General features: G+C 59.4%; 52 protein-coding genes, 1 tRNA gene and 1 pseudogene (1 of these 54 running past the window's edge). 20 read left to right on the top strand and 34 right to left on the bottom strand.

Features of this window, described 5'->3' with window-relative positions:
• From ABD112_RS00270 to ABD112_RS00250, 5 genes are all read right to left on the bottom strand, one after another.
• Positions 1–2,043 carry the 5' portion of a ComEC/Rec2 family competence protein gene (locus ABD112_RS00270; RefSeq protein ID WP_343922146.1) on the bottom strand. 312 nt of this gene lie to the left of the window's left edge, so the window shows 2,043 of its 2,355 coding nt (coding positions 1–2,043); it begins with the start codon at positions 2,041–2,043; its stop codon lies off the left edge, out of view.
• Entirely contained in the window at positions 2,040–2,630 is a 591-nt protein-coding gene (locus tag ABD112_RS00265; protein ID WP_343922145.1) for a ComEA family DNA-binding protein, read from the bottom strand. Before ABD112_RS00265 ends, ABD112_RS00270 begins: the two co-directional genes overlap by 4 nt.
• A 153-nt stretch (positions 2,631–2,783) precedes the next feature.
• A complete protein-coding gene (locus ABD112_RS00260) occupies positions 2,784–4,142 on the bottom strand; it encodes a hypothetical protein (RefSeq protein WP_343922143.1) in 1,359 nt (452 codons plus the stop codon).
• Between the two features lie 295 nt (positions 4,143–4,437).
• Positions 4,438–7,077 (bottom strand): leucine--tRNA ligase, encoded by a 2,640-nt coding sequence (gene leuS, locus ABD112_RS00255; RefSeq protein WP_343922141.1) that lies wholly within the window; start codon positions 7,075–7,077, stop codon positions 4,438–4,440.
• 65 nt (positions 7,078–7,142) lie between these two features.
• Entirely contained in the window at positions 7,143–8,567 is a 1,425-nt protein-coding gene (locus tag ABD112_RS00250; RefSeq protein WP_343922139.1) for an anthranilate synthase component I family protein, read from the bottom strand.
• 11 nt (positions 8,568–8,578) lie between these two features.
• Here ABD112_RS00250 and ABD112_RS00245 point away from each other — a divergent pair, with 11 nt between their 5' ends.
• The gene (locus tag ABD112_RS00245; RefSeq protein ID WP_343922138.1) at positions 8,579–9,343 is read left to right on the top strand and encodes an aminotransferase class IV; all 765 of its coding nucleotides are present in this window, start codon (positions 8,579–8,581) and stop codon (positions 9,341–9,343) included.
• A gap of 46 nt (positions 9,344–9,389) precedes the next feature.
• The gene (locus ABD112_RS00240) at positions 9,390–10,103 is read left to right on the top strand and encodes a DedA family protein (RefSeq protein ID WP_343922178.1); all 714 of its coding nucleotides are present in this window, start codon (positions 9,390–9,392) and stop codon (positions 10,101–10,103) included.
• A gap of 119 nt (positions 10,104–10,222) precedes the next feature.
• Here the strand turns inward: ABD112_RS00240 and ABD112_RS00235 are convergent, their stop codons facing one another.
• The 5 genes from ABD112_RS00235 to ABD112_RS00215 form a co-directional block, all read right to left on the bottom strand.
• The gene (locus ABD112_RS00235) at positions 10,223–11,134 is read right to left on the bottom strand and encodes an ABC transporter substrate-binding protein (protein ID WP_343922137.1); all 912 of its coding nucleotides are present in this window, start codon (positions 11,132–11,134) and stop codon (positions 10,223–10,225) included.
• 2 nt (positions 11,135–11,136) lie between these two features.
• Complete coding sequence (locus ABD112_RS00230) at positions 11,137–11,889, bottom strand: ABC transporter permease (RefSeq protein WP_343922135.1); 753 nt, start codon at positions 11,887–11,889, stop codon at positions 11,137–11,139.
• Positions 11,886–12,569: an ABC transporter permease gene (locus ABD112_RS00225; protein ID WP_343922133.1), complete on the bottom strand. Its 684-nt coding sequence runs from the start codon at positions 12,567–12,569 to the stop codon at positions 11,886–11,888. The genes ABD112_RS00230 and ABD112_RS00225 overlap by 4 nt, the downstream gene beginning before the upstream one ends.
• Positions 12,569–13,393: an ABC transporter ATP-binding protein gene (locus tag ABD112_RS00220; RefSeq protein ID WP_343922131.1), complete on the bottom strand. Its 825-nt coding sequence runs from the start codon at positions 13,391–13,393 to the stop codon at positions 12,569–12,571. Before ABD112_RS00220 ends, ABD112_RS00225 begins: the two co-directional genes overlap by 1 nt.
• Positions 13,394–13,521: 128 nt before the next feature.
• On the bottom strand, positions 13,522–14,169 hold the full coding sequence (locus ABD112_RS00215; protein ID WP_343922129.1) for a TetR/AcrR family transcriptional regulator: 648 nt from the start codon (positions 14,167–14,169) through the stop codon (positions 13,522–13,524).
• 103 nt (positions 14,170–14,272) lie between these two features.
• Here ABD112_RS00215 and ABD112_RS00210 point away from each other — a divergent pair, with 103 nt between their 5' ends.
• The 4 genes from ABD112_RS00210 (at position 14,273) to ABD112_RS00195 (ending at position 19,023) form a co-directional block, all read left to right on the top strand.
• The gene (locus tag ABD112_RS00210; RefSeq protein WP_343922127.1) at positions 14,273–14,959 is read left to right on the top strand and encodes an SOS response-associated peptidase; all 687 of its coding nucleotides are present in this window, start codon (positions 14,273–14,275) and stop codon (positions 14,957–14,959) included.
• 55 nt (positions 14,960–15,014) lie between these two features.
• The gene (locus tag ABD112_RS00205; protein WP_343922125.1) at positions 15,015–16,067 is read left to right on the top strand and encodes an App1 family protein phosphatidate phosphatase; all 1,053 of its coding nucleotides are present in this window, start codon (positions 15,015–15,017) and stop codon (positions 16,065–16,067) included.
• 119 nt (positions 16,068–16,186) lie between these two features.
• A complete protein-coding gene (locus tag ABD112_RS00200) occupies positions 16,187–17,983 on the top strand; it encodes a glycoside hydrolase family 15 protein (protein WP_343922123.1) in 1,797 nt (598 codons plus the stop codon).
• Entirely contained in the window at positions 17,980–19,023 is a 1,044-nt protein-coding gene (locus tag ABD112_RS00195) for an FUSC family protein (RefSeq protein WP_343922121.1), read from the top strand. The genes ABD112_RS00200 and ABD112_RS00195 overlap by 4 nt, the downstream gene beginning before the upstream one ends.
• 50 nt (positions 19,024–19,073) lie before the next feature.
• Here the strand turns inward: ABD112_RS00195 and ABD112_RS00190 are convergent, their stop codons facing one another.
• Together ABD112_RS00190 and ABD112_RS00185 are read right to left on the bottom strand one after the other, a co-directional pair.
• A complete protein-coding gene (locus tag ABD112_RS00190; protein ID WP_343922119.1) occupies positions 19,074–20,264 on the bottom strand; it encodes a glycoside hydrolase family 3 N-terminal domain-containing protein in 1,191 nt (396 codons plus the stop codon).
• Positions 20,265–20,299: 35 nt separating this feature from the next.
• Positions 20,300–20,767, bottom strand: a complete 468-nt coding sequence (locus ABD112_RS00185) for a hypothetical protein (protein ID WP_343922117.1) — start codon at positions 20,765–20,767, stop codon at positions 20,300–20,302.
• A gap of 68 nt (positions 20,768–20,835) precedes the next feature.
• Here ABD112_RS00185 and ABD112_RS00180 point away from each other — a divergent pair, with 68 nt between their 5' ends.
• Entirely contained in the window at positions 20,836–21,657 is an 822-nt protein-coding gene (locus tag ABD112_RS00180) for a UbiA family prenyltransferase (protein WP_343922116.1), read from the top strand.
• Between the two features lie 38 nt (positions 21,658–21,695).
• Here ABD112_RS00180 and ABD112_RS00175 read toward each other — a convergent pair whose 3' ends face one another.
• Genes ABD112_RS00175 through ABD112_RS00165 form a run of 3 tightly spaced genes read right to left on the bottom strand, consistent with a single transcriptional unit; the run spans position 21,696 to position 26,613 of the window.
• Entirely contained in the window at positions 21,696–23,081 is a 1,386-nt protein-coding gene (locus ABD112_RS00175; protein WP_343922115.1) for an MFS transporter, read from the bottom strand.
• A 48-nt stretch (positions 23,082–23,129) separates the two neighbouring features.
• The gene (locus ABD112_RS00170; RefSeq protein WP_343922113.1) at positions 23,130–25,679 is read right to left on the bottom strand and encodes a DEAD/DEAH box helicase; all 2,550 of its coding nucleotides are present in this window, start codon (positions 25,677–25,679) and stop codon (positions 23,130–23,132) included.
• 40 nt (positions 25,680–25,719) lie between these two features.
• Positions 25,720–26,613, bottom strand: coding sequence for an EamA family transporter (locus ABD112_RS00165; protein ID WP_343922111.1), 894 nt, complete (start codon positions 26,611–26,613; stop codon positions 25,720–25,722).
• Between the two features lie 105 nt (positions 26,614–26,718).
• On the opposite strand from ABD112_RS00165, the gene ABD112_RS00160 reads away from it, so the two are divergent.
• Together ABD112_RS00160 and ABD112_RS00155 are read left to right on the top strand one after the other, a co-directional pair.
• Positions 26,719–28,197 carry an SDR family NAD(P)-dependent oxidoreductase gene (locus tag ABD112_RS00160; protein WP_343922109.1) on the top strand — a complete coding sequence of 493 codons (1,479 nt, stop codon included), beginning with the start codon at positions 26,719–26,721 and terminating at the stop codon, positions 28,195–28,197.
• The gene (locus ABD112_RS00155) at positions 28,191–28,430 is read left to right on the top strand and encodes a hypothetical protein (RefSeq protein ID WP_343922107.1); all 240 of its coding nucleotides are present in this window, start codon (positions 28,191–28,193) and stop codon (positions 28,428–28,430) included. Before ABD112_RS00160 ends, ABD112_RS00155 begins: the two co-directional genes overlap by 7 nt.
• Here the strand turns inward: ABD112_RS00155 and ABD112_RS00150 are convergent.
• From ABD112_RS00150 to ABD112_RS00140, 3 genes are read right to left on the bottom strand one after another with little or no spacing between them, the layout of a single operon-like run.
• A complete protein-coding gene (locus ABD112_RS00150) occupies positions 28,414–30,291 on the bottom strand; it encodes an FAD-binding oxidoreductase (RefSeq protein WP_343922105.1) in 1,878 nt (625 codons plus the stop codon). The two genes, ABD112_RS00155 and ABD112_RS00150, sit on opposite strands and share 17 nt — an antisense overlap.
• Positions 30,288–30,983 (bottom strand): lysophospholipid acyltransferase family protein, encoded by a 696-nt coding sequence (locus ABD112_RS00145; RefSeq protein ID WP_343922103.1) that lies wholly within the window; start codon positions 30,981–30,983, stop codon positions 30,288–30,290. Before ABD112_RS00145 ends, ABD112_RS00150 begins: the two co-directional genes overlap by 4 nt.
• Positions 30,980–31,795: an SDR family NAD(P)-dependent oxidoreductase gene (locus ABD112_RS00140; RefSeq protein ID WP_343922101.1), complete on the bottom strand. Its 816-nt coding sequence runs from the start codon at positions 31,793–31,795 to the stop codon at positions 30,980–30,982. Before ABD112_RS00140 ends, ABD112_RS00145 begins: the two co-directional genes overlap by 4 nt.
• A gap of 110 nt (positions 31,796–31,905) precedes the next feature.
• On the opposite strand from ABD112_RS00140, the gene ABD112_RS00135 reads away from it, so the two are divergent.
• The 5 genes from ABD112_RS00135 to ABD112_RS00115 are packed head-to-tail and all read left to right on the top strand — an operon-like array spanning position 31,906 to position 37,574.
• The gene (locus tag ABD112_RS00135; protein WP_343922099.1) at positions 31,906–32,706 is read left to right on the top strand and encodes a hypothetical protein; all 801 of its coding nucleotides are present in this window, start codon (positions 31,906–31,908) and stop codon (positions 32,704–32,706) included.
• Positions 32,703–35,006 (top strand): SDR family oxidoreductase, encoded by a 2,304-nt coding sequence (locus tag ABD112_RS00130; RefSeq protein ID WP_343922097.1) that lies wholly within the window; start codon positions 32,703–32,705, stop codon positions 35,004–35,006. The genes ABD112_RS00135 and ABD112_RS00130 overlap by 4 nt, the downstream gene beginning before the upstream one ends.
• A 12-nt stretch (positions 35,007–35,018) precedes the next feature.
• The gene (locus tag ABD112_RS00125; protein WP_343922095.1) at positions 35,019–35,813 is read left to right on the top strand and encodes a ferritin family protein; all 795 of its coding nucleotides are present in this window, start codon (positions 35,019–35,021) and stop codon (positions 35,811–35,813) included.
• 57 nt (positions 35,814–35,870) lie between these two features.
• A complete protein-coding gene (locus tag ABD112_RS00120; protein ID WP_343922093.1) occupies positions 35,871–36,365 on the top strand; it encodes a cation:proton antiporter regulatory subunit in 495 nt (164 codons plus the stop codon).
• A 9-nt stretch (positions 36,366–36,374) separates the two neighbouring features.
• The gene (locus ABD112_RS00115) at positions 36,375–37,574 is read left to right on the top strand and encodes a cation:proton antiporter (protein WP_343922091.1); all 1,200 of its coding nucleotides are present in this window, start codon (positions 36,375–36,377) and stop codon (positions 37,572–37,574) included.
• A 79-nt stretch (positions 37,575–37,653) separates the two neighbouring features.
• Here ABD112_RS00115 and ABD112_RS00110 read toward each other — a convergent pair whose 3' ends face one another.
• Positions 37,654–38,970, bottom strand: coding sequence for a YjiH family protein (locus ABD112_RS00110; RefSeq protein ID WP_343922089.1), 1,317 nt, complete (start codon positions 38,968–38,970; stop codon positions 37,654–37,656).
• Between the two features lie 153 nt (positions 38,971–39,123).
• Here ABD112_RS00110 and ABD112_RS00105 point away from each other — a divergent pair, with 153 nt between their 5' ends.
• Complete coding sequence (locus ABD112_RS00105) at positions 39,124–39,915, top strand: IclR family transcriptional regulator (protein WP_343922087.1); 792 nt, start codon at positions 39,124–39,126, stop codon at positions 39,913–39,915.
• A gap of 180 nt (positions 39,916–40,095) precedes the next feature.
• Here the strand turns inward: ABD112_RS00105 and ABD112_RS00100 are convergent.
• Positions 40,096–40,172, bottom strand: a tRNA-Ala gene (locus ABD112_RS00100).
• 25 nt (positions 40,173–40,197) lie between these two features.
• Between ABD112_RS00100 and ABD112_RS00095 the strand changes: the two genes are divergently transcribed.
• Entirely contained in the window at positions 40,198–40,350 is a 153-nt protein-coding gene (locus tag ABD112_RS00095; protein ID WP_343922085.1) for a hypothetical protein, read from the top strand.
• Here ABD112_RS00095 and ABD112_RS00090 read toward each other — a convergent pair.
• From ABD112_RS00090 to rplU, 12 genes are all read right to left on the bottom strand, one after another.
• On the bottom strand, positions 40,347–41,174 hold the full coding sequence (locus ABD112_RS00090; RefSeq protein ID WP_343922083.1) for a MetQ/NlpA family ABC transporter substrate-binding protein: 828 nt from the start codon (positions 41,172–41,174) through the stop codon (positions 40,347–40,349). The genes ABD112_RS00095 and ABD112_RS00090 overlap by 4 nt on opposite strands.
• A gap of 76 nt (positions 41,175–41,250) precedes the next feature.
• A complete protein-coding gene (locus tag ABD112_RS00085; protein WP_343922081.1) occupies positions 41,251–41,952 on the bottom strand; it encodes a methionine ABC transporter permease in 702 nt (233 codons plus the stop codon).
• Positions 41,949–42,938 carry a methionine ABC transporter ATP-binding protein gene (locus ABD112_RS00080; protein ID WP_343922079.1) on the bottom strand — a complete coding sequence of 330 codons (990 nt, stop codon included), beginning with the start codon at positions 42,936–42,938 and terminating at the stop codon, positions 41,949–41,951. Before ABD112_RS00080 ends, ABD112_RS00085 begins: the two co-directional genes overlap by 4 nt.
• Before the next feature lie 133 nt (positions 42,939–43,071).
• On the bottom strand, positions 43,072–43,461 hold the full coding sequence (gene rsfS / locus ABD112_RS00075) for a ribosome silencing factor (RefSeq protein ID WP_343922077.1): 390 nt from the start codon (positions 43,459–43,461) through the stop codon (positions 43,072–43,074).
• Positions 43,462–43,497: 36 nt separating this feature from the next.
• Positions 43,498–45,165: a hypothetical protein gene (locus tag ABD112_RS00070; RefSeq protein WP_343922075.1), complete on the bottom strand. Its 1,668-nt coding sequence runs from the start codon at positions 45,163–45,165 to the stop codon at positions 43,498–43,500.
• On the bottom strand, positions 45,162–45,767 hold the full coding sequence (nadD, locus tag ABD112_RS00065) for a nicotinate-nucleotide adenylyltransferase (protein ID WP_343922073.1): 606 nt from the start codon (positions 45,765–45,767) through the stop codon (positions 45,162–45,164). Before nadD ends, ABD112_RS00070 begins: the two co-directional genes overlap by 4 nt.
• A 9-nt stretch (positions 45,768–45,776) precedes the next feature.
• A complete protein-coding gene (locus tag ABD112_RS00060; protein WP_343922071.1) occupies positions 45,777–45,971 on the bottom strand; it encodes a hypothetical protein in 195 nt (64 codons plus the stop codon).
• A gap of 30 nt (positions 45,972–46,001) precedes the next feature.
• Complete coding sequence (locus tag ABD112_RS00055) at positions 46,002–47,270, bottom strand: glutamate-5-semialdehyde dehydrogenase (protein WP_343922069.1); 1,269 nt, start codon at positions 47,268–47,270, stop codon at positions 46,002–46,004.
• Positions 47,271–47,309: 39 nt separating this feature from the next.
• Positions 47,310–48,122 carry a glutamate 5-kinase gene (proB, locus tag ABD112_RS00050; protein ID WP_343922067.1) on the bottom strand — a complete coding sequence of 271 codons (813 nt, stop codon included), beginning with the start codon at positions 48,120–48,122 and terminating at the stop codon, positions 47,310–47,312.
• Positions 48,100–49,644 (bottom strand): GTPase ObgE, encoded by a 1,545-nt coding sequence (obgE, locus tag ABD112_RS00045; protein ID WP_343922065.1) that lies wholly within the window; start codon positions 49,642–49,644, stop codon positions 48,100–48,102. The genes proB and obgE overlap by 23 nt, the downstream gene beginning before the upstream one ends.
• A 133-nt stretch (positions 49,645–49,777) precedes the next feature.
• Entirely contained in the window at positions 49,778–50,029 is a 252-nt protein-coding gene (gene rpmA / locus ABD112_RS00040) for a 50S ribosomal protein L27 (RefSeq protein ID WP_219948239.1), read from the bottom strand.
• Positions 50,030–50,057: 28 nt separating this feature from the next.
• On the bottom strand, positions 50,058–50,366 hold the full coding sequence (gene rplU / locus ABD112_RS00035) for a 50S ribosomal protein L21 (RefSeq protein WP_009772527.1): 309 nt from the start codon (positions 50,364–50,366) through the stop codon (positions 50,058–50,060).
• A gap of 316 nt (positions 50,367–50,682) precedes the next feature.
• Here rplU and ABD112_RS00030 point away from each other — a divergent pair, with 316 nt between their 5' ends.
• On the top strand, positions 50,683–50,952 hold the full coding sequence (locus ABD112_RS00030; protein ID WP_343922056.1) for a DUF4031 domain-containing protein: 270 nt from the start codon (positions 50,683–50,685) through the stop codon (positions 50,950–50,952).
• A 41-nt stretch (positions 50,953–50,993) separates the two neighbouring features.
• On the opposite strand, the gene ABD112_RS00025 is transcribed toward ABD112_RS00030, so the two are convergent.
• A complete protein-coding gene (locus ABD112_RS00025; protein WP_343922054.1) occupies positions 50,994–52,415 on the bottom strand; it encodes an Ig-like domain-containing domain in 1,422 nt (473 codons plus the stop codon).
• 50 nt (positions 52,416–52,465) lie between these two features.
• Positions 52,466–55,204, bottom strand: coding sequence for an Rne/Rng family ribonuclease (locus tag ABD112_RS00020; protein ID WP_343922052.1), 2,739 nt, complete (start codon positions 55,202–55,204; stop codon positions 52,466–52,468).
• Positions 55,205–55,628: 424 nt separating this feature from the next.
• Here ABD112_RS00020 and ABD112_RS00015 point away from each other — a divergent pair, with 424 nt between their 5' ends.
• The 3 genes and pseudogenes from ABD112_RS00015 to ABD112_RS00005 form a co-directional block, all read left to right on the top strand.
• Positions 55,629–56,681, top strand: a complete 1,053-nt coding sequence (locus tag ABD112_RS00015; RefSeq protein WP_343922050.1) for an IS30 family transposase — start codon at positions 55,629–55,631, stop codon at positions 56,679–56,681.
• Between the two features lie 32 nt (positions 56,682–56,713).
• Entirely contained in the window at positions 56,714–57,313 is a 600-nt protein-coding gene (locus tag ABD112_RS00010; protein ID WP_343922049.1) for a vitamin K epoxide reductase family protein, read from the top strand.
• A gap of 181 nt (positions 57,314–57,494) precedes the next feature.
• Positions 57,495–57,671, top strand: a pseudogene (locus tag ABD112_RS00005) (IS5/IS1182 family transposase); the annotation flags it as partial.

Raw genomic sequence — 57,671 nt, 5'->3', positions numbered from 1 at the left:
GAGGTCACCGAGGAACACGGAACTGAGGCACTGGCGCTCACAATCGGGCCGAGGCAGAAACTCAAGGATAACGCTCGCATCGTTTCCTGGATCGATGCCTGCAAGTCGCTCGCCTGGCCACAACACGCTCCAACGCAGCTCACCGAGCGAGCCGCGATCTCCCGTACTGGCAGGCAGCACTTGAGCACCCGCTGCTTCGAAGGCATCGAGTAGCGCGACATCCTGCGCAGACGCCGTCGGGCCGACCAGCACAGTGTCAGCTCGACCGAGCACCGCCTCGGCGCCACCAACATGGTCGTGGTCAAAGTGTGTGAGCACCAGTAGATCAATTCGGTCGACGCCCAGGCGTGTGAGGCACACGTCGAGACGCTCGGGATCGGGCCCGGTGTCGATCAGGGCGGTTCGCTCTCCGCTGCGCACGACTACAGCGTCCCCCTGACCGACATCGCACTGGGCAAACTGCCAATCTTTGGGCCAGGACAGCGCCGCGCTCACCCCGAGGCCTGCGGCAGCAGCGCCCGCGAGCGCTGTGACGACGACGAGTACGGAGAGGGCTCGACGGCGCCACGGCTGTTTCATCACTAGTGCCGCCAGCAGTAGCACGGTGATGATACTGAGCGCGACGACACCTACCCAGCCCTCCCACCACGGGATACGCGTTCCCGGAGCATTCGCAAAGAAGGTCGCCACAGCGGCCACCCACGCCGAGGGCAGCCAGGCGATCCATATCAGGCCAATGCCGAGGGGCGGGAAGACGGTGAGCGCCACACAGGCCGCCAGACCCACCACTGTGGCGACGGGCGCCGCGGGGGCAGCGAGCACGTTAGCGAGCACCCCATAGGTGGGCAGCGTGGGCTGCAACAGCAACAGCACTGGCTGGCAGGCGAGTTGCGCTGCGAGCGGCACTGCCACGACGAGTGACAGCCACCGCGGTAACCAGCGGTCCAGCAGTTGAGCCAGGGGTTCGGCAAACAGCAGCAGACCAGCCGTTGCGAAGACCGACAGCGCGAACGCGAAGTTGCGCGACAGCCACGGGTCAAACACCAGGAGGCTGATCGCGGCGAGTGAGAGCACAGCCATGCCGCGAATCGGTCGCCCACTGCCCAACGCGATGAGCACCAGTGTCGCCATGAGAGCCGCCCGAAGAACACTAGGGTCTGGAGTGACCACAACCACGAATGCGAGTAGCACGAGCACGGAGAGCGCGATCCTCAGCACTCGATGAGCGCCGAGTCTGCCACCAAGGGCCATGATCAGCCCAACCACAATCGCGCAGTTTGCTCCGGACACCGCCGTGAGGTGACTCAGCGAGCTGGTCTTCATAGCGGCATCCAACTCTTCGTTGACCGCCGAGGTATCGCCGATCGCGAGCCCTCCGATGAGTTGCCCACCACCGCCGGGGAGGACCTGGGCTGCGGTGGCAAACGTGCGCCGAAGCTGGTTAGCCCATTCGATCGACTCGGCCGGATCGGCCCGCCACTGCGCGTCTTCGGAGGCAAACACCAGCACCGCTCGCCCATCACCCGGCTCAGTTGCCGTGAGTGTAGCTACGACTGAGAACTCGACTCCAATCCCCCATTCGTCGCCCTCCGGCTCCATCTCTGAGCCGTTTGTACCCTTCACGCCGAACCGATCGCTGTCATGAAAGACCAGCGCAGGAGAACTCAGGGGCACCGACTGCCCGTCGACGATCACCGATGACAGTTGCGCCTGAAAGTACTCAAGATCGGCACGAACTGCGGAGGTGGTCGTGCCCCACACTTCTACCTGGACGTGACGAGCGGCAAGGTCGCTCAGGGCTTCCGGCTGACGAAGATCTGCGTGCAGCGCGACGGCGGTCGAACAAAGGGCTGCCAGCGCGCACGCGAGACCAAAGCTGGCCAACAACTGGCGCCGAGAGACGAGCGCGGCAGCGGTCGTGACTCCAGCGGAAAGCCACAGCACAACGGCGCTCGCGACAGCCCACTGCGGGACACCGATCAGAAGCACCGCGACCAACCATGCGACAGCGACCGGGACGCTCAACCTCAGATCGAGGCTCATACAGTGATCAGCTCGCGGAGACCCTCGAATGTCTTGTCGCCGAATCCGGAGACATTGCGCAGGTCGTCGATGGTCGTGAATCGACCATTGGCATCCCGCCACGCCAAGATTCGGGCTGCCATCGCCGGGCCGACCCTAGGCAGTGTGTCGAGCGCGGCCGCATCTGCCGTGTTTAGATTCACTCGCGAATCGGATGCCGCACCATCCGGCGCCTGCTCGCCTTCTTCGGGCACGGAAAACTGTTCGCCATCGGTCAGCAGCCGCGCAAGATTGAGCTCTTCACGATTGGCAGTCTCAGTGAAACCGCCGGCGGCAGCAATCGCGTCAATGACGCGAGCACCATCCGCGAGCTCGAAGAGGCCCGGCCGCGCAACTGCCCCGGTGACATGCACGAAAACTGATGGTGAACTGTGCGAAAATTCGCCGTCAGACTCCCCCAGCTCACTCCGCGAGATCTCTGCCGACTCTGGCCTTGCAGTGAGCGCTGTGGCGAGCACTGCGCAGCCAAGCGCGACCAACACGAGCACAACGACTGCCCCGACGCGCAACCGCAATCGGGCGCGTCTGGCCTGCTCAAACTCTTCCACGCACAGAAACTACGCGCGCCGCGGTTGCCCCAACGCGCGCAGTCTCTAAATGTGGAGTTGCTTATCCTTCGGTGGGCTGTTGACGAGTCGCGGGCGAGCAAGCGCCTCGTAGCAATATGCTAGCCGCTTGGTTCGGCATCAACTGCAACGAGTTCAACGAACCCGTACCCACTCAACCGTCACTCCTTCAGGCAGTTCAGGAGTTTCGCCGGCATCCCATGGTCGATATTCGTGTCCCTGCCCTTGAGGCGATGGCCATCCATAGAAGCCGATATTCGTCGAGTATGGAGACCCTCCGAATACTTCGCTCGGACGGACTTCCTGCCCGTCCTTAATCCACACTTGTTTCAGTTCGCCTGTGATGCCGCCTCGAAAACCTGGGCCAATAATCGCAGGGTACGGCTCGGTCCAGAGAACTGTGATTAACAAGGGCACGCTCAGGAGAGAAAGGACAACCATGCTGGTCTTGAGCGAAACGTTGGCGCCGGCCTCCGTTCTCAAGGACTTGATAACGGTGTAGGCGATGACAATCCCCATGAGGAAGGCAAACACCCAAAACATGGGCACCTTCAGACCAAACGGCCCAAAAGTAACTGCGCCACCAATGAGAGGTCCCAAGTTGGCGATGATGACGGTGGCAAGGAGTAGTCCCCCGGCCACCACGTAAGTAAGCTTCTCAACTGCCTTGATGGCAAGGGGAAGTAGCGCCAGGTACACCGGAAACAGTTCGGAAAAGTTGATTCCGAAAAGCAAAACTACCCCGATGTTGAATGACAAGCACATCAAGAGGGCAACTGCTACCGTCCGCCTGAAAAATAGGAGAGGCAGGATCGAACATTCGAGTAGCACTGTTAGCCAGTCGAGTAGTTCGAGTGGTGCGCCTGAGAAGTCGCTCAACCAGCTTGCAAGAACAGTTTCTACACCATAGTTGGTTTGATAAAAGGCTAGCCACCCTGCGGTTGCCGAGTAGTCGAGATCGAGCCAACCGGTGGACGCCTTAAGTATTCCGGAGGTCAAGAAGAAGAACCCGACGAACAATGCCAGAACATCAAGCCGTGGGGGAAGGTACCTTTCCGGGCGAAGTGAGAGTCTTGTTCCCCACGACCGGGCGAGAAATAACGGCAAGAGGTATAGGAGAACGTCGTGGTCGATTTTGCCGGTAGAGAACCGAATGCCAGCCAAAACAATGAAAAGGATCGGCACGACGTAACTTACTAGCGCAGTGCGATATCCGATAAGGAGGAGCATCAAGCCCAAGGTAGCTGCGACTTGCAGCCCAAAGATAATGATCCCGTTCGGCGCCGAGTTGAGGAGCATGAAGGGGCCAAGCGGCGGGTTGAAGTAAGTTTCGGGAAGCGCCTCGACCGCAATCGCACTCTTCACCGAACCAAAAGTTAGGAGATACCAAGCAAAAAGTATTCGGACGGCCGACAGCCACCCCTCGCGTTTTCCGTCAGCGGTAGCCATCATCGAAGAAGGAGCACGAACGCTGTGCTGCGATCGAGGTGTCACGAACAATTCGCTTCTACTGAGGGGACGATGGTACGCCCGTTCTCGGCGTCGGTACCGAAACCTGCGACGCTGAACCGGGGTGAACGCCACTCACGAAGGTATAGGCATGCGTCGTGGAGCAGCGTGCCGATTGTCATGAGGAATATCCTAGTTGGTTAGGCACCCCGGACTCGATTGACAAGTCGCGAACAATTCGCCAGATCGACAGAACGACAGAACGACAAACTCTTCCACGCACAGAAACTACGCGCGCCGCGGTTGCCCCAACGCGCGCAGTCTCTAAATGTGGAGTTGCTTATCCTTCGGTGGGCTGTTGACGAGTCGCGATGTTGACGAGCTTCGGAGCGCGAACGATAACCTTCACGATCTCTCGATCGCCAACAGTGCGCTTGACCGCTTCAGAAGCCATAGCAAGTGCTTCGAGGTCCGCAGCATCGATCTTGGGCGATACCTCAAGACGATCGCGCACCTTGCCATCAACTTGCACGACAGCCGTAACCGACTCCTCAACAAGAAGCGACGGGTCTGCCTTGCGCCAGCCTGCGAGCGCGACAGTGGGCTCGTAGCCAAGCTTCTCCCACATCTCTTCGGCGGTGTGCGGAGCAAACAGGCTGAGGGCGATCGTGATGACTTCTGCGGCTTCACGCACCGCAGCATCCTCGCCACCGGCGCCGGTGTCGATCACCTTGCGAGTCGTGTTGACGAGGTCCATGATGCGCGCGACCAAGACGTTGAACTTTAGCGACTCGGCAAGCCCTGGCCCATCGGCCAAGAATCGATGAGTGGCGCGACGGAGAGCAACATCGCCCGTCTTCCACTCAATTTCGGGTGCGCTCGTCACGTCTCGTACGAGCCGGAAGGCGCGCGCCAAGAACTTGTGCGATGCGGGAGGCGATACGTCTTCCCAGTTGATGTTGTCCTCGGGTGGCCCGGCAAACGCGAGAGTCAAGCGGAGCGCATCGGCGCCATGCTCGGCAATCTCACCGGAGAAGGTGACGGCCTTACGGCTGCGCTTCGACATCTTCTTGCCCTCAGAGAGCACCATGCCCTGATTGAGCAGGGCACTGAATGGCTCGGTGAAGCTCACGTAGCCAAGGTCGAAGAGCACCTTGGTGATGAAGCGCGAGTACAGCAAGTGCAGAATCGCGTGCTCGACACCGCCGACGTATTGGTCGACCGGTGCCCACTTTTCAGCCTCTGCCTGGTCAAACGCTTTGTCGGGGTCATTCGGCGAAAGGAACCGCAAGAAGTACCACGAGCTATCGACGAAAGTGTCCATCGTGTCGGCGTCGCGCAGAGCTGGACTGCCATCGCGCGGGTCGGTGACGTTGATCCACTCTTCGGCGGCAGCAAGCGGTGATTTGCCTTTGGGCTTCAGGTCGAGGCCCTCGGTCGATGGCAATTCAACGGGCAGCTGGTCGAAGGGAACAGGAATCAGTTCGCCGTCAGAGCCGTGGATGATCGGGATGGGGGTACCCCAGAAACGTTGACGGCTAATCAGCCAGTCGCGCAAACGGTACGTCTTTGCCGCCCGGCCCGTTCCTGCTGCTTCAAGTTGCTCAACGATCTTCTTGATCGCATTGCTCTTGCTGAGACCATCAAGCGGCCCAGAGTTGATCATGCGGCCATCGCCCTGCAACGACGTGCCTGTTTCGCGGGGATTCAGCGGAGGCAGATCATCCGGAAGGATCGCCATGCCGTTTTCGTCGAGCTCGAGAACAGGAATTGCGCCAGTGATGGGTGCATTCGTGTCAAGCACAACTCGCACCGGCAGGTCGAATTTGATTGCGAATTCAAGGTCACGCTGGTCGTGTGCAGGCACAGCCATAACTGCGCCGTGCCCGTAATCGGCGAGCACATAGTCGGCCGCCCAAATCGGGATACGTTCGCCCGTTACCGGGTTAATAGCAAAGCGGTCGAGCGGGATGCCGGTCTTCGTGCGGCTAGCATCCTTGCGCTCAATTTCGGTCTGCTTCTGGGTCTGCTTAAGGTAGCTAGCGAATGACGCCTTCACGTCGTCGCTGGCATTCTCAACAAGTTCGGCAGCAAGATCGCCGTCGGGGGCAACCACCATGAAGGTGACGCCGTACAGGGTGTCGGGGCGGGTCGTAAAGACCGTAACGGTGCGATTCGGCGCTGTGGCGCCGGACGCGGAGCCATGCTCCGCGCCCTCGATCTCGAAGTCGACATCCGCACCGATCGAGCGACCAATCCAGTTGCGCTGCATCGAGAGCACCTTGGAAGGCCAGGCACCCTCAAGCTGGTTGAGGTCGTCGAGCAGACGGTCGGCGTAATCGGTGATCTTCAAGTACCACTGAGTGAGCTTCTTCTTGACGACAACAGCGCCAGAACGCTCAGAGGTACCGTCAGCGAGAACCTGCTCGTTCGCCAGCACCGTCTGGTCTACCGGGTCCCAGTTGACCCAAGAATCCTTGCGATACGCGAGCCCCTTTTCGTACATTTTGAGGAACAACCACTGGTTCCACTTGTAGTATTCGGGGTCGCTCGTGTGCAACACACGATCCCAATCGAACGAAACTCCGTAGAGCTTCATGCTTTTCTTCTGCTGCTCGATGTTGTCGTAAGTCCAGCCGCGAGGGTCAATGCCGCGCTCTATCGCTGCGTTCTCTGCAGGAAGGCCGAAGGAATCCCATCCGATGGGGTGAAGCACGTTGAAGCCGCGCTGGCGCCAGTAGCGAGCAGCAATATCACCGAAGGCGTATGCCTCAGCGTGACCCATGTGCAGGTCGCCAGAGGGGTAAGGGAACATGTCGAGAATGTACTTGCGGGGCCGCTTGTCGTTGGGGTCGCTGGTGGCGAACGGCTTTAGCTCGTCCCACTTGGCCTGCCACTTCGCATGGATGGCCGCGACATCGTAGTCAGGGGCAGCATCGCGATCATCGTGTGTACCAGCGAAGTTGGGCTGCTCAGTCACGTAAACACTCTCAATTCGTTGCGGGGAAGATCTAAGATTAGCCAACCCAAGGACGCAAAGCCGAATCACTCCGCGTGAACGCCCAACACCGCCAGAAGCGCGGCAGCTTTCAGCTTCACTTCGGCAAGTTCTTCGGTAGGCACAGAGAGGGCTGTGATACCGCCACCGGCCCCAATTGTGGAGCCCCGGTCATCCATCACAATGGAGCGGATGACCATAGCCAGGTCAACAGCACCGTCAAGCCCCACAAAGCCGAACACCCCGGAATAAATGCCTCGCGGAGAGCGCTCAAGAGAGTCAAGGATGAGGGTGGCGGAGTGCTTTGGCGCGCCAGTCATTGAACCCGCCGGGAACGAGGCTGCGATTGCTTCGACAGTACTCACATCGGCCCGGAGGCGCCCGCTTACGGTGCTCACCAGCTGGTGCACCGTCGCATAGCTTTCCACCTCGAACAGCTTCGGGACGACAACCGACCCCACCTCGCAGACCCGACCGAGATCGTTGCGCATGAGATCGACGATCATGAGATTCTCAGCGCGTTCTTTGTCACTCGCGAGCAGCTCTGCCTTCAATCGATCGTCTTCGACCGGATCTGAGTCACGTCGCCGGGTGCCCTTAATGGGTTTGGTCTCGATCACCCCGGCTGGGTCGATCGATAGGAACTGCTCGGGTGATGAGCTCAAGAGCGCGACACCCCCGGCCTGCACGAACCCACCATGGTGGCTGGGATTCGCTGCCCGCAGCGCGAGGTAGGTCTGCACCGGATCGGCGGCCGGCTCAACACGCACGTTGGTCGTCAAACACAGCTGGTAGGCCTCTCCTTCAACGATCGCGTGCTGACACTGCGCAATCATTTCCAAATACTGGATGTCATTGTCTCGCCAGGTAGCAACGGGTGCTTCGCGTGGGCCGCTTGGGCTGCCCTGGCCGCTTGTGTCGGGTGGACCGCTCTGAGCACTCGGCTGGGGGCGGTCGCCATACTGTGCCGCACGCACCACAAGGCCTTCCATCTGCTCACGCCACTGCTGGAGCTCTCCCGTCCAGCCGCCCCCCAGCGCCATCAAACTGAGGCTCTGCGACTCGTGATCGACCACGATCACCCTGTCGACCCACAACCAGGCCGCGTCAGGAGTGGAAGCGTGCGACCGGATCGCAACATCCATCGACTCCCCGCGCAGCTCGTACCCGAGCCACCCGACCCAGCCGAGGCGAAATCCGGGCGGCGCATCTGAAAAGTCGATGTCGGCCGCAATAAACTCGCGGCGCATCCACTCAAAAACTGGCTCCCCAAGTTCGGTGCTCAGAACCGCGCGTGAGGACACTGCCAAATAACTGCGCCCCGACACCGCCGATACCCCGCTATCTAGCCAGACCGCACCCTGGGTGCTCGAGTCATGCGCGCTAACGCGCTGTGTCGCCATTAGTTCCGCAAATACGGCAGCGGGGTCGGCAGAGGTCGCCAAGTCAGCAGAGAGAACGCGAGAGCGCATAACCTAAGCCTATGAGTGCGAACGCGATTTACCGGTGGCAGAAAGGCCAACTGATCGAGGTAGCGCCCGAAATTCTTGCCACAGCGCCGATCACGGTCGCAGATTCGTGGCTAGTCGACTCCGGCACAGTGCTGGCGCTCAACCTTCATCGGCAACGATTCATGGATGCCGTACCGGCTTCTGTGCACGATGCCGCCGATAATTTTTTTGCGGCTTCGATCGCGCAACTCCCCCGCGCTGGTGCCTGGTTTCCCCGCGTCGAGCTGCGCGGAGCCGAGTTCTTTCTTCACCTCCGCCCCGCCCCGGAGCTGCAGCGGTCGGCGACCCTCGTAAGCTACGCCGGTGACGACCCCCGCACCGCACCGACAATCAAGGGGCCCGATCTGGAGGCAATGGGTGCGATCAACGCAGACGCGCAGGCCCACGGCGCCGACGACGCTGTTCTTCTCACCGATGAGGGTTACGTTATCGAGGGCGCTTACAGCGCGCTGTTGTGGTGGCGCGGTGAGATCCTGTGCGGCCCTCCGGCGGAATTCGAGCGCATTGACAGCGTGACTGCGCGAAGTGTGCTCACCCTTGCTCGCGCGCTCGGCCTCGATATCCACGAAGAGGCGGTGACACCGGCTGAGCTCGACGGCACCGAATTGTGGGTTCTCAACGCGCTCCAGGGCATCCGTATTGTCCCTCGGTGGATTGACGGGCCCGAACTGGCAGAGAAGCCGGGGCGACTCGAGCAGTGGCGCACCCGCCTCAGCGCGCTCACTCGCACTATTTAGCCAGTCTGCACACGGTTGCGCTCGCTAGGCTCTCCACGTGTATCCCATTGACTTCATCCTGAGCGCCGAGCCAATCACTGGCGGCATTGACTTTGGTCAATGGCTCAATGAGGCATTGACGTACATCCTCGACACGGTTCAGTCGGTGGATCCTGTGCTGCGCACAGCACTGGCAGGTATCGCGATAGTGCTTGAGACTTCCATTCTCATTGGGCTTCTCGTTCCCGGAGATACCGTTGTGATTGTGGCAAGCACCGCTGTGGGCAGCCCCGTCGAATTTGTGGTGCTGATCGCTGTGGTGATTGTGGGTGCCCTCATTGGCGAAAGCGTGGGATTCGCTCTTGGCCGATATTTTGGCCCAAAGATTCGACAATCCCGGCTAGGAAATTGGATCGGTCAGGCACACTGGGATCAGGCAGAACGCTACCTGGGGCGTCGTGGCGGGATCGCGGTTTTCGTGTCGCGCTTCTTGCCTGTGCTTCATTCCCTGATTCCGGTCACCGTCGGTATGAGCGCCATGCGCTACCGCACCTTCATGGCCTGGACGGTGCCAGCAACAACCATTTGGTCGATTGCTTACGTCACCGTCGGCGCTCTAGCCGCGGGCAGTTTTCGTGAACTCCTCGATCGCCTGCATAGCGCGGGCTACATCTTCGTGGCAATTGTTGCCGCGTTCGCTGTTCTCGCAATCGTGGCAAAGAAGCTTTTGCAGCGCTCCCAAAAACGTCACATGGAACACCGCGACGCAGACCACGAGTAGCCGATCGGCCCCTCAGCCACCGGCCACTCGACTCCGGCCACTGGCCCACGTGCGTTAACGGGAGAGGGGCGGATGCACGTGCATCCGCCCCTCTTCACCGGTCTAGCCGGTGGTGTTTGCTAGCTGAGGCCGTTCTCGCTCAACCATGCGCTGGCGATGTCGTCTGATGACATCTTGTCGACCGTGCTCTGCACGTTGAGAGCAACGAGGCCCTCAGCGGTGAGCTTGGCGCTGACAGCGTTGATGACATCGGCAATCGAGTCAGCAACGTCTGCGTTTACCAGCGGAACCACGTTGGATGCCAAGAACAGACCCTCAGGGTCAGTCAGCGACACGAGGTTTTCGGTCTGGATGCGCGGGTCGGCGCTGTAAACGTTGGCGATGTTGATCGTGCCCGCTACGAGAGCGTCAACGGTCGTGTCACCGGTTGCGGTGAAGCCGACAGTCGCGCCATAAACGTCCTGGAGCCCAGCGGGGCCATAGGGACGTTCTTCGAGTTCAGCATTTCCACCGAGCTTGAGGTCGCTGACCCCGGCGAGGTCCGCAAGGCTTACCAGCGAGTTCGCGGAAGCGAAGTCGGCGGTCACGTTGTAGGAGTCCTGGTCGGTGGCGGATGCCTGATCGAGAACCGTGAGTCCCTCGGGCAGCGCGTCAGCCAGTTCTGCGTAGACATCTTCTGATGCGGTCGCGGTCGTGTCGGGGCTGTAGAACTGGAGGAGGTTTCCCGTGTACTCAGGGAAGACATCCACTTCGCCGCTTTCAAGGGCGGGAAGGTAGGCGTCACGCTGGCCAATCTGGAATTGACGCTCAACGTCAAAACCAGCATTCTCAAGAGCCTGTGCATAAATCTCGGCAATGATTTCGTTGGAGTAGTAAGCCTGCGAACCAACAACGATGGTCTCGCTGTTGGCGTTGTCATCACCGGAACCGGTGTCTAGAGGGTCACCGGATGCACACCCTGACAGGGCCATTGCCACCCCGACCGCGGCTGCGCCAAGCGCGAGCCGGCCTTTGTTTTTTGCTGTGAACATTTCTATCCTCTTCCTTCTTGGGCAGCTTTTGCTGCCACCGACCGTCGTCGAGGTGACGACGTTCGGACATCTTTAGCACGCCCAGCCGAAACTCCGCGGGGAATCGCGAATTGCTGGATGAGCGCAAATATTCCATCGAGGGCGAGAGCGAGAGCGGCGATGAGCAGCGCGCTGCCGAGCATCTCGTCATAGCGCTGAAGCGGAAGGCCGCGGAAAATGTAGATTCCGAGCCCACCGAGACCGACGTAGGCCGCAAGTGTGGCCGTGGCAACCACTTGAAGCGTCGACGCTCGCAGACCGCCGATCAGCAGCGGTAATCCAATCGGCACTTCGACTTTCCACAGAATCTGCCACTCAGTCATACCCACGGCGCGCGCGGCGTCGATAACTCGACGATCTACTGCCTCGACTCCTGCGTAGGCGCCGGCAAGGATCGATGGGATAGCGAGCAGCACAAACGCGGTGATCGCTGCAAATTGAAGCTGTGCCTGGGCGACACCGATAAGAAGCACGAAGAACAAAATGAGACCGAACGATGGCAATGCTCGAGCCGCGCCAGACAGACCGACAGCAAAATCGCGACCCTTGCCGGTATGGCCAATAAAAAATCCGAGTGGAATTGCGATGAGGGCCGCAATAGCTACAGAAATGAAGGTGTAAAAAAGGTGTTCTTCGAGCCGGAGCGGAATAGGGTTGCTGCCTTCGAGCCGCTCTGGTGAGAACAACCACTGCAGCGCTTCGATGAGGAAATTCATGCGTTCGCCCCTTCTGCGGCAACTTCGGGTTGGCTCCCTTTCATCTTCTGGATCGTTGCCCACGGCATCAGCAGCCGCCCGAGAAGTACCAGGCCGCGGTCAATGAGTAGAGCGACAACGACCGTCATCACCACGCCTGCAAAAACTTCCTCGATGATTCGACGCTCGAAACCGTTCGTGAAGAGATAGCCCAAACTTTCAACACCGATCAGAATGCCGACGGTGACGAGGCTCACGGTTGAGACTGCTGCCACTCTCAGCCCCGCAAGAACTACCGGGCCGGCGAGGGGAAAGTCGACGGTCCAGAACCGGCGCCAGCCGCCAAAACCGACCGCGGTCGCTGATTGGCGGATCGCGGGATCGACGGAGGCTAGAGCATCCGCTACTGACCTAGCCATGATTGCTACGGCATACAGCGTCAGCGCGATGGTGATGTTGAGTTCGCTGAGAAAGCTGATGCCCAATAGGGGCGGCAAGATCACGAACAGCGCCAAGGACGGAATCGTGTAGAGCAAGCCCGCGACAGTCAACAAGATTCCGCGAGTGAGTTTGAACCGGTAGGCAATCCAGCCCAACGGAATGGAAATGAGAAAACCGAGAACGATCGGGGGGATGCTCAGTCGAACATGTTCAAGCGTGAGGCCCCAGATCAAATCAAGATTATTGATGATCCAAGTCACTATTGCCCCGATCCACCGACTAGCACTCCAGCACCACGGCCTTCACTGTCAACCAGAATCGTGCCCGACTCGGTCTTCTTCAGCGACAGCGCACGCTTGCCGCGCTCGGTACCAATAAAGTTTGCGACAAAATCACTGGCGGGATTGGCCATGATCTCGTTGGGGCTCCCGACCTGCGCAATGAGCGCACCCTTTTCGAGGATGACCACCTGATCGCCGAGCAGGAACGCTTCGTCGATGTCGTGTGTGACGAAAACAATTGTTTTGTCCAGCTCGCGTTGCAACCGAATAATCTCCTGCTGGAGTTCAGCTCGCACGATCGGGTCAACTGCCCCAAATGGCTCATCCATGAGAAGGATGTTGGGGTCAGCCGCTAGCCCGCGAGCCACGCCAACGCGCTGCTGCTGACCGCCCGAGAGTTGACTCGGGTAGCGGTCAGCGAGAGTTCGGCTCAAGCCAACAGTGTCGAGCAACTGAAGCGCTTGGGCGCGCGCCTGTTTCTTGGGAACACCGTTGAGCGTCGGAACAGTAGTGACGTTGTCAATGACCTTGAAGTGCGGCAGAAGCCCAGAGTTTTGCATCACATAGCCGATGCTGCGCCGGAGCGCCACTGGCTCCTTGCGCATAATACTGTGGCCATCGATCTCGATGTCGCCCCCCGTGGGATCCACCATGCGGTTGATCATTCTGAGTAGCGTTGTTTTTCCGCTGCCAGATGACCCTACGAACACGGTGATCTTGCGTGATGGAATCACGAGATCAAAATCGTCTACGGCAACGGTACCGTCGCCAAAACGTTTGGTTACTGCTCGAAATTCAATCATAATTTCGGCTCATTCCTCGCGCTCCTGCGCGGATCGACACTTGCCAGCACTAATAGCTAAACAGTATTCGAAGCCGCTGTCATTCCTGATTGGGCACAACTAGTCAGAATTGCTCAGAGCCGAAGTAGTTACCAGCCGATGCGCTCCGCGATAAATCCACGAACTGCAGAGGTGCTCACGTTGATGAATTCCTCGTCACCCTGCGGGTTCATGAGGAACGCACGAGCAACAAGCGCGTCGCTCATTTCGAGCCCGGCTTCAAGCGTGAAACGCGATGCTGCAGAGTTCTCAACACCAAAGCGCGCCGAAAGTGCCTCGACTAGACGCTCAGCCACAAGTGACTTGTGAGTGCGGCCGTTGGGCAGCGGGCGAAGATCAAGCTGATCTCCAACACGGAGTCCGCGGAATCCAGGCTCAGTGCGGTAAGTATCGATCACAGACGAGAACGCTGTTGAGAGGGCTCCGCGCCAGTCAGACTGCGCAGGATCCTTAATGGCTTCAGTGATTCGCGCCATTACACGCTCGAAGTTGCGCGCGCCCAGAGCCTGCAGCAACACGATGCGATCTGGAAAATAGCGGTAAACGGTGCCGATAGACGCTCCTGCGCGCTCAGCGACCATGGCGGTGGTTAGCCGCTCAATGCCGACTTCGTCGACGATCGATGCTGCTGCATCGAGTAGTGCTGTTAGTCGAGCTGTGCTTCGTGCTTGCACTGGCTCGTTGCGAAGCGAGACTGCTGGTTCAGCCGCGATGTCAATGGTTGTTTGTGCGGACACAATGGCCCCCTTCTCGGTGTCTGATCAATCCTAACCTTTAGAACGTTGGTTCTACGGGAGGTTAGAGCCCACTTTTCCTGCACAGGGGCCGTACAGTTGCTATATGTGCGGTCGATTTGCCATGGATGACACGGTCAATCAGATGATTACTGAGTTCGTAACGGCTACAGGGCGTCCGCCACAAGAGTGGCAGGCAGACTGGCTCGCGACACCAATCGTGCGCCCCACCGATCAGGTGCCAATCCTGCTCAAGACTCTCGATCAGCGCGATGACCCCGACTCGGCGCTAGTCCCGCGTGCGGCGTTAGCGCAGTGGTGGCTGACGCCTCCGTTCTCCCCCGTGTTGCGCGGCAAACACGCCACATTCAACGCGCGTAGCGAAACTGTCACTCAGAAACCAACTGTTCGCGCCGCGGTTGCTCACCAACGCGCCGTGCTTCCCTCAATTGGATACTTCGAGACGAAGAAGACCAGCGGCACTTCGGTTCCGCACTACATCACACCGCCGTCTGGGTTGCTTTTCTTTGCCGGGTTGTATTCGTGGTGGCAAGACCCCTCACGAGAACCTGACGATCCCCAGCGTTGGCATCTCACCACGACCATGCTGACTCAGTCGGCAACGGGAGATCTTGCGGACATCCACGACCGGATGCCGGTCATCGTTGCCCAGGAAGCGATCGATGCGTGGATCGATCCCCGCACCAAGGGTGACGAGGGTTTGGTGAAGGCGACGGTAGCCGCATCCGCAATTTTGAGCGAACAATTGCATGCTGAACCTCAACTTCAATAGTAGACCTGTCTGGCCCGGTGCGGCTGCAGGCGCGGTGTGACCTTAGGCTGGGGCAATGGCTCGACTTGGCAAAGCCCACACGCCCGCGAAGACGGCGGGAGAAATTCTGCACCGCGCGGCTCGCATCGAGGATTCTTTTCACAGTTGGAGGGAACGTCGCGGGCGCAAACGCGGTCTCATTACGACGCTCATTCCGTACAGCAGTTATGGGGCTACTGACTGGGCCCGAGTGCTGTGCCGAGTAGTTCTCACCCGCGGAACAGAGACGTCAAAGAAGCGTGCAGAGAAAGTTCGTGGCTGGCGCAGTTTCTTTAGCATCCCGGTAAACGACGAAGTTGTTACCGTCACGATCGGTGGCAAAGCGGTGAAGCTCACGCCAGGGCGAGGTGGCGTAATTGATGAACAGGTGGATGTAGCACTTGCTCCCGGCTGGCAAACGGCCACTCTCGAATCAGCAAGCTCCGATGCCACGACCGCCCACATTTTTGTTGTTGACCCGAAGGCGAGCTTCGGAATTATTTCTGACGTTGATGACACGGTGATGGTCACGGCATTGCCTCGTCCGCTGCTAGCGGCCTGGAACACTTTCGTTCTTGATGAGCATGCGAGACGCCCGGTACCGGGCATGGCTGTGTTGTATGACCGACTCGCTCGAGCGAATCCGCTTGCGCCCGTCGTTTACCTGTCTACGGGAGCGTGGAATGTTGCGCCAACCCTGACACGCTTTCTCAGGCGCAATCTTTATCCGCGCGGCGCGATGCTCTTGACTGATTGGGGCCCGACCCATGACCGTTGGTTCCGCAGCGGCGCTGAGCACAAACGCGCCAGTCTTCACCGGCTTGCCTCGGAGTTTCCCACGATCAAGTGGTTGCTCGTCGGCGATGACGGGCAACATGACGAAGAGATTTACGGTGACTTTGCCGCGAGCCATCCCGACAATGTGGCTGCAGTTGCTATCCGGCAGTTGTCGACAGGTGAAGCGGTGCTTGCTGGTGGCCGCAGCAAAATGGCAGAACGCGAATTAGAGTCGTCGGTTCCGTGGCGCTTTGCCCCCGATGGCGCAAGCTTGGCTGTTGAGCTGAGAGAGCTCGGACTCATCAATGATTGAGGCACTTTCTCTACGACTGAGCGGACTTCTGCTCAACTAATCAGACATCGATTGTAAAATTTGGCGCACGATGGCCGGATGTGCAGGAAGCGGGCTCCCGACGCTGCAATGATTGCCTTATGGCGTTACCAATCGAAGACTATGCCCTTATTGGCGACTGTCAGACGGCTGCCCTTGTCGGCCGCGATGGGAGCATTGACTGGCTTTGTTTTCCCAGATTCGACTCCGCGTCGATGTTCGGAGCGTTACTCGGCAATGAAGATCACGGTCGCTGGCTTGTTGCCCCTGTCGCGAGTCTCGATGAATCTGCGACAGTCACCGTCACTCGAAAATATCGCGAGAACACCTTTATTCTCGTTACCACGTGGGTGACTGGCGAGGGCGAAGTCGAAGTAATAGATTTCATGCCCTACGGAAACCGACGTGCCGACATTGTTCGCAGAGTGCGCGGCATACGCGGAACAGTTGCGATGCACACTGAGCTGCTGATCCGATTCGGCTACGCAACCGCGCTACCGTGGCTGCATCAGGCGCCCGAAGCAGGTGGCCATGCCGTTATCGGAGTTGCCGGACCAGACGCGGTCGTCGCCCGTGGTATCGAATTGCACTCGGCCGACCACAAGCACACTGCGAACTTCATGATCAGCGGAGGCGAAACTCGCGACCTGACCATGACATGGTACCAGGCACATCGCAACCCACCCGCCGCAGTGAACGTCGACGATGTACTTGCCCGTACCAGCGAATGGTGGCACAACTGGGCCGCACACTGCGAACCGACTGCGCAGTATCCGGAAATCGTTAAACGGTCACTCTTGGTGTTGCGAGCGCTTACTCACGAAGACACCGGAGGAATTGTTGCCGCCGCCACCACCAGCCTCCCCGAATGGTTCGGCGGCAGCCGCAACTGGGACTACCGCTACGTCTGGCTTCGCGACGCCGCGCTCACGCTTCACGTGCTGCTCGATCACGGCTATATCGCCGAAGCTGAAGCGTGGCGCCACTGGCTGCTGCGGGCAATCGCGGGAGATCCCGCGGATGTGCAGATCATGTACGGCCTCTCTGGAGAACGCCGGCTCGAGGAGCGCGAACTAGATTCGCTTCCCGGCTATGAAGGCGCAATCCCGGTTCGCATCGGCAACGGCGCGTTCAATCAGTTCCAGGGTGACGTGTTCGGCGAAGTTATGGTCGCACTTCAGGCTGCTCGGCGGTCTGGCGTGCACGAGAACGACTTCTCATGGCCACTCCAGCGCGCCCTCATGACATTCGTCGAAGACAACTGGAGTCGCCCAGACAACGGCATCTGGGAGATCCGGGGGCCCGAACGTCACTTCACCCATTCACGCGTGATGCTGTGGGCCGCCATGGATTGCGCAATCACCGCAGTGGAAGAGTTCGGCCTCGAAGGCCCCGTCGAAAACTGGATCAAGATTCGCGCAGAGATTCATGAAGAGGTCGAGCGCGACGGGTGGGACGCCGAACGTGGCACCTACACCCAGTACTACGGCGGTGCAGGTGTCGACGCGTCACTGCTGCAACTCCCCCAGGTCGGCTACCTTGCCGCAGACGATCCGCGAATGCTCGGAACCGTTGCTGCCATCGAACAGGAGCTTCTCGTCGACGGTCTTGTGCTGCGCTATCGCACTGAGTCCGGAGTGGATGGGCTCCCCGAGGGCGAAAACCCGTTCCTCGCTTGCTCATTCTGGCTGGTTGAACAATATGCGGGCTCTGGCCGAATAGATGACGCGATAGTGCTCATGGACCGCCTCGTACTCCTCGCTAACGACGTCGGGCTCATCAGCGAGGAGTACGACACGGTCAACCACCGTCAGGCGGGCAATACTCCGCAAGCACTCAGCCATCTCGCACTCGTGCGGGCGGCCGACGCGATCTCGAAAGTGAAGAGCGGCCAGTGAAGGTACTGACGACGCTCATTATCGCGCGTCGTTCACCGTTGCTACAGGTGCTCAAGACGTCAGTCGCAACCGTAATCGCCTGGGTGGTCGCAGGCTTTGCGCTTCAGCAGCCGCTGCCCATCTTTGCGGCGATTGCTGCGCTCTTGGTTGTTCAACCAAGCGTCACCCAGTCGATTGAGAAGGGTATAGAGCGCAGCATCGGTGTCGTTGCCGGTGTGGTTATTGCACTTGGTGCAGGCCAACTCTTTGGCGACCAGAGCTGGGTCATTCTGAGCGTCATCATCATCTCAGTGCTCGTTGCGTGGGCGTTGCGATTGAGCCCCGGCTCTGCCAACCAAATACCGATTAGCGCAATGCTTGTTCTCGCTTTGGGCGGACAAAACGCCGGCTATGCGGTTGAGCGAATAGTGGAAACCATTATTGGTGCTCTGATCGGGTTGATCGTCAACCTCGCAATTGTTGCTCCGGTCTTCGTCAGCCCAGCGCGTGTCGCCGTGGCCTCCCTCACCAAGAAAACGGCGGTCGTGCTCGAATCGTTAGCGCGATCGCTCAGCACGCCCCAATCTGACGCAGAGCTTCGCAAGCTCCTTGACGACGCACGGATGCTTCGCGATTTGCGCGACGCCGCATCCTTAGCGCTTCGCCAAGGTGCCGATAGCCTCACGCTCAACCCACGAAAGAGCAAGCATCATCGGATGCTGCGCCGCGAAACAGAACTGTTCGCGATGCTGACCGTGCTCGTCACCCGCACTCTCGGCATGGCCCGCGCCATTCATGACCGCTATGACACCAATCTCATGGAAGACCCAGTCGTGATCTCAATCGCACGCGAGCTCGAGCGAGCCGCAAACGACTTGCGACTGCGCGGGCGCGCTCCGGACGAACGCGAATCTGCGCCGCCGACGAAGGACCTGCTCACGCTTACGGCACCACTCACTGTGCTCACTCCGCATCCGCAGCACTGGATTCTGATCGGATCCCTGCTGGAAGACGTACGCCGAGTGCACGAAGTCATCGTCGGCGACTCGGATAACGGCTAGCCAGCGCCACGAATGCCTAACGTGGCTGCCCAGACAGAGCGGTTGCCCTGCTATTTCGCAATGGCGGTGCACTGCTCGGAACAGTGCACGAATCGCCCGGTCTCCCCCGAAAGAGTGCGACGAAGCGTCAAAAGCTTGAGGGCCGCATCATTGATGGCCGATTCATCAAGTGTGCCGTCGTCAACAGCCTGCGCTACCGCCGAAACTATTCCGGGGGCGTCGACCGCACCAACATAGAGGAGCATCGTGTTTCCGGCTTCAATTGCGCGAACTGCGTTGGCAACCTGGCTCGAATACTCCGGCAGCCCCGATTGCTCCAGCATTCCCATGTCGTCGGTAATGGAGACTCCGTCGAAGCCGAGATCGTCACGAAGTATTTCGTGCCATCGAGTCGAGAACGTCGCCGGTTCGGGGTCGACAGCGGTGAAGGCAAGATGCCCGAACATCACGATCGGGGCGCCAGCATCAATTCCTGCCTCGAACGGTAGCGCATGGGTTGTGCTCCAGCCCTTCAATGTCATTGACGTAGTCGGGATGCTCGAGTGCGAGTCTCCAGGGGCTGCGCCATGTCCCGGAAAGTGTTTGAGGGTGGAAAGAACCTGCGACTCGCCGGCTACTGCCTCGGCGACCCGTGCCGCGGCATCCGCTCCGGTTGAACCGAATGAGCGCTCGAAGATGAAACTGGATGGATCACTGGCAACGTCAGCGACGATGCCAAAATTCACCGAAACTCCCACCGACTCCAGCAGTGCGCCTCGCTGAGCGAACGCATCGAAAGTGGCTTGCGGAGCTTGAGATCGCAACTGATACGCCGACGATGCGTTATCGGTGGGCACGCGCCTTACGATCCCGCCTTCTTGATCGGTCGCCACAAGCACCGGAAGCCCAGCTTCGTCGCTGAGCGCTGCGGTCTCCGTCCTCAGCTGAGCCAGCGAGCTAGGGATGTTGTCGCCCATCAGAATGTAACCGCCAACGCCGTCATACGTGCTGGGCGCGGTGCTGCCGGGATGCGTACCTGGCACATGCACCATGAGCATGCTCAGCACTTTTTGCCCCAGCGTCATAGTCGCAAGACGATCTTGCGCATACTGAGTGGCTGGGTCTTCCGCAGGGCGCTCAGCTCGGGGCACGAATGTCGGAGCAGGAACGATCTCGGCGTTTGCACCGGCAGTGCAGCCGAAAGTAGCAGCCGAGAGAGCAATAAGCACAGCGGCTGTTAGGGTCCGCCACGCTCTAGCCATTCTGAGATGGTACCCGTCTCAGAAGCGTTGACCCGCTAAAGCCAAGTGAGAGAAGCAAATTCTTCGGCGCTTATTCCGAACTGCTCTGTTGCGTGCGCGACCGTCGATCGCACTGCCGTCACCGATGCATCCTTGCGCACCAGAACATCGATCCCTGCGGGCGTCAGCCGCGAGCGGGCGAAGCGTATTACAGCAATATTGAAGGAATCGTTTGCTCCGACAACCTGCCAACGACTCGTTAAAACCTTGAGCCATCCTTGACCGCGCCAAACGAACTCATCGCCGCGCAACCGGTCTGTTCCCACGATCGTTTTCGGCTCGCCACCGCTCGTGGTGTAGCTCACCGTGTCGGCGAGCGTCAACTCTTCGCCCTCGACAATGTCATAGGTAAATTCCGGGTTGTGGCGCGTGCCATCAAGCCACACCGGAAAGTTGGTAGCCGCGACACTCCACGTGCCAGGCAGCCTCGTGGCAAGCACCGAGGCATCAAAAACTTCATTCACGTGATTAACATAAGTCACAGCGGCTGAGAGTCAGCAATATGGATGCCGTGGCGCGTTACTCTTACTCCATGCTGCACGCACTTCTGCGGTCATCGCACCCGGGACCGACCGTTGCGGTTACGCTCATCGCTCTGGCTCTGTCTGTTGGAGTCGGCTTGGAGCCGTGGCGAATCACAGTCGTGACGCTCATGATTCTGTGCAATCAGCTCTCGATCGGGCTGTCGAATGACTGGCTCGATGCCACGCGCGACCGCCGAAACGGGCGACGAGATAAGCCCATCGCGAGCGGCGAAGTTTCGTCGTCAATCGTGGCTCGGACGGCACTATCGTTGGCTGCCGCCTCGGTCGCCCTTTCGCTATTGCTCGGACCACTCGCGGCGATCGCTCATGCGCTCTTTCTCGCCAGTGGCTGGCTGTACAACGTCGGTCTCAAATCGACCACAGCATCCGTAATTCCGTACATCGTCGGTTTTGGTTCTCTTCCAGCGATCGTGACGCTGGCGGCCGACCCTCCGCAGCTTGCTCGGGCCTGGGCGCTGGCTGCCGGCGCTCTGCTGGGAATCGCAGCACACTTCAGCAATGTCTTGCCCGACCTCGACGGCGACAGCGCCACAGGAGTGCGCGGGCTCCCCCACCGGCTTGGCGTCCGCCCTTCTGGATTCGTCATCGCCGCGAGCCTCATTGCCGCACCTCTCACGATTGTCTTCGGTCCAGGAAGCGAAGTTACCGTTGTCTCGTTCGTTGGGCTTACCCTCACGATCGTTCTGGCCGTGACCAGTGTCGTGCTGGTTATTCGAAACACAATGAAGCGGATGCTCTTTCGCCTCAGCATCGCCGCAGCGTTGATTAACGTGGCGCTGCTACTGCTGTCAGCGCCCCAGCTGAGCTAGCGAAGTTGAGTGGGCGAGGTCCCGCCAGCTAGACAGCTCTAGGTAAGCGGCGGAGCAACATCGGTTGGTTTGGCTTCACAGCGCGCAGGGTTACGGATGCCCACGAATGACACCATGGCTCCCGAGAAGAGCAAGACTGCAGTCAGGATCACTACGTTGTGAAAGTTCTCGACCGTCAAAGGCCCGACGACGATCACTCCAAGAAGTGCGACAGTAATCAATCCAGCGATTCGGGAGACTGCGTTATTGACGGCGGATCCGATTCCGGCCTGCCGTGCCGAAATCGCGCCGAGAATTGCTGACGTCAGCGGCGCTACTGTCATCGACATCCCGACCGAGAACAGCACAACTCCCGGCAAGACTTGGGTGAAGTAGTTGACGCTCTCTTGCATCGAGAGGAAGGTCACATAGCCGATACTCGCCAATAACGGCCCGAGCGTCATGAAAATTCGGGGGCCGAACTTGCCGCTCAAACTTCCGAAGTATGACGACAGAAGGATGATGGCAATCGATGACGGCAGGAATGCTAGCGCGGCCTGAGTTGCCCCGAAACCTGCCACCTCCTGGAGATAGACGACCACGATGAATCCACCGAGAGCCAACCCACCATAGATAAAGAGTGTGGCGATATTGCCCATACTGAAGTTGCGCTGCCTGAACAGCTCAAGGGGCAACATCGGTTGGGGTGCACGCCGCTGCCACCAGATAAACGCCGCCAGACTGAGCAACCCCACAACTAAGGGCACGAAGACGGCCGGACTACTCCAGCCGTAGTTTCCCTGCTCAATGAGCGAAAAGACTGGGCCTCCAAGACCAACAATGCCCAAAATTGCACCGAGGTAGTCGATGCGGGTGTCTTTCTTGCGCTCATCTCTGTGCCCGAGCACGACCAGCATCCAGAGGGTTACTGCAATCGGTAGAACGTTGATAGCGAAGACGAGCCGCCAACTGATCAGGTCAACGAAGATGCCGCCCAGGAGCGGGCCAATGATGAACGCGGCGCTCGTCCACGCTGTCCACTGGCCGATAGCGCGGGCCTGAGCGGCGCCTCTAAACGTCGACATGATGAGAGCAAGAGAGCTTGGCACCAGCAGCGCACCAGCAATTCCTTGAAATCCGCGCAACACAATCACAAGCTCAGCCGTTGGTGCTACCGCGATGAGGAGCGACACAACCCCAAACGAGACTAAGCCTGTCCTCAAAATAACGATGCGACCAAAAACATCGGACAAGGATCCGGCGAGCAAGATGAGCGAACCCAAAGTGATGAGGTAGGCATCAACGACCCACTGTTGTGTGCTGAGCCCGCCACCCAACTCGTCGCGAATTGCTGGCAGCGCAACGTTGATCACTGAACCATCGAGAAACGCCACAAAAGACGCCAAGATCGCGATGATCAGAATGAGTCGTTGGTCTCTAGTCACGCTTCTATACAACACCCGATTAGCGATCTTTTATGCCCAGGCCAGCGCCTAATCGAGTCGAACGAGACCAGATACGCGCACAACAGCGACACCTTCAGCAGCAGATTCCACGAGATCAACCGACGCCGAAATGGCCCAATCGTGGTTACCTGCTGGATCAGCAATGATCTGCCGCACCTGCCACTTGCCCGGCATCTCGGTAATCGCGATCATCGCTGGCCCGCGGGCATCCCCCGCCGTCGACATACTGTCGTGCTCCCCAAAGTAGCGGTCGAGCGCCTCGCCCCACGCCTGCTCATCAAAACCGGCAGCGGCATCCAACTCACCAAGCGCCACTGCGTCATCGCGGGCGGCCAGTTGCACCCGGCGGAACATCTCGTTGCGCACAAGCACTCGGAATGCCCGGGCGTTAGTCACAACGGATGCCGGGGTCGGCGGCAGTACTGGCTCACCGCTGGTCGCGCTGTCGGCCCCGTTGGTCATCGCCTCCCACTCATCGATGAGGCTTGAGTCGACCTGGCGCACGAGTTCGCCCAGCCACTCGATCAAGTCGAGGAGCTCATCGGTCTTGGCGTCATCCGGAATCGTCTGACGGGTTGCCCGATAGGCATCCGAAAGGTAGCGGAGCACCAAGCCCTCGCTTCGTGCGAGACCGTAAAAGCCGACGAAGTCAGCAAACGTCATGGCCCGCTCATAGAGATCGCGCACAACAGTCTTGGGGTTGAGCTCGAAATCACCAATCCACGGTTGGCTTGCGCTGTACATTTCGAAGGCAGCGCTGAGCAGTTCATCGAGCGGCTTCGGCCACGTGACGCCCTCAAGCAACTCCATGCGCTGGTCGTACTCGATGCCCTCCGACTTCATCGCGGCAACGGCCTCGCCACGCGCCATGAACTGTTGTTGAGAAAGGATCGGTCGAGGGTTTTCGAGGGTCGCCTCGAGCACCGAGATCATGTCGAGGGCGTAGCTCGGTGACTCATGATCGAGCAAATCGAAGGACGCGACCGCAAACGGCGACAGGGGCTGATTGAGCGCAAAGTTGGCCTGCAGATCAACGGTGAGCCGGATCTCGATGCGCTCGTCGAAGCTCTCAACCTCTTCGCCATCCACAATTACCGTGTCAGAGATTCGGTGCTCTTCGACGATTTCTGCGGTGCGCAGAGCGCGATAGATCGCGAGCGCCTGACGTGCCAGCTCACGCTGACTGGGTCGAGGCTCATGGTTGTCTTCAACCAGGTGCCGAACATTTGAAAAGACGTCACCCCCGCGAGCGATCACGTTGAGAATCATGGCGTGATTCATGCGCATATTGCTCGTGAGCAACTCTGGTTCGGCGGCGATCATCCGCTCGAAGCTCGACTCGCTCCACGTCACAAAGCCGTCAGGGGCTTTCTTGCGCACAAGTTTGCGAAGCCTCTTAGGGTCATCGCCCGCTTTCGCCACCATCTTGGCGTTCTCAGACTCATGCTCTGGCGCTTGAGCAACAACCGTTCCTGCTGTGTCGAATCCCGCGCGACCTGCACGCCCCGCGATCTGGTGGAACTCTCGTGCGGTGAGCTGGCGCATCCGAATTCCGTCGTACTTGGTCAGCTGAGTCAGCAGTACCGTGCGGATCGGCACATTGATGCCCACACCCAGAGTGTCGGTTCCGCAAATGACGCGCAGCAGACCGCGCTGAGCAAGTTGCTCAACGAGTCGCCGGTACTTGGGCAGCATTCCGGCGTGGTGCACACCGATTCCTGACCGGATGAGTCGCGACAGCGTTTTTCCGAACACTGTCGTAAACCTAAAGTCCCCAATCGCCTCAGCGATCTTGTCTCGCTGCTCGCGCGTGACTACCTTAATGCTCGTCATGGCCTGGGCTCGCTCAAGCGCGGCTGCCTGTGAGAAGTGCACGATGTAGATCGGCGCCTGCCCGGTCGACAGCAAATCTTCCACCGTCTCGTGAATCGGCGTGATGGCCCACGAATAGTGCAGCGGCACTGGGCGCTCGACGCCAGTAATCAAACTCGTCTCGCGGCCCGTGCGGCGGCTCAAGTCATCGGCCAGCGGCTGCATATCACCGAGCGTCGCCGACATCAATACGAACTGCACGTTGGGAAGAATGAGCAGCGGCACCTGCCAAGCCCAGCCGCGATCGGGGTCAGCGTAGAAATGGAACTCGTCCATCACTACCTGGTCGACTCTGGCATCCGCCCCCTCGCGCAACGCTAGGTTTGCAAGAATCTCGGCCGTGCAGCAGATGATGGGAGCATCGGCATTGACCGAAGAATCACCGGTCACCATTCCCACATTCTGTGCGCCGAAAATCTCGACAAGAGCGAAGAATTTTTCGCTCACGAGCGCCTTGATCGGTGCTGTGTAGAAGGTGCGTTGGCCCTGGGCAAGGGCAATCGCATGAGCAGCAATTGCCACGAGCGACTTACCGGTTCCCGTTGGCGTCGACAAGATCACGTTCGCGCCCGAGACGAGCTCGATCACGGCTTCGTCTTGAGCCGGGTACAGGCTCAGTCCGCGATCGGATGCCCACCCCACGAAAGCGTCATAGGTTGCGTCTGCGTCAAAGGGCGTCGGAAGCGCATCCAAGAGTGAGGCCATTGTTCAACCGTAGCTGGGTGACAGGGTCGGCTGCGCCGAACTAGCTGAGCGCCAAGATGACCGAAGCAACAAGCGCAAGCCCCATGCCCAGAAGTTGAACCTTACTGACGCGTTCGTGCAGCGTGAACCGAGCGAGCACGATTGTGGCAAGCGGGTAGAGGCTGACGAGCACAGAGACCACCGCCAAGCTTCCCAATTGGAGCGCGAAGAGAATGAATGCGTTTGAGGCACCGACGAGCACGCCACCAGCTGCCGCAAGGAGCCGCGCGCGGGCAATGCTCACGACTGGGCCACCCTCGGGTTGATGATCGAACTGCGCAAGGAATCGCCTCAGTGGTGCACTCAGTCTGGTGAGCGCGAGCACGATCAGCATCGCGCCGAGGCCAACAAGGATTTCAACAACGGCCGTTGCAAGTCCCGCCGACGCTGGCGCTTGATCGAGCGCAATTAGTGCTGTGCCCAGGCTGATTCCCGAGATCAGCGCGACAACGACGGTGCGTGGCCGCACTCGTACCGCGGCATCCGATCGAGTCACTGAGACCAGCAACGCGCTGACGAGAGCGAGCACGATTGCCCCCCACGCTTGAAGCGGCAGCTGCTCCCCGGTGATCACGGCAAAGGCGACCGGCACCACCGCACCGACGACAGCGATGAGGGGCGCAACTAGGCTCATAGGGCCGTCGGCAAGAGCCGCATAGAACGTGAGCAGCCCAATGATTGCGCTCACCCCAGCAACCGCACCCCAAACAATGGCTCCGGCTTCCCACCGCACGACGACAAACGGCAACGCCGCGAACAGTGCGAGGGTCGCGAAGACGTGGATGATCGTGGTCGCCGGAACAACGCGAAGACGCCGAGTGCTCAATCCGCCGAAAAAGTCGGAGACACCATAAAAGAGGGAGCCAGCAAGCGCGAGGACGACACTGACGATCATTCCGCCAGCTTAGAGCTACTAGGCACGTTTGGACTGCGTGACGTGGCCACTTTGTGGCGGGCTCACCCGATCACCGCAGTCCTGTGCTCGCGGGTAGAATCTGGTGTGCCCAATTCAAGCGAATCCCCCGAGCCCGGCCAGAGCGGCCTCGATCCGACGGAGCTTGAAACAACCCTCAAAGTTCTGGCTCAGATGGCTGGATTCGACGAGGAACACCCCGACTTTGTCACTGTTCGACGCGCTACCGCTGCAATGTTCAAGGCGGTCAAGAAGGAACGCCGCCTTGAAAAGCGCGCCACGATTGCGGACGCTGATCGTCAGGTAATTGCGGCGACCGCGACCGGTGCTGCGGACCGCATTGATGACGAGACTCGCGGCATCCCGATCTCAACGAACACGACCGCGCCGTCTGCCGGCGAACTGATCAAGGCGCGCCCCTGCTATATCTGCAAGCAGCCATACACGACCGTTGATTCGTTCTACCACCAGCTCTGCCCCAGTTGTGCCGCCTTCAATCACGCCAAACGTGACGCGCGCACAGACCTCAGCGGCAAGCGTGCCCTGCTCACGGGTGGTCGCGCAAAGATCGGCATGTACATTGCGCTGCGTTTGCTGCGGGATGGCGCGCACACAACAATCACGACGAGGTTCCCTCGGGATGCCGTTCGTCGCTTCTCGAGCCTCCCCGATTCGGCAGACTGGCTGCACCGTCTCCGCGTGGTCGGAATCGACCTGCGCGACCCCGCCCAGGTCATCGGATTGGCTGAATCGGTCGCCGCACAGGGTGCCCTCGACATCCTCATCAATAACGCCACTCAGACGGTGCGTCGTTCCCCCGGCGCCTACCAGCCACTCGTCGATGGCGAGCTTGCGCCGCTGCCCGACGGCCCGCTGCCCGAACTCGTAACCTTTGGCCACACCAATGACCCGCACCCGCAGGCTCTCGCGCAGTCGGTATCGGCACACCCCATTTTGGCTGCCGCCGCGACTCGGGCTGAAGAACTCACTGAGCAGGCGATGACCGCAGGCTCCAGCTCGCTTGAACGCCTCGCTGCGGGCACAGCGATCGATGCGGGCGGGCTCGTTCCCGACCTCGATTCGATCAACTCGTGGACCCAGCACGTCGATCAGGTTGACCCGCTCGAAATGCTTGAAGTTCAACTGGCCAACACGACGGCGCCGTTCGTGCTGATCTCGATGCTGCGTCCATCAATGGCTGCCTCGCAGTCACGACGCAAATACATTGTGAATGTGTCGGCGATGGAGGGCGTGTTCGGTCGAGGCTACAAGGGCCCCGGGCATCCACACACCAATATGGCGAAGGCGGCCGTGAATATGCTGACCCGCACAAGCTCACGAGAAATGTTTGAGAGCGACGGAATCTTGATGACCAGCGTCGACACTGGTTGGATCACAGATGAGCGCCCCCACCCCACCAAAGTGCGGCTGGCAGAGGAGGGCTTTCATGCGCCGCTCGACCTCGTCGATGGTGCGGCCAGGGTCTATGACCCGATCGTGCGCGGCGAAGATGGCGAAGACCTGTTCGGCATCTTCCTCAAAGACTACGACAAGAGCTCATGGTGACCCCGGCCGAATTTCTGAAGGCAACCAGCAGCGGAACGCGCGTTGTTGTGCGGCACCTCATTGACGACGGGCGCGCGACTGACTCACTTGGCTATTTTCACCTCGCCGATGACACTCACTGCGTCGTTGCTACCAAACGCGGGCTCGAAACTATCGAGCTCGCGCGAGTGATCGCAGCCAAAGAGGTGCCGCCACCACCCGCGCCGCGCCCTCGCGCTACTTCTTCGGAGTAGCTTTCGCGCGAGTCGACTTCGGTTGTGCCGTGGCGGTCTTTGGGGCTGCCTTCGCCTTCGGCACCGCTTTCGTCTTCGGTGCTGCCTTGGCCGTCGGCGCAGTCTTCTTTACGGCTGCGGTCTTCTTTGCCGGAGCAGTCGTGGTCGTGGTCGTGGTCTTGGTCTTGGGCGCAGCCCTCACCGGAACAACCGGAGCCGGAGTGATCTTGCCCGGATTGAAGTTGCCCGCAGGATCGGCGGCATCAAATAGTCCGCGCATTACCTTGACGCCCTCAGGCGATATGTCCTGTTCGAGCCAGGGCGAATGTTCAAGACCAACACCGTGGTGGTGCGAAATAGTGCCGTCGTTGTCGACGAATGACTGCTGGATGGCACGCTTGACGGTGTCGTATTCGCCCAGCGGGTCGTCGCGGAAGGTGAAGGCGAACGTGAAGTAGAGACACGCACCCGAATGGTAGGAGTGGGACATGTGCGACATGATCCAGCCCTTGGTTCCGAGCGAATCGTACGCCGCTTGGGCTGCCTTGTGCGCCGCGGAATGGAGCTTCACGACCGACGACCACGGGGTCGCCGTCTCAGAAACGTCCCCGGCAGCCCCCATGTCGAGCAAGAAATCGCGCAGGTAGGGGGTGTCAAACTTTTTCTGATCATACAGGATGCCCGGGCCCTTACCGACGCCCATACCGCCATGCTTCGTCACGATCTTGTCGACAATTTTCTTCTGGCGCTTCGCGTGAGCGACTCCACCCTCGAAGCCGATAAACGACAGGCAGATCTCGTCGAGATTCCACCCCTTCGACGTCATGATTTTCGGCAGTGCCGTCTCCGCAGTGAATTTGCTGAGGCCGGAGCGAGTTTTGCTGGTCGCGAGCGAGAAGCCGGTCTCTTTAGCGTCAGAAATGCGGGTAATGGATGGCGTGGCATCCGACTCTGAGATCGCCTGCATTGCGGCGATTCCCGACTTCCAGTTCGGGAAGAAGTAGGCGTAGACGTCGCGTTTTTTAGGAATGCGGTGCACCTGAACGGTGACCTCAGTGATGACACCGAGACGCCCTTCGCTGCCCAGGATCATTTCGCGCACGCTTGGCCCGCTCGACGTACTCGGCAACGGCCGAAGAACGAGCATCGCATCCGGTCGAACGACGCGAAGGCCGCGAGTGATGTCGGCAATGTCGCCGTACTTGTCTGACTGCATTCCCGAGGAACGCGTAGCTACCCAACCACCGACGGTCGAGTGAGTAAAGCTGTCGGGAAAGTGCCCGATTGTCCAGCCCCGAGCGTTGAGCTGCTTTTCGAGGTCGGGGCCCTGGGCACCCGCCTGAATTCGTGCAAGGCCGGCAGCCGCATCGATTGCCACAACCTTGCGCAACCGTCCGAGGTCGAGCGAAATTACGACGCGCTTCTCAGCAGGCATCGCTTCGAGGCTGCCCGCAATGTTGCTGCCGCCTCCGAAGGGAATGATTACGGCATTGGCTGCGACCGCGGCATCCACAATCGCTTGCACTTCAGCTTCATCGGCAGGGTAAACCACTACGTCGGGGCTGCGCTTGATGGCGTTACTGCGGATGCGCACGAGGTCGCGCAGGCTCTTGCCATAGGTGTGAATGACGCGCGCCATGTCATCGCGCGTCACGTTGTCGGCGCCGACAATCGCGGCAAGCTGCTTAGTGAATGCGGCAGTCGCTGTGCTCTTGGGAACATCGAGCTCGTCGAACGATGGCTCTCCGGCGCGAGTCGCTGAGCCGAGATCGAGACCTACTGCGTACTCCACAAAGGGTGCAAAACCGGGCTTGTCTTCGTGGTGAAATCCCACCCCTTCATTGCCCCAACCCCACCACTTCATGTGTTTGACAGAGGTCATTGTGTTCCCTTCGGGGTAGCGCTTGGCATGGGTTGAACTGTTTCGTGCAGTTGACGCACAGTGTCAGCGAGTCGGGTAGAAAAAGCTTCGGATGTCTCAGAATCGAGGCGATACATCAATTCGCCAAACACTACCGTTACCGGCGGTCGGCCCTGGTTCGGCCAACTCTTGCCGCGGGGCATTGCCGAGGACGCGCCAACAAGCGCAATCGGCAGGCACGGCGCTGAGGTGAGAATGGAGAGCGCTGCGGCTCCCGGCTTGAATCGGGTGAGCACGCCCTCGCGCGTTCGGCCGCCCTCCGGGAATATGAGGATCGGGATACCACGCCCGAGAAGTGAGCGGGATGATCCCGCACGTTTGCGCTCCGAACTACGTTCAATCGCAAAGGCGTTGAAAAACAGCACTGTTAGCCACTTTCGCCACCACACCTCAAAGAAGTAGTCGGCAGCCGCGCCGGCGGCCAGGTACCGCGCCCGCTTTTGGGGTAGCGCCCCAATGATGAGCGGTGCATCCAAGTGACTGGAGTGGTTTGCCACCGCGATGAAGGGGCCATCATGGCCTTCGATGTTCTCGACTCCGGTGATTTCGACGCGCACGAGTGACCACACCAGTGGCTTAAGCAGTCCGCGTTGCGCCACGAATCTCGCGCCCGCCATCGTTGGCGAGCTGAATCGGTCAAAAGTCCGGGTCATGTCGTCGTTGTGTCTTTCACGCCATGAGGTTCGGAGCCCTCATCACTTCGGCTTGAGGAAATCTTCGCAGAAATCCAACGAATTGTGCGCAAAGGCAAATGTCGAGCAAACCATCCGATGACTCGGTACCGAACAGTAGGTATGGATACGACTTTGCCCCGTGCCGCATCGCGCAGCGCACCTTTCACAAGGGTCGACGCTTCAATCCACATGAATGAAGGGATCGAGCCGGTTCGGATACCCGCCCGCTCGTGGAACTCGGTGACAACCCATCCCGGCATGAGCGCCGTCACGGTAACTCCCGTGTTGCGCAGTTCTACCGCAAGCCCTTGGCTGTATGACGCCACCCACGCTTTGATCGCCGAGTACGAGCCCATGGTCACCAGCCCTGCAATGCTCGACACGTTGATGATTGAACCGCTGCCGCGTTCGCGCATGGCTCGGCCTGCCGCACCCGCCAGAATCAGAACTGCACGACACATGACGTCGAAGGCATGTTCGTGGATGCTCGCAACATCCGCGCCGGTTAACGTGGCATGTACGCCGAAGCCGGCGTTGTTGACGAACAGATCAATGGGGCGATCGGCGTCGGTGAGGCGAGCTGCAACACGCATTACGTCATCTCGATCGGCGAGGTCTGCACTGATGGTTTCTACAGCGATTTCGAATTCGGCCTGCAAGCTCGCCGCGGTCTCGGCCAGCCGAGTTTCATTGCGCGCGACCAAGACAAGGTCGGTGCCGCTTTCGGCGAGTTGCCGTGCAAACTCGGCGCCAATGCCTGAAGTACCACCGGTAATTAGCGCTGTTGCCATGGCGCCAAGACTACGGCACAGCTCCCGTAACGATTGTGTTTACGTGAGCGACTCGCAACTAGAATCGGTGAAAGTCGCCACGCCCATTTTGCCTCGAGAGAAGGAAGAAGATGCCTAAGGATCTTGAGGTTGCTCTCGACGACATGTCAATTCCGGCGCCCAACTTCGATGTACGGGAATATGCCAACGAGGCTCAAGCGAGCTACCGCGACGACCTCAACCTTGAGGCCTATACGTCGGCTCCTCTCACGCCTGACTCTCTCCGTACTCTTCGCTATCTTCAGGTCGTCGAACGCGGCACAATGACTCACTTGCGCAGTGTGCTCGTTACTGCCACCCATAAGGATTCTCGCGCTACTGCCTTTCTTATTACGTGGGCGTTTGAAAAGTACTGGATCGCGGATGCTCTCGACCAGATCATTCGCGCCCACGATGGTGCGGATGCCGATCGCGCTCCCTTCCGCACTCCGGTTGAGCGCACTATCCGAGAGTCAATCGTGGCCAACATTGTTGGTCTGCCCATGATCGCGGTGCACATGACGTTGGGCACTGTCGATGAGTGGCTCATGCAGGCTGCCTATCGTCGCCTCATCGAACTCGACCCGAACCCTCAGCTCACAGATACCATCTCCCGCATCCTGTCGACAAAGACACGTCAACTCGAGTTTTTTGAGGCACAGTCGCGACACCGACTTTCTGAGTCAACCCGCGCCCAGAAGGTCACCCGCAAACGGCTCGCTAAAACTCCGTGGCCGATTGGTGCCCGCGCTGAACCCCGCACGAACACCGAGTTCTTCTTTGAGTACCTATTTCGCAGCCAGCCGTCCACCATCGCTGACATCGACGCACACATTGATTCCCTCGATGGCCAAAGCAACCTCAACCTCATGAAACGGGCCGCCACCTTATGACGACCATCAAAGCCCTCACGACAGAGCATGTCTTTCTCACGGGAGCCACCGGTTTCGTCGGTCAGGCAATTCTCGAGCGACTACTTTCGAGTCACCCCGGCACTCGAATTTCGATCCTGGTGCGCGGCAAAGGCTCGACCAGCGGCGAGGGGCGACTCGCCAACCTCATGCGCAAGCCGGTCTTCGCGCAGTGGATGGAATCCATCGGCAAGGAGAAAGCTCTCGACGAGGTTGCCCGTCGCGTCACCGTGATTGAAGGCAGCCTGACGGATGTCGGCACGCTGCCCGATGACATTGATGTCGTCATCCATGGTGCATCTACGGTCTCGTTTGATCCGCCTATCGATGAAGCTTTCGACACCAATGTTGGCGGAGCAACGGGCATCTACACGGCACTGTTGGAGAGCAAGTCTCGACCGCACGTTGTGCACATTTCTACCGCATATGTTGGCGGAATTCGCAAGGGAATCGTGCCAGAAGCATCGCTCGTACACAACGTCGATTGGCGCGCAGAGTATGAGGCTGCTCGCACGGCCCGCACTCGCGTTGAGTTCGAGTCCCGCCAGCCAGAGGCCCTTCGTGCGCAGCTGGATGCGGCGAAGGCTCGCCACGGTAAGGCCGGCCCGCAGGCTGTTGCCCAGTTCACTGAGGCGGCACGCGCTGAGTGGGTGCACGATCGACTTGTTGATTACGGCCGGATGCGCGCTGAGAGCCTAGGCTGGACAGACGTCTATACGCTCACCAAAGCGTTCGCCGAACGAGTTGCCGAGGAGCTCTGGGCTCAGGCCGGGCACCGACTCTCGGTGGTTCGCCCCTCGATTATCGAGAGCGCGCTGCACCACCCAATCCCGGGCTGGATCGACGGTTTCAAGGTCGCTGACCCGCTGATCCTCGCCTATGGCCGCGGTCAGCTGCCTGACTTCCCGGGCCTGCCCGACTCGATTCTCGATGTCATCCCGGTCGACTTTGTCGTGAATGCTGCTTTAGCTGCTGCTGCGACGAAGGCCGATCCGAAGGCGCCCAAGTATTACCACGTGAGTTCTGGGGCAAGCAATCCGCTGCCATTCCACCGCATGTATGAGAACGTCAACGCCTACTTCACGGCAAACCCGCTTCCCGCCGAAGATGGCGAGATCAGCGTTCCGTTGTGGCGTTTCCCTGGCGGCCAGCGTGTTGAGAAAGCGCTTGTGAAGCGCGAGCGTCAGGCGGCACGTGCGGAGCGAATGATCACGAAAATGCCGCCCACTCCTCAGACGCGTCGTTGGCTAGACGAGGTCAAGAGCGGCCAGCATCAGCTCGAGGTTTTGCGCGCATTCACTAATCTCTACCGCGCTTACGTGCAGACGGAGATCATCTTCGACGACCGGAACACTCGCGAGCTCTTGGCGTCGCTACCGAAGAAGACTCCGCAGAGCGCCCGTTTTGATGTCACCGAGATTAACTGGGAAAACTACTTTCAGCAGGTGCACTTTCCCGCCATCACGACTCTCACTCGAGCATTTGCGAACCGGCCCGCGGCCAAAGCTCGCACGGCAAAGAAGCTCCCGGAGCGCAGCGATGTTGTCGCTGTCTTCGACCTTGAGGGCACCGTTGTCGACTCGAACCTTGTGAAGCAGTATTTGCTGCTCTGGGGCGGAACTGTTCCCCGCGCCAGGGTTGTGCACGATCTTGCGAACTTCACGTTCTCGCTGCGCAAGTATTTGCGTGCTGAACGTCGTGACCGTGGCGAGTTCATCCGCACCTTCATGCGTCGCTATGAGGGGTTCAAGATTGTGGAGATCGAGCGGATGGTGCGCGGCAGTTTTGGTCGGGCCATGATGCGCCGGGTGATGCCGGATGCGCTGCGTCGCGTTCAGGAGCACCGTGACGCTGGGCACCGCACCATCTTGGTTACGGGCACGATCGATCTCATGGTGACGCCGTTCCTCCCCTACTTCGACGAAGTCGTTGCCGGGCGAATGCACGAGCGCGACGGTGTGCTCACTGGCTTCTTGGCTGATCCACCTCTAGTGGATGAAGCTCGGGCAGCGTGGTTACGTCACTACGCGGATCTGCACGGTTTCACTCTGACGGAGTCGTATGGTTATGGCGACAGTCACGCTGACCTGATGTGGTTGCAGCTCGTCGGCAACCCGAGCGCGGTCAACCCTGATGTGAACTTGTATAGGCACGCTCAAGAGAAGCGGTGGAACGTGCTCGATTGGAAGCGTCGCTCCCCTAGTACCCCCATCCCGAGACCTCGCGCCGCGACATCCGCACACCAGGAAGGAGAGGAACCGAACTCGACTCCGTCGAGCTAGTTCCCACACCTCATGGCCTTTGATATTGATCGCTACACCTCCACCTCTAAGAAGGTTCAGTGGGGTGACCTCGACTTCACCGAGTTTGAGCGCAACCCGCTGCCCGATTCAACTCTGCGCAGTCTTCGCTATATGGCCGACGTCGAGTACCACACGGTCTGCTACCTGCGGGATCTGCTCGTGACGCCCTCACACAAAGAGGTCGATGTGAGTGCGTTCATGACGATGTGGAACCGGGAAGAGTTCTGGCACGGCGAAGCCCTCTCGAAGGTTCTCGGTGCCCACAAAGTGACCCTTGATTACGACGAGCTCAAAGCGACCCGGTTGAAGCTCGGCTGGAAGGATCGTCTCGACCCGATCAAACAGTCGGTTCTCGGCAACGTGATCGGCAAAGACTTCATCGCCGTGCACATGATTTGGGGCGCCGCGAATGAATGGTCGGCCGTTGCTGCCTACAACCGTCTCGCGGACATGGAGAAGCATCCGGTGCTCTCAGAATTGCTTCGCCGCATCGCTAAGCAAGAAGCGCGCCATGTTGCGTTCTATGCCACTCAGGCTCGTGAGCGTTTAGCTAAGAGCAAGAAGGCACAGGTGCTTGCCCGTCTCGCATTGAAGGGCGCGTGGGGTCCCGTTGGTTCGAGCATCATGCCCGCTGAAGAGGTCTCTCACGTCATGGGGCATCTGTTCTCCGGAGAAGAAGGGTTGCGCGAAATTCGCAAGCTCGATGAGCACATTTCTCGCATGCCCGGGCTCGAGGGGCTCACCATTGTAGAGACCTCTATGAAAAAGTATGGAGTTGCTGCCTAAGAGGCGTAGGCTTCTCGCTGGACTATTGACCTCAACATGTATTGGTAAGTTGGAGACGTGGGCGTAAGAATCGAACGAATTGATCTACCTGGGTTTGGTGTTCGCAATGATGTGATCACTGATTCGGGATGCCGTGTCAGCGTGGTTTCGCTGCGTTCTGGTGAACGCGATCTTGCATTCTTTAATGCGGATGACCCGGACTCGAATGCTGCCTCGATCTCGCTGACTGATGACGAGGCTGCAGCGATCGCCGAGGTTCTCGGTTCTTCGCTGACGTTGAGCCGTCTGTCGGTTCTCGGCGAGAAAGCTGAAGGCCTCTACACCGAAGAAATCTCTCTTCCTAGTGGTTCCGGTTTCGTCGGACACCCCATGGGCGATATGAAAGCGCGCACCCTCACGAGCGCGTCAATCGTCGCGATCGCCCGCGGCAACGACGTTGTTCCCTCTCCTGGTCCTGAGGTCACGTTTGAGTCGGGCGACGTTATTGTCGCTGTGGGCACCCGCAAGGGTCTCGACGCACTCGGCAAGCTCATCAACCGCGGCCCCAGCTAGGGCTCGCGTATGCATGAGACGACGCAGCTGCTCATTGAGGTTGGCGCTCTCTTGCTTGTTCTCAGCTTGCTCGGCAGGGTTGCCGCACGCTTCGGGTTTTCGGCGATCCCGCTTTACCTGCTTGCCGGTCTTGCGGTGGGCGAAGGCGGCCTGCTTCCGTTTCAGGCCTCCGAAGAGTTCTTCGAGGTTGGTTCGCAGATTGGCGTAATTCTGCTGCTTGCGATGCTCGGGCTCGAGTATTCGGCTGAGGAGCTCGTCTCGAACCTGAAAACGTCCAAGGTGTCAGGAATTCTTGATGGTGTGTTCAATGCGCTGCCCGGTGCTCTCTTCGCCATTCTGTTGGGCTGGGAGCCCACCGCTGTTGTCGCGCTGGCCGGCGTCACCTGGGTGTCGTCGTCTGGCGTAATCGCCAAAGTCGTTCGTGACCTAGGCCGCCTCGGTAACCGTGAAACACCTACCGTACTCTCCATCATCGTGATGGAGGACCTCGCTATGGCGTTCTATCTACCGGTGCTTTCCGCACTCGTCATCGGTGCAGGGCTGCTGCAGGGCGCATTCACGGTGGCAATCGCCGTCGCGGTGGTGCTGCTCATTCTCTATGTCGCGCTGCGTCACGGCCGCTTCTTGTCACGGCTGCTTCCCGACAAGAACGCCGAAGCGTTGCTACTCGGTGTTGTAGGGCTAACAATGCTCGTTGCTGGCTTAGCAGAGCGTGTGAGCGTCTCTGCGGCCGTCGGAGCCTTCCTGGTAGGCATTGCTATCTCTGGGCCTGTCGCCCACCAATCAGCTCAGCTCATTACTCCGCTACGCGACCTTTTCGCCGCAGTCTTCTTCGTCTTCTTCGGGATCTCGACAGCCCCGGCAAACATCATTCCTGTGCTGCTTCCCGCCTTCGCACTCGCCATCGTCACTATCGCCACGAAGACGCTCTCGGGCTACCTGGCAGCGAAGCGAGCCGGGATCGCAGTGGCCGGCCGTTGGCGCGCCGGTCTAGTACTTACGCCTCGAGGAGAGTTCTCGATCGTCATCGCGGGCCTAGCAGTCGGTGCCGGAATCGAGCCCATGCTCGCGCCGCTAGCAACTGCCTACGTGCTCATCACGATCATCGCTGGGCCGATCCTCGCGCGCATCCCCGACTCCAAATGGTTCAAGGCGCGGGTGCGCAAGGCCGGAGTGGTGCCGCCCACGACACCTTTCTCTACGGCGTAGCTAGCCACGATGTGAGCTACGGCCTGGCGAGGGTGCCTCAGTCCACCCCTCGCCTCCCACGCGCACCGCGCGCCACGCCTCAGAACAGCAAGAACGCGATCGGAGTCACAATGACCAAGGTCAGCACCACGCGCTGGAACCAAATCACCACGAGCTTCCACACCGGAATCGGGATGTCCGTGGCCATGATGCACGGCACCAGTGCCGAGAAGAAGATGATTCCGGAGACCGACACAACACCGATAACAAACTTCACGACCGGCACTGACCCCGCCACAAGTAGCGCTGGCAGGAACATCTCGGCCACGCCCACGGCGCTGGCCTTGGCCACGAGCATCGGTTCGGGAAGCTGCAGCGCCCAGGTGAAGGGATAGAACACGTAGGCAAGCCAGTCGAACACGGGCGTGTAGCTGGCGAGTACAAGCCCGAGCAGCCCGATAGACAGGATAGAAGGCAGGATCGCCATCGCCATCAGCACACCGTCGCGCACGTTTCGCCACACGTTGATGCCAAGCGAGGGCGCCGCCGCGACCGCTTCCTGAGCCTGCAACCAGGCCACCGACAGCCGCTTGCCGGTGAGGACCTCTTCGGGCTGTGGAGTCGCGTCCGGGTGGTACGTATCGGGGATACTGTTTAGGGGCCAGATGCGCACCGTGAGGGCCGTGACTAGGAAGGTCACGAGGAACGTCACCCAAAAGTAGGCTGTCCACTGACCCATCAGGTCAAGGGTCTTGGCCACGATGACCATGAACGTGGCCGAGACCGTGGAGAATCCGGTGGCGATGATCGCCGACTCCCGAGCGGTGTATTTGCCGTCCTTGAAGGCCCGGTTCGTGATGAGCAGCCCGAGCGAGTAGCTGCCTACAAACGAGGCGACCGCGTCGATGGCTGAGCGCCCCGGAGTTCTCCAAATAGGGCGCATCACCCGCTGCACAAGCACGCCGATGAATTCCAGCAGGCCGTAACTCACCATCAACGCCAAGAACACGGCGCCGATTGGCACAAGTAGCCCAACTGGAATCACTAGCTTCTCGAAAAGGAACGGGCCCATGTCCGGTTCGAACAGCCAGGCCGGGCCGACCTGGAACACCATCATGACTCCCACCACCATGCCCACGACCTTGAACAGCGAGAACACCGTACCGATGACGGACGTCTTCCAATTCCCCGTCACAAAGGGATACACAGCGCCAGCCACAATGATCGCGAGGGCGTAATACGGCAATACCGAGCCGATGGTCACTTGCAAGAACGTGACGATGTGGTCGAGCATAATCGTGCTCTTGCCGCCGATGGTCAGCGGAACGAAAAACATAAACGCCCCAATGCCACTGTAGACGAACAGTCTCCATATCCCGCGGGTTCGGGTTCTCGGGGCATCGGTGGTCACTGTCATCGTCGTCTCCTGACGCCTTCGTCGGTAAGGGTTATGTTTGCCACCCAGAATTTTCTGCGTACACCCATTGAACTGTGGACGGACAGCGGGGACAATGTAAGCACGTCAGATACAGTCTCAAATATGAGATTCTGCCCGGGAAGCAGGACACCCATGAACGACACCACCGACAGTTCGCTGCGCCCCCTGCGTATCCTGAGCTACCTCGCCACCCAAGCGAACCCGGTCCCGGCCGCACAGATCACCCGGGCCATCGGCTCGCCGCGCTCCTCGACGTTCCGTCTCTTGCGGGGGATGCAATCGCTCGGCTATGTCACCCACCTACCCGAGTTCAAGACTTACGCCCTTGGCATTGCGGCGCTGGAAATCGGCCAAGCATTCGGCATCCAAGTGCCGCTGGCCCGATTCGGCCACCCCGTGCTCGATCGCCTGGTCGCCACCCTCGGCGAGTCTGCCCACCTCGCAGTGCTACACGGCCATGAGACGCTGTACATTCACGAGCAGACAGCGCGTTCCCGCGCCCCTCTCGTCACTGCCAAGGACGTTCGTCTTCCTACGCACCTCACGGCCTCCGGCAGAATGATCCTCTCTGGCCTCGGGCGCGACCAGTTGCAGGCCCTGTTTCCGCCCACTTATGCCTTCATCCAACGCACCGGCAAGGGGCCGCGCAACCACGCCGAGTTCCTGCACCAGATTGACGCAGTGCGCCGACAAGGTTTCGCCCGCGAGTTCGGCGAGGTGACAGATGGCCTCGCCTCCATTGCTAAGCCGGTGCGGGACCGTAGTGGCCGCATTGTTGCGGCCGTCGCCGTCACCCACGCGTACGGTATTCAGGCCGCCGCCACTTTGTCAGGCCGGACACAAGTGCCACTGCAGGACTCAATCCTCGACGCGCTCGAGCATGCTGCTCGCGAGTTGAGCCGCCGGCTCGGTTGGAACCCGTAACTAAGAGCGATGCGGCTGCGGTCAGGGCACAATCCGCAATCCTGGGCAGGTCAAAGACTCAACCAAGCCTTCAGCAGTCCCAACTAATCCTCGACACCACCACGGACTACCAACCCCAAAACCAAGGAAACCGCTGAACCCTAGGGGTTCAACGGTTTCCTATGTCCTGAGACAGGACAATGGTGGATCCAAGGGGATTCGAACCCCTGACCCCCTGCATGCCATGCAGGTGCGCTACCGGGCTGCGCCATGGACCCATTTGTTTTATTTTCGTTACCGAAAATGCAACTTCTCAAGATTACTACACACGCGGCCCAACCAAAACCATTCGTGGTACTGGCGAGCAAAAATTATGGGGCGGCCGACATCCGATTGGATGCTGACCGCCCCACAGACAAGCAGAAACTTGCAAAGTTGGCTAACCGTTTCGACTAAGAAACGGGGATGACGAGTCCGTTGTAGAAGTCGTTGATGTACGCCTTCGTCTCGTCGGAGGTCAACAGTTCATACAGCTTGAGCACGCGAGGGTCGCTCTTGAGCTCATCGCGCGTGACGAGGGTGTTGTAGTACGAGCTCGTAGTGGGCTCGGTAACCAGCTGCAGGTCACCCGTGAGACCAGCTGCTCCTGCGTAGTTGAAGTTCACGATTGCCGCATCTTGGTCATCGAGGGCCGACGGCAAGCTTGCTGCATCGATCTCGATGAAGTTGAAGTTGCTCGGATTGGCAGTGATGTCAGCGACCGTCGACGGTGCTTCTGTCGTCTCGATCAGTCCGGCATCCGCGAGCAACAGAAGCGCACGGCCCTCGTTGCTGGCATCGTTCGGCAGCGCAATTTTTGCGCCATCCTTGAGGTCAGCGAGCTCATCAACCGTCTTGGAGTAGAGAGCCAGCGGCGGGAGGTACACCTGGCCAACAACGTAAAGGTTGTCGCCCGTGTTCTCGTTGTAGAGATCCAAGAATGGTGCGTGCTGGAAGAGGTTTACGTCGAGGCTGCCCTCGCTGAGCGCCGGGTTCGGCGTTGTGTAGTCGGTGAACTCAACGACCTCTAGCTCGAGACCGGCCGCTTCGGCCTGTCCGCTGTCGATAACGAACTGAACGATCTCGCCAGCAGGCGTTGCCGTGGCACCAACAGTGAGCGAACCAAGCGTGCCATCAGTAGGCGCGGATTCCTCGGCGGGAGCCGAGCACCCGGCCAAGGTCAGAGCGAGCACGCCAGCGGCGGCCACAGTGGAGAGTGAGAAGAATTTGGAGCGTGACATGACATTCCTTAATCGAGAAAACAAACAGTGGTAAGAGAAAACAGAAAAACTACACAGGGGTAAGCCGCCGACAGCGTCAGCGGTGAGACATTCGGTTGGCCAGGCGAGCGCCGACCACCTGAACGATCTGCACAATCGCGACCAGCACGATGATTACCGCAACAATGTGGATGACGCTGTAGCGCTGGTGACCATAACGAATAGCAACATCGCCAAGACCTCCACCACCGATCGCGCCCACAATTGCCGAGTAGTTCACAATCGACACCACTGTCGTTGTAAATCCACGGATGAGGCCAGGAACTGCCTCAGGCACAATCACTTTAGAAACTAACTGCCAACGAGTCGCCCCGAGCGAGTGTCCCGCCTCGACGAGTCCCTCGTTGACTTCGCGCAGCGAGATCTCAACGATGCGTGCGTAGAACGGAATCGCAGCGACCGTCAACGGCACGATCGCGGCCGTCACGCCGAATGCCGAACCCAGCAGCAGCCGGGTGAACGGGATCAGCGCAATCATCAGGATGATGAACGGGATCGAACGCCCCAGGTTCACCACCGCCTGAAGCAGCGCGTTGATGATGCGGCCAGCCACCAGGCTGCCGAACGGACGCTCGAGAATGCCGCCACGGTCAGTGATCACCAAGAGGGTGCCCGCCGCGAGCCCAACGATGAGCGTGATGAGCATCGTGACGCCCACCTGATAGAGGGTCTCCCCTGTTGCCTTCAGGAGCGTTTCAAAAAGCTGCGGCCAGAAGCCGGGAGCGTTGGAATCAATCATCGTCCGCTCCTCACAATCTCAACAACGAGGCCCTGGGCGCGCAGATCGTCGATCGCGGCGGTGTGTGCATCAATCGGCCCCGGAAGTTCAAGACGGGTACGCCCTGAGTGCGCGCCGCCAATCGTCTCCATAGCAGCACCGATTAGACCGACATCGATCTGGTGCGTGCGAGCCAGCTGAGCGACCACAGGACGCCCTGATGACAAACCAACGAAGGTCACGTCGATAACGGTGGAGTTGCCCTCCGGCAGGTCACCAAGCGGGAACAGGCCACGAGCAAGCTGCGAGCCAGGCTGGGCGAGCAAATCAACCAAACGACCCTGCTCAAGAATGCGGCCACCACTCATGAGCGCTGCAGAATCGCAGATGCTCTTGACGACATCCATCTCATGAGTGATCAGCAAAATGGTGAGACCGAGCTCTTTGTTGAGGCTGCGAAGCAACTGAAGGATCGAGTCTGTGGTTTCGGGGTCGAGCGCGCTCGTCGCTTCATCGCTCAAGAGCACCCTAGGGCGCGATGCCAAGGCGCGGGCGATGCCGACACGCTGCTTTTGGCCACCAGAAAGCTGAGCAGGATACTGCTGCGCTTTGTGCTCAAGGCCCACAAGTTCAAGAATCTCGTTGGTGCGGCTGGTGCGTTCGCGCCGACTCACGCCCACGACTTCAAGGGCCAGTTCAACGTTGCCGCGCACGGTGCGGCTATCGAGCAGATTGAACTGCTGAAAAACCATTCCGATTTCGCGTCGCGCCTGCAGGAGATCACGGTCACTCAGAGCGGTCAATTCGCGGTCTGCGACAGTGACGGTGCCGGAGTCTGGCCGTTCAAGAAGATTGACCGAACGGATGAGCGTGCTCTTGCCTGCACCACTCTGGCCGATCACGCCGAAGATTTCGCCGCGCTGCACAGCGAGACTCACATCATCGAGCGCGCGAACTGTGTTCGCTGCGGCACCAAAAGTCTTGGTGACGGAAGAAAGCGTAATCATGAAACCCCAGAAATCGAAGGCGATTCGTATCGAACCACCGCGGGGTCTAACTGCCCGGCTAGATCAAGAAAACCAGCACACTGAGACGCAGACAAATTGGGTTACGAAGTGTGAAGCAAACTAACGGAACTTACTAAACAGACTCTGCTTCGGGAGAAGTAGGACCGGTGATCTCGATCGGAATTACGGGGCAATCGCTCCACAAACGCTCGAGAGAGTAGTAGAGGCGATCTTCCTCGTGGAAGATGTGCGCAACAACATGACCGAAGTCGAGAAGGATCCAGCGACCCTCAGCACGGCCCTCGCGACGCAGCGGCTTCGAACCAGCTTCGATCATCTTCTCTTCGATTTCAGACGCGATCGACTGAACGTTGCGCTCGTTGCGACCCGTCGCGAGAAAGAAGATGTCTGTGTAGGGTGTGGGACCGGTGACATCCAGTGCGACCATATCCGTCGCCTGCTTGGCGTCGGCGGCATGCGCGACGATGGAAAGTAGCTCGTTAGCACGAGGAGAAGCAGTCACAGGATCCTTAATCGGAGAGAGAGCAAAGAGTTAAATCTACAACATGTTGAAGGCGAACGCCGCCACGAGAAGGCCAGCGACGACTACAGCCATCGACGCTGCCGAAATCATCAGCACAGTCAGCGCACGAGTGCCCTTCGGCTTCTGCGTCTGCGTCACTGCCTGATTGGAGAATGTGCTTACCGCTTTGACAGCGCGCACGGGTGCTGAATCAGTCGACACCATGTCGCTGTCATTGAGATCAAGCAGCGAATCGATGTCTGCGTGATCGAATCGGTCAGAAACACCGCTCGCGGAGAGCGTGCTTGGCAGGTCGATCGAGCCGGTGAGCACTGCTTCACCGCTCGCGTTCAACGGACCGCGGATGTCGGTTGCAAACGGGATGGCCGGCAGGACAAGAGCGCTGGTTGCACTTGTTCCGCTACCAATCGTTCTCGAGACGACCGAGTCATTCGGCTCGTCTTCTACCGCAGCCTGTCGCGACCAGTGGCCAGAAGGTACAAGCTTCACAGCTGACGAATCAATGGTTATCGCCGGGGTCGGCGCTGCCTTCGGCGGGGCAGGAATACTGTCGACGGCGGGAAGTTCACCATCGAGTCGCTTTCGCGCCTGCTCGTCGAACTCTGCACGCGCATCGCTGAGGTTGGTTTGCGCTGAAGCAACGGTCGTCGCAGGCTCGTCGGCAGCGGTCTCGTCAACGGCAGGCTTGGCCGGAGTCGCGGACCCAAATCCAAGAAGACCGGCGATTGTTGACCGCGCATTCGACCGCGGAGTCTCTACTGGCTGCGAGTCGTCTACTGTTTCCGGCGTCCTCTCCGCAGCGGACGGTGCAGGCGCAGCCGACAACTGCGCGGCCGATGGGGCCCTGAGTGAGCTACCAGAGTTGAGTTCGGCTGTCGACCTGTCGGACCCTGCATCACGCCGCGGGTCGAATAGTGGTGATCGTGGTGAATCGGTGATGCCCGAATCCTTTGCGGAACCATCAGCGTTTGCCAGCAACGATTCGAAGGCGCTGAGTGCGTCCCCAGACGGCGCATTAACCGCCGCCGCTTCAGGAACCACCGCGAGCGGATCAATGAGTGCTGGCGGTTCGATGTATGCCGGAATCTGCGGATCAACTGTCAGAGCGACCCTGTTTAAAGCGTGTTCTTCTGCCCGCTTGGGCGCGTCAGGCGCATCGAGGGCCTCCCCAGCGAGCTCTGCTTCTTGACGTGCACGGAGTTCGCGAAGTTCACGACGCGACAGAGTGCGTTCGCGAGAATTCGACTCGTGCGCTTCAGACGAAGTTGGAGGGGCTGATGGGAGTTCGTCGGACTCGCCAGCGGCACGAGTCGATACCGGAGCGGCTGCCGGTGGAGACGACGGCGGCGCGAACGACGAGTTCTGGGTCTGGGGCGAAGGTGGCGGCGCTGTACGGTACGCGGCATCTGTCGACGGCCGAGACTCTTTAGGCGCAGGGGGCGACGCAGAAGCTACGGGCGTTTGCGGCGCAGCGTCTGGCAGCTCGGGCGCTGAAGCCGCAGGGGCGCCAGTTGTCTCGACGCTCGTGTCTGTCTGAGTTTCTTCGACGAGGCTCTCTTGCGCTTCTTGCGCAGGGAAAGTTGTGAAGCCCTCTGCTGTGGGCTGCTCGTCGGAGGCTCGTTCGCGCTCACTCTGACGTGCCGCGCGGCGCGACTGCGGCGGCGGATCGTGAAAAGTGGTCATGGCATACTCCGATACAAGTGGTGCTTGGCGATGTATTGAACGACACCATCCGGAACCAAATACCAGACCGGGAAGCCCTGGCTGACTCTGGTTCGGCAATCGGTGGATGAGATCGCAAGCGCCGGCACTTCTAACGAGCTTACGCCTTGCGTAGGCAATCCGCTAATAGTTAAGGGGTGTCCTGGCCGTGAAACTGCTATGAAATGGGCAAGAGTCCAGACCTCTGAAACGTCTTTCCATTCCATGATTTGGGCCATAGCATCCGCACCGGTGATGAAGAAAAGATCAGCATCCGGATAGGCCTTACGCATGTCGCGCAGAGTGTCGATCGTGTAGGTAGAGCCTTCACGTTCCAAGTCGACGCGGCTCACGTTAAAGCCAGGGTTGGCAGCGGTGGCGATCACCGTCATGAGATATCGGTGTTCTCCGGCGGTGACGGTTGATTTCATCCACGGCTTGCCCGTAGGAACGAACACGACCTCATCGAGGTCGAACTGTTGTTGGGCCTCGCTTGCAGCAACAAGGTGGCCATTATGGATGGGGTCAAAGGTGCCACCCATGATACCGATGCGCGCACGCCTCTGCGACGTCTCGGCCGACATTATGCGACCTTAGTGGCCTGCGCCGTGAGCGTCGCCAGCCTTTGCGGGCTTAGCAACGTGGCGGTTAGCGACGTCGCGAAAGCTCCAGGTGACAAAGCCGAGAGTCGTGAACACGACTGCGGCGATGAGCGGAAAAGCGATCGCGGGCAGGATCAGCGGTGCGAGCTCTTCGCCCGACGCAAGTACATTCAGAAAAATAGACATCAAATCTCCATTCACAAAACCTAGAACAGTCTAGCCGCGCACCTGACCGCTACCGCGCACAACCCACTTGGTGCTGGTAAGTTCCGGCAAACCCATAGGTCCGCGAGCATGAAGCTTCTGGGTAGAGATACCGACTTCGGCCCCAAACCCGAACTCCGCGCCATCCGTAAACCGCGTTGAGGCGTTCACCATCACCACTGCTGAATCAACCTCGGCGAGAAAACGGTCTGCGTTGGCAAGATCGTTGGTGATGATCGATTCGGTGTGCTTTGTGGAATAAGTAGTGATGTGGTCGATCGCCGCGTCGAGGTCGGCCACCACGCGCACTGCGATATCCAAACTCAAGTGTTCAATTGACCACGCATCATCGCCAGCCACCTGGGCCTCAGGGAACAACTCGCGTGTGCGTTCGTCAGCGTGAATCGTCACCCCCGCGCTTGCAAGCCGCGCAAGCACGCTAGGAATGAGTCGTTCTGCCGCTGCCTCGTGCACGAGCAGTGTCTCAAGCGCGTTGCACACGCTGGGCCGCTGCACTTTGGCGTTGTGCACAATCTCGATCGCCGTGCTCTTGTCGGCAGATTCGTCGAGAAACACATGCACAATTCCGGCACCGGTCTCGATCACGGGAACAGTAGATTCTTGAACGACGGTCTGGATGAGCTGAGCACTCCCCCGAGGAATCAGGACATCAACGAATCCACGAGCCTGCATCAGCGCCTTCGCCCCCTCGCGGCCGAACTCATCGATCGTTTGAACGGCGGTCGGTTCGACGCCAACACTCTGCAGCGCGGTTTGAATAATATCGACGAGTACGCGGTTCGAGTCTTCGGCAGCTGACCCGCCCCGAAGCACGACAGCGTTTCCACTCTTGAGCGCCAATGCAGCAATGTCGATTGTCACGTTCGGCCGAGCTTCGTAAATGGCGCCGATCACGCCAAATGGCACGCGAACTTGCGACACGGAGAGACCGTTGGGAAGCACTGAGCCCCGAACGACAGTGCCGACGGGGTCAGCAAGCTCGATGATGTCGAGCACTGCAGCTGAGAGCTGCTCGATGCGAGTATGCGTCAAACGCAGCCGGTCTTGGAGACCCTCGGCCATACCGCTGCTCTTACCACGCTCAAGGTCGAGCGCGTTGGCCGCAATGATCCGCTCGGCGTTCGCCTCAACATCTCGAGCAATAGCGGCCAGTGCCGCGTTCTTCTGCACCGTAGTGAGGGTGGTGAGCGTGCGAGAGGCCGCGCACGCTGCCTCAAACTTCTCGGTAATCGTGTGCTCGACTACAGCTGAATCAACCATATTCAGAGTGTAGCCGCGGCAAACACGCGCTATCGACACTTAGTCGACTGTGGCATCGGCCTCAAACCAGGTGCCGATGGATGCGCCACCCAACGCTGCAGCAACACGGCTCGTCTCGGCCAAGAGAACAGGGATCCCTGCCGCCGCGGCGTGCTTCGCTGCCGCGACTTTTGTACCCGCACCTCCAGTGCCAACACCCGCAGCGCCGATATCGCCGAAGGTCACCCCGATGAGGTCATCGTCGAACGCTACGAAGTCAATACGTTCGGCATCCGGCTCAGAGGGTGGTTTCGTGTACAGCGCATCGATGTCAGAGAGCAAAACGAGCACGTCGGCCCGAACGAGCACCGAAACGAGGGCCGCCAAACGGTCGTTGTCGCCGAAGCGGATCTCATGAGTCGCCACAGTGTCGTTCTCGTTTACGATGGGCAAGATTTTCAACCCCAGCAGCCGTTCCATGGCGCGCTGAGCATTGCTGTGATGCGTCGGGTTGTCCATATCGCCTGCGGTCAGCAGAATCTGGGCAGCGACGACCCCATAGCGATCAAAGCTCTCTTGATAGCGATAGATGAGCACGTTTTGACCAACAGCGGCTGCTGCCTGCTGTGTCGCGAGGTCAGTGGGACGACCATCGAGCTTGAGGAACGGAATGCCGGTTGCAATGGCACCGGAAGACACCAGGATCACTTCTGAACCTGCTGCGTGCGCAGCTGCTAACGCATCGACGAGAGCGCCGATTTGGCCCACGTTGGCACCGCTGACCGATGACGACCCAACTTTGACAACGATGCGGCGCGCACGAGGAATCTCGGCGCGCGCGGCGGGCTTGCTAGTCACGATTCTCCGACTCATCGTCTTTCTCAACGGCGAAACCTTCATCGTCAACCCAAACGCCAGCTTCGCGCTCCGACTGAAGCTCGGCACGCGCGGCGGCCTTGGCATCCATGCGCTCGAGATAATTCTTGCGACGGCTGCGGTTAGTCGCACGCTCGTTGTCATCAAGGCGGGGGTCGGTTCCTCGCGGAGCCGCAACCAGCTCGGCTGCTGACGAGAGTGTGGGCTCCCAGTCGAAGACAACACCTCCGCCTGCACCAATGATTACGGTAGATCCGGGAACGGCGCCCGACTTGAACAGGTCGTCCTCGACCCCAAGTCGAGCCAAACGGTCTGCCAGGTAGCCGACAGCCTCTTCGTTCGCAAAGTCTGTTTGCGCAACCCAACGCTCTGGCTTGTCGCCAACAACGCGGTAGACGTTGCCGTAGGTTCCACCCTCAACCTTGACGACGAAGTCCTTCGCGTTCACTGCACGAGGGCGCAGAACGATTCGTTCCTTGATTGGTTCGGAATTGCGTGCTTCGCGATCAGCTACGACAATCGCCGCTAGAGCGAAGGAAAGCTCTCGAAGGCCTGCGTGCGTCACAGCAGATACTTCGAACACGCGGTAGCCGCGCTCTTCCAATTCAGCCTTGACGAGATCAGCCAAGTCACTGCCATCACTGACATCGACCTTATTGAGGGCAACGAGCTGTTCGCGTTCAAGCAGTGGTTTCTGGCCCTCAGGAACTGGGTAGGCTGCCAATTCGCCGAGAATCACATCAAGGTCACTGATTGGGTCGCGTCCCGGCTCCAAGGTGGCGCAGTCGAGAACGTGCAGCAGTGCTGTACAGCGCTCAACGTGACGCAAGAATTCGAGCCCGAGGCCCTTACCCTCGCTCGCGCCCTCGATCAGTCCGGGAACATCAGCAATCGTGTAACGCACATCGCCAGACTCAACGACACCCAAGTTCGGGTGCAGAGTGGTGAAGGGGTAGTCAGCGATTTTCGGTTTTGCGGCGCTCATTGCTGCGATCAAGCTCGACTTGCCCGCAGATGGGTACCCGACCAGCGCCACATCGGCCACGGTCTTGAGCTCGAGGAAGATGTCGCCCTCAAACCCGGGCGTACCGAGTAGAGCAAAACCGGGAGCCTTGCGTTTCGTGGATGACAGAGCCGCGTTACCGAGGCCGCCCTGGCCACCTGGGCCAACGACCAAACGCATGCCCGGAGCATCCATATCGATCAGTACTTCGCCAGCTTGATCGCGGACGAGCGTACCAACCGGAACAGAAAGCAGCATTTCAGCGCCCGCCGTGCCTGCTTTGTGATCGCCCTGACCGGGCTGACCGTGCTGGGATTTGCGGTGCGGTGAACGGTGGAAGTTCAGAAGCGTAGTGACCTGCGGGTCGCTGAAAAGCACGATGTTGCCACCGTCGCCACCATTACCGCCGTCGGGGCCTGCAAGGGGCTTGAACTTTTCGCGCTTGACCGAAACACAACCGTTTCCGCCGTGTCCTGCTACGAGATGCAAGGTCACCTGGTCGACGAACGATGCCATGATGGTTCCTCCTATTCTCGTGAGACACGGGTAAAGCTGTTGCTGTGTTAAATGTTGCTGTGTTAAATGGCGAGAGCGAGCCGAAGCTCGCTCTTCGCTGTAACGTTCACCTGCGAACAGGCAAGCGGGGAAACTAAACGGTGACGATGTTGACGACCTTGCGGCCGCCCTTTGCACCGAACTGTACTGCGCCTGCTGAGAGAGCGAACAGTGTGTCGTCTCCTCCACGGCCGACGTTGACGCCGGGGTGGAAGTGGGTGCCGCGCTGGCGAACGATGATCTCGCCGGCGAGAACTTCTTGACCGCCGAAGCGCTTTACGCCGAGGCGCTGCGCATTGGAGTCACGACCGTTTCGGGTGGAGCTTGCGCCCTTTTTGTGTGCCATTTTCCTGGAAGTCCTTTACGCTCGTCAGCTACTTGATGCTGGTGATCTTGATGCGGGTCAGTTCTTGACGGTGACCCTGGCGAACCTTGTAACCGGTCTTGTTCTTGAACTTCTGGATAACGATCTTTGGACCGCGCTCATCGTTCAGAACCTCGGCAACGACCTTGATCTTCTCAAGCGCCTTGGCGTCGTGAGTGATCTTGTCGCCATCAACGAACAGAACTGGAGCGAGCTCAACATTGCCGTTCTTGTCGGCTGCGATGCGGTCGAGAACGACAATCGTGCCGACCTCTACCTTCTCCTGCCGCCCACCGGCGCGCACAACTGCGTAAACCACTTTTGACCCTTACTTAACAATTAATAGCTAGAACTACTGAAGCTTGTGGCGAATTCTGCGGGCGAAGCCCAGCACACACCAAGGATCAACGATACTCGACGTGGGCACTCCCGGTCAAACGACACGCTTCTGCTGCTTCCGACTGAATCAATCATTAGTGACGACTCGGCGAAAATGAGAACGTGCACACCGGACATTGATCACGATCTCAACGATCGCAACCACGGTTCAAGTGCAGCGACAACCATAGTACGCCGCAGACTGGTGCCCGGTCAAAAGCTCAACGTTACGATCTGCCCTCAATTAGGCTCAGGCCATGACTGTGTTGATCGACCAAGCGATGTGGCCCGCCCACGACACTGTGTGGGCTCACATTGTGAGCGACACGTCACTGGCGGAATTGCACGCCTTTGCCGAGCTCGCGGGCATCCCGCGGCGCGGCTTCGACCTCGACCACTACGACGTCCCTGCCCGCATGTGGGAGCAACTCGTCGCCCTCGGCGCGGAACCAGTGGGAGTGCGAGAGTTCGTGCGCCGGCTTGAGGCCAGCGGACTGCGCGTGCCGCAGCGCGATCGCAACAAGTAGCGTCCTGCGGTCGAGACCTCGTTATGTAGTCGCCAGCTCTGCTAGCGCCACACTGCCCCGAAACCGTCGACGTTCTGCGTGACCTCGCCACTGGCAATATCAACCACATAAGTTGTGACGCTGCGGGGGCGCGGATTCATCACATACTCGTCAGAGTCGAGTGCAGACACGTTGGGCTGGACTTCGACGGCCACCAGTTGCCCATTGGGCGACACCTGAAAGTCGAGGATCGCCCCCTTGTCGTCGACCGTTTGGTGCAGAATGCGCGAGACTTCGCCATTGTCATAGGCGAGCAGACTGCTGAAAGTGTTACCGGCCTCCCCCACCAGCACCATCTTGGCCACCAATGTGCCTGCAGCTCCCGCATCGGTGTGTCCGAGAAAGGGCTGTTTGCCATCTATCGGTGACGCGTTCAATTCCCGCTCAGCACCGTCGGTCAACGCAATCGCAGCGCTCCCGTGTGAATCGCTGACGACCACGTGGCTGCCATCCGCTGAAACCCGATCGAACTCAAAGTATTGACCGAGTGGCTCTACGTTGCCAGTCGACGAGTCGACCCGCACGAGAGTGCCGTCGGCAGTGAGCGCCACTATGTTCAGAGTTCCCGGAATGAACTGCCACCCCGTCACCCGCATCGGCGCGCCATCGAGGCCCGTCACCGCAATGGCATCGCGACCGCGATCAAAATCAATCGTGTACAGGGTGTGCCAGACGGTGGCAATCGGTCCAATATCGTCACTCGAGATTGTGAACCCCAGGGTTGCGCCCGAACGCGAAGCATCAAGATTGACGACTTCCCCTGCCTCAGGCAGCACCACCTTCTCAGCAATCCCCGTCTGAGGGTTGACTAGCCACAGTGTCCCCTGACGGTCCGCAGAAGCCGTAGTGACGGCCAGCAGATCGCCAAACGGCATGAACTCCTGGATACCCTCGCCCGCGAACAACACGGAGCGTTCAGAGCCACCTAGCTCGGCACGAACAATCTCGTCCGCTGACTCTCCACGGTCGAGCAGGTAGAGCTTAGGGCCACCCGTGGTGAAGGAATAGCTAATCGTCGACGCCGAGGCCCCTGACACGCTCTCAACACCGTTGACCGTAACCGTGTACGCAGTGTTGTAGTCCAGCGGTTCTTCGAATGTCACCGAGATCAGATCGGCTTCGCTCGCGACGCTCACTGCCGCAGACGGTTCTACCGTTACTGCCCCAGACTCGATGCCCGAGACTGACTGACTGAGAATCAGACGCAGAGTTTGATCAGACGAGTCTGTGACGGCATCCGTGTCGAGTTCGGCGCTCAATAGCCTGGGACCCTGTAGGTATCCCAGCGCCAAAATCACGCCGCCGAGCGCCAGCAGTACTCCCACGACCCAGACAAACGCCACACCGGGCAATCGGGCGCTAGAACGGGAATTTTTACGGCCGCGGCGTCGAAAAATTTGGCCCGCAGGCTCAGCGTGACTCACATGCCAATCCTATAAAGTCTCGACCCAGAAAGGGCCGAGACTTTCAGGATCTACTTGTCGTCGCTCGGCGCCACGGTAACGGTCTTACCCTGACTGCTGGCACGACGTGAACCACGCGACCGTCCTTGACCCGGCTGCTTGGGCTCTGGAAGAGATTCGAGAACCGAACCCAAAATCTGCTCGGCATCGTGCGTGCTGATCTTCGGCGCAACTTGCGAATTTTTCGACTCCGGCAAATCGAGAATGGCAACTGCAGCTACTGCAGCGGCCTCAACAACATCGCTAGCCTGAGTCGGCGACTTCTGGGTTGCCGAGTTCTGAGTCGACTTCTGGCTCTTTGCCTCGGTCTTGGAAGCATCCGACTTCTGTGACGAACCAACGTTGCGTGACGATCCGGAGTTGCTCGAGGAGCCCGATTTGCTCGAGGATCCTGACTTCTGGTCTGTCGATGGCGCTTCGGCGACCGCCGCTGGATCTTCTGCGCCGTGCTCTGCAGTGGCCGCAACTGTGCTGGCCGCTACGCGGGCAAGAGCGTTGCGAACGTCTTCGGTGATCGCGTGAGTTCCGTTGCCGCTGCCATTGCCGCCGCCATTGTTCGAACCGCCATTGGCAGACTTCGTGGCACCGTTCGACTGCTGGTTCTGCGAACCACCATTGCCACTGGAGCCGGAATTGTTTCCGCCTGAGTTGCCCCCACCGTTGTTGCCGCTTCCACCGCGATTGCGGCCACGACGACCACTGCCAGCCTGCTCGTTCTGAGTCGGCTGTTGGCGGTGCTTAGTGACGGGATCGTGGTGCACAACTACGCCACGGCCAGCACAGACTTCACAATTTTCGCTGAAGGTCTCGAGCAAGCCGAGCCCCAACTTCTTGCGAGTCATCTGCACGAGGCCAAGCGAAGTAACTTCGGCAACCTGGTGCTTAGTGCGGTCACGGCTCAAGCACTCAACGAGACGACGCAACACGAGGTCACGGTTCGACTCAAGAACCATGTCGATAAAGTCGATGACGATGATTCCACCAATATCGCGCAGCCGCAGCTGACGAACGATTTCTTCAGCAGCTTCAACGTTGTTCTTGGTGACGGTCTCTTCAAGGTTTCCACCCGAGCCAACAAACTTGCCAGTGTTGACATCGACAACCGTCATGGCCTCGGTGCGGTCGATAACGAGCGAACCACCAGACGGCAGCCAGACCTTGCGGTCGAGAGCCTTCTCGATCTGCTCAGAGACGCGGTACTCCTCGAACGAGTCGACAGCGCTCTCATGCGTTTGAAGCCTGTCGAGCAAATCGGGTGCGACCGAACGAACGTAGCCCTCGATCGTCTTGCGAGCATCGTCGCCCTCGATGACGAGCTTGTGGAAGTCTTCGTTGAAGACGTCGCGGATGATCTTGATCAGAAGATCGGGCTCAGAGTGAAGCAGAGCGGGAGCCTGAGCTTTTTCAACCTGTGAGCTGATATCAGCCCACTGGTTCGTCAGTCGGCTCACGTCGAGCGTGAGCTGCTCTTCGGTTGCGCCCTCAGCGGCCGTGCGCACAATGACGCCAACGTTCTCCGGAAGAACACCCTTGAGGATCTTCTTCAAACGTGACCGCTCGGTGTCAGGGAGCTTGCGGCTAATGCCACTCATCGAACCGTTCGGCACGTAGACGAGGTAGCGACCGGGAAGCGAAACCTGGCTCGTGAGTCGAGCACCCTTGTGCCCGACAGGGTCTTTGGTGACCTGAACGAGCACGCGGTCGCCTGGCTTGAGCGCGAGCTCAATGCGGCGTGCCTGCGGCTTGCCATCAGCAGAGTTCTCTGCTGCGGCATCCCAGTCAACTTCACCGGAATAGAGCACGGCATTGCGGCCACGCCCGATGTCGACGAACGCTGCTTCCATGCTGGGCAAAACGTTCTGCACCCGACCGAGGTACACGTTGCCGATGAGGCTCGCATCCTGGGCCTTGGCAACGTAGTGCTCGACCAAAACGCCGTCTTCAAGAACAGCAATCTGGATGCGGTCAAACTTTGAGCGGACCACCATGACGCGGTCGACGCTTTCGCGACGCGCGAGAAACTCGCTCTCGGTCACAACGGGACGGCGACGACCAGCATCGCGGCCATCGCGGCGGCGCTGCTTCTTAGCCTCGAGACGCGTAGAACCTTTGACCTTCGTCGGCTCGTTGCTGGGCTCCGGCTGCTTGCGAGGCTGGCGGACACGAACAACGGTGTTGGGAGACTCATCGCCGGGGCGAGCTTCTTCACCCGAGCGACGGCGTGAACGGCGGCGGACATTGCCTGCCTCGTCGTGATCACCATTGTCATCGTTGCGAGTGTCTGCGTTTGACTTATTGTCATTGCGCGAACGAGGTGCGCGAGCCGGAAGCTCTGGCAGGTCTGGTGCTTGGAAGAGCAAGGACGTCGTAGACGGAGGGGTAGCCGCAGTCGCCTTCTTGGCCTTCGGTGATTTCTCGGTCGAAGCGCCGTCGGCAGTTTTCTCTGCTGACGATGATGCGCTCTTGCGCGATCGTGAGCGCGTCGGTGCAGTCTTCTGTCCCTGCGCGGTGCCAGAAGCCGTGGGTGCTGCGGCGGGCTCGGCTTTCTCGGTCGCTGCGGTCGTTGCTGCTGACTCTGCTGACGCAGGAGCGCCCGCTGCCGTGCGCTGTGCTGCAGCTGCAGCCGCAGGAGCTTCCACCGGCGGCGTCTGCGCCACTGGCTTCACTGCTGCTTTGGAAGCAGGAAGAATGCGGCCAAAAAGGCCCTTCTTCTTCGGAACTGCTTTCGAATTATCGCTTTCATTCACCATTGCTGGTGTACTCCTTGCCCTAATAGGCGACCGCGCCACCTACCGGGTACTCTCTCGTGCGCTATTCCCCCGCCAAACCTATGGCTGGGGAACCGCTACTAATTCTTCAGGTCCTGCAACGGGCTCGTGGCTCGCGCTGCAGTTGTGCCCTGTCACGACACTGTGCCCTGTCACGACACTTCGGAACTGGCTATCCGACTCGCGCAACAAGCGTTGCGTAACTGGTCCGGTCGCTATGCCCGGTAAGCCTTCTTGGTGTTATCCCGAGCGCGGCTCGGAGTAACTACATTTCATTATCGCACGCATTCTCATAATGTGAGCCTGACCCGGGTTCTAGTCGGAAGTGCAACACCTTCTAAGTTGTGGTTATTGAGATCACTCCGAGAAGGGTTGCACTTCCTTGACCGCACAATACCGACATTTGATGTTGGACGACCGTATCGAGATTGCCAGGCTCCGTGATCGGGGCATCAGTAAGGCGGAGATCGCTCGCCAGCTTGGGGTTCACCGGTCCACGATCACCCGAGAGGTGGACCGAGGCTCGTGGCAACCAGAACACGATCACGCGAACCTGCGCCCGTACCTGCGCAACAGGCTCGATACTCGTGGCCCACATGAACGTCTTTACCTCGGGGCTCAGGCCCAATTCCAGTCAGACACGCGCGTGGCCCGTTCGCATCAGCCCTACCGGATGGGCTACGACCAGCTGGTGGATTGGGTGATCTCTGCGTTGCGTCGTGGGTGGACGCCCCAGGAGATCGCGGGCCGTTTACCCTCCGAGTTCCCTGACGATCCACGGATGCGAGTCAGTGCAGAGACGGTGTATTCGTGGATCTATTCGCCAGCACAATCACACCGTCAACTTCGACAATATTTGACCCGTGGGCACCGCAAACGCAGGAAACGACAGGGCAGACGAGTGCATTCCGAGCGGATCAAGTGGCGCACCTCGATCCATGACCGTCCCGCCGTGATCGAGAATCGTCATGAGTTCGGGCATTGGGAAGCTGACAGCGTCCTCGGGCTGCGTGGCACCGGTGGCCTACACACCAACGTGGAACGCCGATCCCGGAAACTCTTCGCGATCAAGATCGAATCGATCACCGCGCAAGCCACCCTCGATGCGCAACTAACAATCTTCACCTCCATTCCAGCCCACGCTGGAAGATCGGTGACCGCCGACAACGGCAGCGAGTTCGCGTACCACTACAAACTCGCTGACACCCTCGCGATCCCGACGTATTTCGCTGACCCATATTCGGCTTACCAGCGAGGCACGAACGAGCACTTCAACGGTCGTATCCGCCGCTACCTCCCCAAGGGCACCAGCTTCTCTGACCTCACCCAGACAGAACTCGACGAATACATCACCGAGATCAACAACCGGCCCCGCAAAATCCTCGGCTGGGCAACCCCCGCCGAAATCTTCCAGGAACTATCATCGAAGGAAACCACACCGTGTTGCACTTCGAACTAGAACCCGGGTGACGCGCATGCGATAATCCCAGCATGACTGCATCCGGGGTTCGAAACAGGCCCATAGCCCTCGCCATATTTCTGATCGTCACTGGCCTCGTAGGGCTCTGGGCTTCATTCCAGCTCATGGTAGAGAAGATCCACACTCTCGAGAACCCTGGTGACGCGCTGAGTTGCGATTTCAGCATCATTGTTCAGTGCGCCAAGAACTTAGACTCAGCACAAGGCGCAGTGTTTGGCTTTCCGAACCCCATCATTGGCCTCGTCGGGTTCATGGCCCCCGTCGTCGTTGGTGCCGCAATCCTCGCTGGTGCCCGATTCAATAGCTGGTTCTGGGTCACATTCAACATTGGCATCGCTGGTGCATTCGCGTTGGTTCTGTGGCTCGCCTACCAAAGCATCTTCAACCTCTTCACGCTGTGCCCCTGGTGCATGGTCGTCTGGTCAGTGACCATTCCGATGTTCTGGGCCGTCACCCTGCGCAACCTTAAAGTTGGCGCAATTCCTGCACCACGCTCGCTCCGCAAAGCGGCTTCTGCTGCCTATAGCTGGGTGCCGGTCATCGCGCTGGTCGGCTACATCATCATCGCGGTCATCGCGCAGGTGCGTCTTGACGTACTTAGTTACCTATAAACACGAGCTGCCTGTGGAACGTCTTCCGCACCGAAAGGTGTATGCAGCGTCGCGAGGTGTTTGCCGCTCCGACACAACAAAAACGGCGAGAGCTAGGAGACCGCTGATTAATTTGGTGGTCGATTTGGCGTTTTAAGGCGCGCCTTCCCAGTATTTTCGGGGGCTGATTAAGACTTAATTCATGCAGGGTCGTGATGATGGTCAACGTCAGCTTTTGGATGTCGAGTCGATGGCTGGGCATATGCTTCCGGTCGGTTCGGTGTTCAAGTTCCTCGCCGATCATCGGCACGAGTTGTTCCCCGATGACGAATTTGAGGACTTGTTCCCGTCCGGTCGGGGGCGCCCGTCGACCCCGGCG

Origin of the sequence: Rhodoglobus aureus (assembly GCF_039527955.1) — a bacterium.
In the GTDB taxonomy this organism is placed as follows: Bacteria; Actinomycetota; Actinomycetes; order Actinomycetales; family Microbacteriaceae; genus Rhodoglobus; species Rhodoglobus aureus.
This window is presented reverse-complemented; position numbering and strand designations above follow the sequence as displayed.

Coding starts and splice junctions, on each gene's coding strand:
- ABD112_RS00250 (WP_343922139.1), bottom strand. CDS start 8,567: ATGCGCTCTCGCGTTCTCTCTGCTGACTTGGCGACCTCTGCCGACCCC.
- ABD112_RS00245 (WP_343922138.1), top strand. CDS start 8,579: ATGAGTGCGAACGCGATTTACCGGTGGCAGAAAGGCCAACTGATCGAG.
- ABD112_RS00235 (WP_343922137.1), bottom strand. CDS start 11,134: ATGTTCACAGCAAAAAACAAAGGCCGGCTCGCGCTTGGCGCAGCCGCG.
- ABD112_RS00230 (WP_343922135.1), bottom strand. CDS start 11,889: ATGAATTTCCTCATCGAAGCGCTGCAGTGGTTGTTCTCACCAGAGCGG.
- ABD112_RS00220 (WP_343922131.1), bottom strand. CDS start 13,393: ATGATTGAATTTCGAGCAGTAACCAAACGTTTTGGCGACGGTACCGTT.
- ABD112_RS00210 (WP_343922127.1), top strand. CDS start 14,273: ATGTGCGGTCGATTTGCCATGGATGACACGGTCAATCAGATGATTACT.
- ABD112_RS00205 (WP_343922125.1), top strand. CDS start 15,015: ATGGCTCGACTTGGCAAAGCCCACACGCCCGCGAAGACGGCGGGAGAA.
- ABD112_RS00200 (WP_343922123.1), top strand. CDS start 16,187: ATGGCGTTACCAATCGAAGACTATGCCCTTATTGGCGACTGTCAGACG.
- ABD112_RS00190 (WP_343922119.1), bottom strand. CDS start 20,264: ATGGCTAGAGCGTGGCGGACCCTAACAGCCGCTGTGCTTATTGCTCTC.
- ABD112_RS00180 (WP_343922116.1), top strand. CDS start 20,836: ATGCTGCACGCACTTCTGCGGTCATCGCACCCGGGACCGACCGTTGCG.
- ABD112_RS00170 (WP_343922113.1), bottom strand. CDS start 25,679: ATGGCCTCACTCTTGGATGCGCTTCCGACGCCCTTTGACGCAGACGCA.
- ABD112_RS00165 (WP_343922111.1), bottom strand. CDS start 26,613: ATGATCGTCAGTGTCGTCCTCGCGCTTGCTGGCTCCCTCTTTTATGGT.
- ABD112_RS00155 (WP_343922107.1), top strand. CDS start 28,191: ATGGTGACCCCGGCCGAATTTCTGAAGGCAACCAGCAGCGGAACGCGC.
- ABD112_RS00150 (WP_343922105.1), bottom strand. CDS start 30,291: ATGACCTCTGTCAAACACATGAAGTGGTGGGGTTGGGGCAATGAAGGG.
- ABD112_RS00145 (WP_343922103.1), bottom strand. CDS start 30,983: ATGACCCGGACTTTTGACCGATTCAGCTCGCCAACGATGGCGGGCGCG.
- ABD112_RS00140 (WP_343922101.1), bottom strand. CDS start 31,795: ATGGCAACAGCGCTAATTACCGGTGGTACTTCAGGCATTGGCGCCGAG.
- ABD112_RS00135 (WP_343922099.1), top strand. CDS start 31,906: ATGCCTAAGGATCTTGAGGTTGCTCTCGACGACATGTCAATTCCGGCG.
- ABD112_RS00130 (WP_343922097.1), top strand. CDS start 32,703: ATGACGACCATCAAAGCCCTCACGACAGAGCATGTCTTTCTCACGGGA.
- ABD112_RS00125 (WP_343922095.1), top strand. CDS start 35,019: ATGGCCTTTGATATTGATCGCTACACCTCCACCTCTAAGAAGGTTCAG.
- ABD112_RS00115 (WP_343922091.1), top strand. CDS start 36,375: ATGCATGAGACGACGCAGCTGCTCATTGAGGTTGGCGCTCTCTTGCTT.
- ABD112_RS00110 (WP_343922089.1), bottom strand. CDS start 38,970: ATGACAGTGACCACCGATGCCCCGAGAACCCGAACCCGCGGGATATGG.
- ABD112_RS00105 (WP_343922087.1), top strand. CDS start 39,124: ATGAACGACACCACCGACAGTTCGCTGCGCCCCCTGCGTATCCTGAGC.
- ABD112_RS00095 (WP_343922085.1), top strand. CDS start 40,198: ATGCAACTTCTCAAGATTACTACACACGCGGCCCAACCAAAACCATTC.
- ABD112_RS00090 (WP_343922083.1), bottom strand. CDS start 41,174: ATGTCACGCTCCAAATTCTTCTCACTCTCCACTGTGGCCGCCGCTGGC.
- ABD112_RS00085 (WP_343922081.1), bottom strand. CDS start 41,952: ATGATTGATTCCAACGCTCCCGGCTTCTGGCCGCAGCTTTTTGAAACG.
- ABD112_RS00080 (WP_343922079.1), bottom strand. CDS start 42,938: ATGATTACGCTTTCTTCCGTCACCAAGACTTTTGGTGCCGCAGCGAAC.
- ABD112_RS00070 (WP_343922075.1), bottom strand. CDS start 45,165: ATGACCACTTTTCACGATCCGCCGCCGCAGTCGCGCCGCGCGGCACGT.
- nadD (WP_343922073.1), bottom strand. CDS start 45,767: ATGTCGGCCGAGACGTCGCAGAGGCGTGCGCGCATCGGTATCATGGGT.
- ABD112_RS00060 (WP_343922071.1), bottom strand. CDS start 45,971: ATGTCTATTTTTCTGAATGTACTTGCGTCGGGCGAAGAGCTCGCACCG.
- ABD112_RS00055 (WP_343922069.1), bottom strand. CDS start 47,270: ATGGTTGATTCAGCTGTAGTCGAGCACACGATTACCGAGAAGTTTGAG.
- proB (WP_343922067.1), bottom strand. CDS start 48,122: ATGAGTCGGAGAATCGTGACTAGCAAGCCCGCCGCGCGCGCCGAGATT.
- obgE (WP_343922065.1), bottom strand. CDS start 49,644: ATGGCATCGTTCGTCGACCAGGTGACCTTGCATCTCGTAGCAGGACAC.
- rpmA (WP_219948239.1), bottom strand. CDS start 50,029: ATGGCACACAAAAAGGGCGCAAGCTCCACCCGAAACGGTCGTGACTCC.
- ABD112_RS00030 (WP_343922056.1), top strand. CDS start 50,683: ATGACTGTGTTGATCGACCAAGCGATGTGGCCCGCCCACGACACTGTG.
- ABD112_RS00020 (WP_343922052.1), bottom strand. CDS start 55,204: ATGGTGAATGAAAGCGATAATTCGAAAGCAGTTCCGAAGAAGAAGGGC.
- ABD112_RS00015 (WP_343922050.1), top strand. CDS start 55,629: ATGTTGGACGACCGTATCGAGATTGCCAGGCTCCGTGATCGGGGCATC.
- ABD112_RS00010 (WP_343922049.1), top strand. CDS start 56,714: ATGACTGCATCCGGGGTTCGAAACAGGCCCATAGCCCTCGCCATATTT.